The 55,576-nt window shown below is 74.9% G+C and carries 59 protein-coding genes and 1 rRNA gene (1 of these 60 cut by a window edge); 37 read left to right on the top strand and 23 right to left on the bottom strand.

The window, feature by feature from the left end; all coding sequences use genetic code 11:
* The 4 genes from LG943_RS27695 to LG943_RS19680 form a co-directional block, all read right to left on the bottom strand.
* Positions 1-405 carry the start of a methyltransferase domain-containing protein gene (locus LG943_RS27695; RefSeq protein WP_333486404.1) on the bottom strand. It extends 945 nt beyond the left edge of the window, so only the first 405 of its 1,350 coding nucleotides appear in the window; its start codon is at positions 403-405; its stop codon lies off the left edge, out of view.
* Positions 406-407: 2 nt separating this feature from the next.
* Positions 408-1,562 carry a glycosyltransferase family 4 protein gene (locus tag LG943_RS19690; RefSeq protein ID WP_333486400.1) on the bottom strand — a complete coding sequence of 385 codons (1,155 nt, stop codon included), beginning with the start codon at positions 1,560-1,562 and terminating at the stop codon, positions 408-410.
* Entirely contained in the window at positions 1,559-1,957 is a 399-nt protein-coding gene (locus LG943_RS19685; protein ID WP_270073788.1) for a 6-pyruvoyl trahydropterin synthase family protein, read from the bottom strand. Before LG943_RS19685 ends, LG943_RS19690 begins: the two co-directional genes overlap by 4 nt.
* Positions 1,958-2,112: 155 nt before the next feature.
* Entirely contained in the window at positions 2,113-3,087 is a 975-nt protein-coding gene (locus LG943_RS19680) for a zinc-dependent alcohol dehydrogenase (RefSeq protein WP_270073787.1), read from the bottom strand.
* A gap of 86 nt (positions 3,088-3,173) precedes the next feature.
* Here LG943_RS19680 and LG943_RS19675 point away from each other — a divergent pair, with 86 nt between their 5' ends.
* Together LG943_RS19675 and LG943_RS19670 are read left to right on the top strand one after the other, a co-directional pair.
* Complete coding sequence (locus LG943_RS19675) at positions 3,174-4,052, top strand: CDP-alcohol phosphatidyltransferase family protein (protein ID WP_408648619.1); 879 nt, start codon at positions 3,174-3,176, stop codon at positions 4,050-4,052.
* Between the two features lie 102 nt (positions 4,053-4,154).
* Positions 4,155-4,349 carry a hypothetical protein gene (locus tag LG943_RS19670; RefSeq protein WP_270073786.1) on the top strand — a complete coding sequence of 65 codons (195 nt, stop codon included), beginning with the start codon at positions 4,155-4,157 and terminating at the stop codon, positions 4,347-4,349.
* Between the two features lie 69 nt (positions 4,350-4,418).
* On the opposite strand, the gene LG943_RS19665 is transcribed toward LG943_RS19670, so the two are convergent.
* Entirely contained in the window at positions 4,419-5,216 is a 798-nt protein-coding gene (locus tag LG943_RS19665) for an SDR family NAD(P)-dependent oxidoreductase (RefSeq protein ID WP_270073785.1), read from the bottom strand.
* A gap of 145 nt (positions 5,217-5,361) precedes the next feature.
* Here LG943_RS19665 and LG943_RS19660 point away from each other — a divergent pair, with 145 nt between their 5' ends.
* The 3 genes from LG943_RS19660 (at position 5,362) to LG943_RS19650 (ending at position 7,566) form a co-directional block, all read left to right on the top strand.
* A complete protein-coding gene (locus tag LG943_RS19660; RefSeq protein ID WP_270073784.1) occupies positions 5,362-5,871 on the top strand; it encodes a DoxX family membrane protein in 510 nt (169 codons plus the stop codon).
* 172 nt (positions 5,872-6,043) lie between these two features.
* The gene (locus tag LG943_RS19655; protein WP_270073783.1) at positions 6,044-6,889 is read left to right on the top strand and encodes a class I SAM-dependent methyltransferase; all 846 of its coding nucleotides are present in this window, start codon (positions 6,044-6,046) and stop codon (positions 6,887-6,889) included.
* A 41-nt stretch (positions 6,890-6,930) separates the two neighbouring features.
* Positions 6,931-7,566, top strand: coding sequence for a TetR/AcrR family transcriptional regulator (locus LG943_RS19650; protein ID WP_270073782.1), 636 nt, complete (start codon positions 6,931-6,933; stop codon positions 7,564-7,566).
* A gap of 24 nt (positions 7,567-7,590) precedes the next feature.
* Here LG943_RS19650 and LG943_RS19645 read toward each other — a convergent pair whose 3' ends face one another.
* Positions 7,591-8,172 carry an AAA family ATPase gene (locus LG943_RS19645; protein WP_270073781.1) on the bottom strand — a complete coding sequence of 194 codons (582 nt, stop codon included), beginning with the start codon at positions 8,170-8,172 and terminating at the stop codon, positions 7,591-7,593.
* A 188-nt stretch (positions 8,173-8,360) separates the two neighbouring features.
* On the opposite strand from LG943_RS19645, the gene LG943_RS19640 reads away from it, so the two are divergent.
* Positions 8,361-8,762: a VOC family protein gene (locus LG943_RS19640; protein WP_270073780.1), complete on the top strand. Its 402-nt coding sequence runs from the start codon at positions 8,361-8,363 to the stop codon at positions 8,760-8,762.
* Here LG943_RS19640 and LG943_RS19635 read toward each other — a convergent pair.
* On the bottom strand, positions 8,755-9,351 hold the full coding sequence (locus LG943_RS19635; RefSeq protein WP_270073779.1) for a helix-turn-helix domain-containing protein: 597 nt from the start codon (positions 9,349-9,351) through the stop codon (positions 8,755-8,757). The genes LG943_RS19640 and LG943_RS19635 overlap by 8 nt on opposite strands.
* A 375-nt stretch (positions 9,352-9,726) precedes the next feature.
* On the opposite strand from LG943_RS19635, the gene LG943_RS19630 reads away from it, so the two are divergent.
* Both LG943_RS19630 and LG943_RS19625 read left to right on the top strand, forming a co-directional pair.
* A complete protein-coding gene (locus tag LG943_RS19630) occupies positions 9,727-9,996 on the top strand; it encodes a hypothetical protein (protein ID WP_270073778.1) in 270 nt (89 codons plus the stop codon).
* A complete protein-coding gene (locus LG943_RS19625) occupies positions 9,965-10,609 on the top strand; it encodes a DUF6879 family protein (protein ID WP_270073777.1) in 645 nt (214 codons plus the stop codon). The genes LG943_RS19630 and LG943_RS19625 overlap by 32 nt, the downstream gene beginning before the upstream one ends.
* Before the next feature lie 27 nt (positions 10,610-10,636).
* On the opposite strand, the gene LG943_RS19620 is transcribed toward LG943_RS19625, so the two are convergent.
* On the bottom strand, positions 10,637-11,554 hold the full coding sequence (locus LG943_RS19620; protein WP_270073776.1) for a metallophosphoesterase: 918 nt from the start codon (positions 11,552-11,554) through the stop codon (positions 10,637-10,639).
* A gap of 210 nt (positions 11,555-11,764) precedes the next feature.
* Entirely contained in the window at positions 11,765-12,469 is a 705-nt protein-coding gene (locus tag LG943_RS19615; protein ID WP_270073775.1) for a TetR/AcrR family transcriptional regulator, read from the bottom strand.
* Between the two features lie 108 nt (positions 12,470-12,577).
* Between LG943_RS19615 and LG943_RS19610 the strand changes: the two genes are divergently transcribed.
* On the top strand, positions 12,578-13,549 hold the full coding sequence (locus tag LG943_RS19610) for an SDR family NAD(P)-dependent oxidoreductase (protein ID WP_270073774.1): 972 nt from the start codon (positions 12,578-12,580) through the stop codon (positions 13,547-13,549).
* A gap of 77 nt (positions 13,550-13,626) precedes the next feature.
* Positions 13,627-14,082 (top strand): GatB/YqeY domain-containing protein, encoded by a 456-nt coding sequence (locus LG943_RS19605; RefSeq protein ID WP_270073773.1) that lies wholly within the window; start codon positions 13,627-13,629, stop codon positions 14,080-14,082.
* Positions 14,083-14,268: 186 nt separating this feature from the next.
* Here LG943_RS19605 and LG943_RS19600 read toward each other — a convergent pair whose 3' ends face one another.
* Complete coding sequence (locus tag LG943_RS19600; protein ID WP_270073812.1) at positions 14,269-16,635, bottom strand: penicillin-binding protein; 2,367 nt, start codon at positions 16,633-16,635, stop codon at positions 14,269-14,271.
* Positions 16,636-17,096: 461 nt separating this feature from the next.
* On the opposite strand from LG943_RS19600, the gene LG943_RS19595 reads away from it, so the two are divergent.
* Entirely contained in the window at positions 17,097-17,402 is a 306-nt protein-coding gene (locus LG943_RS19595) for a WhiB family transcriptional regulator (protein ID WP_270073772.1), read from the top strand.
* A gap of 212 nt (positions 17,403-17,614) precedes the next feature.
* Here LG943_RS19595 and LG943_RS19590 read toward each other — a convergent pair whose 3' ends face one another.
* Both LG943_RS19590 and LG943_RS19585 read right to left on the bottom strand, forming a co-directional pair.
* Positions 17,615-18,802 (bottom strand): ArsA family ATPase, encoded by a 1,188-nt coding sequence (locus tag LG943_RS19590; protein ID WP_408648618.1) that lies wholly within the window; start codon positions 18,800-18,802, stop codon positions 17,615-17,617.
* Positions 18,799-19,824: an ArsA-related P-loop ATPase gene (locus LG943_RS19585; protein ID WP_270073771.1), complete on the bottom strand. Its 1,026-nt coding sequence runs from the start codon at positions 19,822-19,824 to the stop codon at positions 18,799-18,801. Before LG943_RS19585 ends, LG943_RS19590 begins: the two co-directional genes overlap by 4 nt.
* Before the next feature lie 149 nt (positions 19,825-19,973).
* Between LG943_RS19585 and LG943_RS19580 the strand changes: the two genes are divergently transcribed.
* The 4 genes from LG943_RS19580 (at position 19,974) to LG943_RS19565 (ending at position 22,316) form a co-directional block, all read left to right on the top strand.
* Positions 19,974-20,147, top strand: a complete 174-nt coding sequence (locus tag LG943_RS19580; protein WP_270073770.1) for a DUF4177 domain-containing protein — start codon at positions 19,974-19,976, stop codon at positions 20,145-20,147.
* On the top strand, positions 20,147-20,608 hold the full coding sequence (locus tag LG943_RS19575; RefSeq protein ID WP_270073769.1) for a RidA family protein: 462 nt from the start codon (positions 20,147-20,149) through the stop codon (positions 20,606-20,608). The genes LG943_RS19580 and LG943_RS19575 overlap by 1 nt, the downstream gene beginning before the upstream one ends.
* Positions 20,609-20,656: 48 nt before the next feature.
* Positions 20,657-21,442, top strand: coding sequence for an NUDIX hydrolase (locus tag LG943_RS19570; protein WP_270073768.1), 786 nt, complete (start codon positions 20,657-20,659; stop codon positions 21,440-21,442).
* Between the two features lie 64 nt (positions 21,443-21,506).
* Entirely contained in the window at positions 21,507-22,316 is an 810-nt protein-coding gene (locus LG943_RS19565) for an MBL fold metallo-hydrolase (RefSeq protein WP_270073767.1), read from the top strand.
* A 121-nt stretch (positions 22,317-22,437) separates the two neighbouring features.
* On the opposite strand, the gene LG943_RS19560 is transcribed toward LG943_RS19565, so the two are convergent.
* On the bottom strand, positions 22,438-23,121 hold the full coding sequence (locus LG943_RS19560) for a Crp/Fnr family transcriptional regulator (protein ID WP_179768180.1): 684 nt from the start codon (positions 23,119-23,121) through the stop codon (positions 22,438-22,440).
* Between the two features lie 338 nt (positions 23,122-23,459).
* Between LG943_RS19560 and nth the strand changes: the two genes are divergently transcribed.
* The 3 genes from nth (at position 23,460) to LG943_RS19545 (ending at position 26,197) form a co-directional block, all read left to right on the top strand.
* Entirely contained in the window at positions 23,460-24,197 is a 738-nt protein-coding gene (nth, locus tag LG943_RS19555) for an endonuclease III (RefSeq protein ID WP_270073810.1), read from the top strand.
* 161 nt (positions 24,198-24,358) lie between these two features.
* Entirely contained in the window at positions 24,359-24,988 is a 630-nt protein-coding gene (locus LG943_RS19550) for an NUDIX hydrolase (protein ID WP_270073809.1), read from the top strand.
* 30 nt (positions 24,989-25,018) lie between these two features.
* Positions 25,019-26,197, top strand: coding sequence for a MarP family serine protease (locus LG943_RS19545; protein WP_270073808.1), 1,179 nt, complete (start codon positions 25,019-25,021; stop codon positions 26,195-26,197).
* Positions 26,198-26,337: 140 nt separating this feature from the next.
* Here the strand turns inward: LG943_RS19545 and LG943_RS19540 are convergent, their stop codons facing one another.
* Positions 26,338-26,889, bottom strand: a complete 552-nt coding sequence (locus LG943_RS19540) for an ATP-binding protein (RefSeq protein WP_270073766.1) — start codon at positions 26,887-26,889, stop codon at positions 26,338-26,340.
* Between the two features lie 18 nt (positions 26,890-26,907).
* Complete coding sequence (locus tag LG943_RS19535; protein WP_179768176.1) at positions 26,908-27,255, bottom strand: STAS domain-containing protein; 348 nt, start codon at positions 27,253-27,255, stop codon at positions 26,908-26,910.
* Between the two features lie 303 nt (positions 27,256-27,558).
* Here LG943_RS19535 and LG943_RS19530 point away from each other — a divergent pair, with 303 nt between their 5' ends.
* The 3 genes from LG943_RS19530 to LG943_RS19520 all read left to right on the top strand — a co-directional run bounded on the left by LG943_RS19530 (position 27,559) and on the right by LG943_RS19520 (position 31,717).
* Entirely contained in the window at positions 27,559-29,979 is a 2,421-nt protein-coding gene (locus LG943_RS19530) for a DEAD/DEAH box helicase (protein ID WP_270073765.1), read from the top strand.
* 97 nt (positions 29,980-30,076) lie between these two features.
* On the top strand, positions 30,077-30,736 hold the full coding sequence (locus LG943_RS19525; protein ID WP_270073764.1) for a GNAT family N-acetyltransferase: 660 nt from the start codon (positions 30,077-30,079) through the stop codon (positions 30,734-30,736).
* 60 nt (positions 30,737-30,796) lie between these two features.
* Positions 30,797-31,717, top strand: coding sequence for a hypothetical protein (locus tag LG943_RS19520; RefSeq protein ID WP_270073763.1), 921 nt, complete (start codon positions 30,797-30,799; stop codon positions 31,715-31,717).
* Between the two features lie 54 nt (positions 31,718-31,771).
* Here LG943_RS19520 and LG943_RS19515 read toward each other — a convergent pair whose 3' ends face one another.
* Genes LG943_RS19515 through LG943_RS19505 form a run of 3 tightly spaced genes read right to left on the bottom strand, consistent with a single transcriptional unit; the run spans position 31,772 to position 33,553 of the window.
* Positions 31,772-32,572: an ABC transporter permease gene (locus LG943_RS19515; protein WP_270073762.1), complete on the bottom strand. Its 801-nt coding sequence runs from the start codon at positions 32,570-32,572 to the stop codon at positions 31,772-31,774.
* Entirely contained in the window at positions 32,565-32,723 is a 159-nt protein-coding gene (locus tag LG943_RS19510; RefSeq protein ID WP_270073761.1) for a hypothetical protein, read from the bottom strand. Before LG943_RS19510 ends, LG943_RS19515 begins: the two co-directional genes overlap by 8 nt.
* Positions 32,714-33,553 carry an ABC transporter ATP-binding protein gene (locus LG943_RS19505; RefSeq protein WP_270073760.1) on the bottom strand — a complete coding sequence of 280 codons (840 nt, stop codon included), beginning with the start codon at positions 33,551-33,553 and terminating at the stop codon, positions 32,714-32,716. The genes LG943_RS19510 and LG943_RS19505 overlap by 10 nt, the downstream gene beginning before the upstream one ends.
* Positions 33,554-33,656: 103 nt before the next feature.
* On the opposite strand from LG943_RS19505, the gene LG943_RS19500 reads away from it, so the two are divergent.
* The 6 genes from LG943_RS19500 to LG943_RS19475 all read left to right on the top strand — a co-directional run bounded on the left by LG943_RS19500 (position 33,657) and on the right by LG943_RS19475 (position 39,722).
* On the top strand, positions 33,657-34,385 hold the full coding sequence (locus tag LG943_RS19500; protein WP_270073759.1) for a TetR/AcrR family transcriptional regulator: 729 nt from the start codon (positions 33,657-33,659) through the stop codon (positions 34,383-34,385).
* A 352-nt stretch (positions 34,386-34,737) separates the two neighbouring features.
* Positions 34,738-35,859 carry a septum site-determining protein Ssd gene (gene ssd, locus LG943_RS19495; protein WP_270073758.1) on the top strand — a complete coding sequence of 374 codons (1,122 nt, stop codon included), beginning with the start codon at positions 34,738-34,740 and terminating at the stop codon, positions 35,857-35,859.
* A gap of 206 nt (positions 35,860-36,065) precedes the next feature.
* A complete protein-coding gene (locus LG943_RS19490; protein WP_270073757.1) occupies positions 36,066-37,238 on the top strand; it encodes a TadA family conjugal transfer-associated ATPase in 1,173 nt (390 codons plus the stop codon).
* A gap of 143 nt (positions 37,239-37,381) precedes the next feature.
* Positions 37,382-38,197: a type II secretion system F family protein gene (locus LG943_RS19485; protein ID WP_270073756.1), complete on the top strand. Its 816-nt coding sequence runs from the start codon at positions 37,382-37,384 to the stop codon at positions 38,195-38,197.
* A gap of 5 nt (positions 38,198-38,202) precedes the next feature.
* Positions 38,203-38,952, top strand: coding sequence for a type II secretion system F family protein (locus LG943_RS19480; protein WP_270073755.1), 750 nt, complete (start codon positions 38,203-38,205; stop codon positions 38,950-38,952).
* A 242-nt stretch (positions 38,953-39,194) separates the two neighbouring features.
* Positions 39,195-39,722, top strand: a complete 528-nt coding sequence (locus tag LG943_RS19475) for a transposase (RefSeq protein ID WP_270073754.1) — start codon at positions 39,195-39,197, stop codon at positions 39,720-39,722.
* 133 nt (positions 39,723-39,855) lie between these two features.
* On the opposite strand, the gene LG943_RS19470 is transcribed toward LG943_RS19475, so the two are convergent.
* The 4 genes from LG943_RS19470 to LG943_RS19455 all read right to left on the bottom strand — a co-directional run bounded on the left by LG943_RS19470 (position 39,856) and on the right by LG943_RS19455 (position 42,954).
* Positions 39,856-40,284: an Rv3654c family TadE-like protein gene (locus LG943_RS19470; protein ID WP_270073753.1), complete on the bottom strand. Its 429-nt coding sequence runs from the start codon at positions 40,282-40,284 to the stop codon at positions 39,856-39,858.
* Positions 40,285-40,344: 60 nt separating this feature from the next.
* Positions 40,345-40,722, bottom strand: a complete 378-nt coding sequence (locus LG943_RS19465; protein WP_270073752.1) for a TadE family type IV pilus minor pilin — start codon at positions 40,720-40,722, stop codon at positions 40,345-40,347.
* Positions 40,700-40,837: a DUF4244 domain-containing protein gene (locus LG943_RS19460; protein WP_270073751.1), complete on the bottom strand. Its 138-nt coding sequence runs from the start codon at positions 40,835-40,837 to the stop codon at positions 40,700-40,702. Before LG943_RS19460 ends, LG943_RS19465 begins: the two co-directional genes overlap by 23 nt.
* Before the next feature lie 1,316 nt (positions 40,838-42,153).
* Positions 42,154-42,954, bottom strand: coding sequence for a Fic family protein (locus tag LG943_RS19455; RefSeq protein ID WP_270073750.1), 801 nt, complete (start codon positions 42,952-42,954; stop codon positions 42,154-42,156).
* A gap of 153 nt (positions 42,955-43,107) precedes the next feature.
* Between LG943_RS19455 and acs the strand changes: the two genes are divergently transcribed.
* The 9 genes from acs (at position 43,108) to LG943_RS19410 (ending at position 54,108) form a co-directional block, all read left to right on the top strand.
* Positions 43,108-45,087, top strand: a complete 1,980-nt coding sequence (gene acs, locus LG943_RS19450; protein ID WP_270073749.1) for an acetate--CoA ligase — start codon at positions 43,108-43,110, stop codon at positions 45,085-45,087.
* A 189-nt stretch (positions 45,088-45,276) separates the two neighbouring features.
* Positions 45,277-45,714 carry a phage holin family protein gene (locus LG943_RS19445; protein ID WP_270073748.1) on the top strand — a complete coding sequence of 146 codons (438 nt, stop codon included), beginning with the start codon at positions 45,277-45,279 and terminating at the stop codon, positions 45,712-45,714.
* A gap of 20 nt (positions 45,715-45,734) precedes the next feature.
* Positions 45,735-46,646: an alpha/beta fold hydrolase gene (locus LG943_RS19440; protein WP_270073747.1), complete on the top strand. Its 912-nt coding sequence runs from the start codon at positions 45,735-45,737 to the stop codon at positions 46,644-46,646.
* Between the two features lie 144 nt (positions 46,647-46,790).
* Positions 46,791-47,453: a DUF309 domain-containing protein gene (locus LG943_RS19435; protein WP_408648617.1), complete on the top strand. Its 663-nt coding sequence runs from the start codon at positions 46,791-46,793 to the stop codon at positions 47,451-47,453.
* Between the two features lie 659 nt (positions 47,454-48,112).
* Complete coding sequence (locus LG943_RS19430; RefSeq protein ID WP_408648620.1) at positions 48,113-50,485, top strand: sodium-translocating pyrophosphatase; 2,373 nt, start codon at positions 48,113-48,115, stop codon at positions 50,483-50,485.
* Positions 50,486-50,759: 274 nt separating this feature from the next.
* The gene (locus tag LG943_RS19425) at positions 50,760-51,233 is read left to right on the top strand and encodes a SixA phosphatase family protein (protein WP_270073745.1); all 474 of its coding nucleotides are present in this window, start codon (positions 50,760-50,762) and stop codon (positions 51,231-51,233) included.
* A 231-nt stretch (positions 51,234-51,464) separates the two neighbouring features.
* Positions 51,465-52,298, top strand: coding sequence for a CPBP family intramembrane glutamic endopeptidase (locus LG943_RS19420; RefSeq protein ID WP_270073744.1), 834 nt, complete (start codon positions 51,465-51,467; stop codon positions 52,296-52,298).
* Positions 52,295-53,452: a sensor histidine kinase gene (locus tag LG943_RS19415; RefSeq protein ID WP_270073743.1), complete on the top strand. Its 1,158-nt coding sequence runs from the start codon at positions 52,295-52,297 to the stop codon at positions 53,450-53,452. The genes LG943_RS19420 and LG943_RS19415 overlap by 4 nt, the downstream gene beginning before the upstream one ends.
* Complete coding sequence (locus LG943_RS19410) at positions 53,449-54,108, top strand: response regulator (protein ID WP_270073742.1); 660 nt, start codon at positions 53,449-53,451, stop codon at positions 54,106-54,108. The genes LG943_RS19415 and LG943_RS19410 overlap by 4 nt, the downstream gene beginning before the upstream one ends.
* A 21-nt stretch (positions 54,109-54,129) precedes the next feature.
* Here the strand turns inward: LG943_RS19410 and LG943_RS19405 are convergent, their stop codons facing one another.
* Positions 54,130-54,834, bottom strand: a complete 705-nt coding sequence (locus LG943_RS19405; protein WP_270073741.1) for an HAD family hydrolase — start codon at positions 54,832-54,834, stop codon at positions 54,130-54,132.
* A 643-nt stretch (positions 54,835-55,477) separates the two neighbouring features.
* On the opposite strand from LG943_RS19405, the gene LG943_RS19400 reads away from it, so the two are divergent.
* Positions 55,478-55,576: ribosomal RNA gene (locus tag LG943_RS19400) — 16S ribosomal RNA — on the top strand; the annotation flags it as partial.

The raw sequence follows: 55,576 nt of genomic DNA, 5'->3' as shown, positions 1-55,576 counted from the left end.
GTCGCCGACGCGGACCTCCGCCGTGACCGGCACGCCCCCGAGGCCCGCGCGCGGGAGGTCGCCGCGCGCGCGGCCGAGCAGGTCGGCGTCGCGGTCGTGCAGCACCCAGTGCTGCGGGCCGATCAGCAAGGGCGCCAGCCAGCGGCCCATGGACCCGGTTCCGCAGCCGAGGTCGTGCACGACCAGCGGCCCGCCCCCGCTCGCGCCTCTGCCTCCGCTCGCACCCCTGCCCCCGCCACCGGCCCTTCCCCCGGCACCGCCCCCGCCCTGGCCACCGCCCCTGCCCTCGCCCCCGCTCCCGCGCCCGACCGGAGGCAGGGCGGCGCGCAGGACCGGCACCAGATCGGCGGAGCGCGCATCGGCGTCGGCGGCCTCCCGCAGCGCCAGCCACTCGGCGAACGGCATGGTCACCCGGCCGCCTCCTGCCGCGCGCCGGGGCGCGGCAGGGCCGCCACCGCCTCCAGGACGTGGTCCATGCGCCGCACCGCCTCCTCCCATGAGTCCAGCATTCCCCGCCGGGCCAGGGCCGCACCGCGCAGCCGCCGCCGCAGCGCGGCGTCGTCGAGCCAGGCGGCCAGGCCCTCGGCGAGCGCGTCGGCATCGGCGGCCGGCACCAGGATCCCGGGCACCGTGCCGTCGGGGGCGCGCCCCACGGTGTCGGGCAGGGCGTCCAGCCCCGGCGCGAGGACGGGGATGCCGCAGGCCAGCGCCTCGGCGACCGCCATGCCGAAGGTCTCGCCGCGCGAGCCCAGCACGGCGAGGTCGGCCGAGGCGTAGGCGGCGGCCAGTTCCGCTCCGGCCAGCGGCCCGCGCAGCCGGACGCGCCCGGCCAGGCCGTGCCGGTCGATCGCGGCGCGCAGCCGCTCCACGTGCTCGGGTGCGCGGTCCAGCGGACCTGCGAAGTCGCACCGCCACGGCCGGTCGGCCACCCGCGCCAGCGCGTCGACCAGCAGGTCGTGGCCCTTGCGCGGTGTGACGGCCGCGACCGACAGCAGGCGCGTGCGCCCGTCGGTGCCCTCGGCGACCGGCGCGGGCGCGGTGCCCGGCGCGACGACGTGGACGCGCTCGCGCGGCAGCCCGTGGTGGTCGGCCAGGCGGCGCGCGGCCCACCCGCTGGTGGCGACCACCGCCGCGGCGGAGCGCAGCACGCTCCGCTCGGCCGCGTCGAGCCGGGCGGCGACGTCGTCGGGTAGCCCGGTCTCGTCGGCCAGCCGCATGTGCGCCACCACGGTCAGCCGCAGCCGGCGCGCGTGCGGCACGACCGCCTCGGGCACGCCGCACACCACCAGCCCGTCGGCGAGGACGAGGGCTCCGTCGGGCAGCGCGGCCAGCTCCCGCTCCAGCCCGGCGAGGTCGGCGGGGGCGGGCCGGGGCCAGGCGCCGGGCACGGTCAGCCGGCGCACCGGCCGGCCCCGCGCGGCCAGGCCGGCGCAGACGTGCCGGTCGTAGGCGTTGCCGCCGCTGGGCGAGACCGGATCGTCCACCCCGCCCGGCAGCACGGCGTGCACCGCGCGCGCCTCCCGCCGTACCTCGCGTGCCTCCTGCCGTACCGGGCGGGTCACAGGTCGCGCTCGTAGGTCGCCCACGCGACGTGGGACTCCCGCAGCGTCACCGCCAGACCGGTGAGGCCGCGCGCGCCCTCACCCAGGGCGCCGGCGACGATTCGGTCGGCCAGGCGGTCGGCCACGACCTTGGCCAGGAACTCCGTGGAGGTGTTCACCCCGGCGAAGGCGGGTTCCTCGTCCAGGTTGCGGTAGTTCAGCTCGCCCAGCACCGCGCCCAGTTCGCGGGTTGCCAGGCCGATGTCCACGACGAGGTTGTCGGCGTCGAGTTCGGGCCGGCGGAAGACGGCGTCCACGACGTAGGTGGCGCCGTGCAGCCGCTGCGCCGGGCCGAACACCGCGCCGCGGAAGCTGTGGGCGATCATGACGTGGTCGCGGACGGTGATGCTGAACAAGGCGGCTCCTGGGCGGGGTCGGGGTGGTCGGTGATCGGGGGGCGGTGCGCCGCCGGCGGCTCCGGCGCCGTCGGGGCCCGGACCGGACGGCCGGCGCGGGCCCTAAACGCGCCGGTCCGGACCGGCGCGAACCGGCGACGCGCCGGCGCGGCCGGTCAGTCCGGGTAGACGATGCGGTGGGCCAGGCCGGGCAGGTCGCCGCCGACCAGCTGCGGCAGCACCGCCGGCAGGTCGGCGAACGGGCTCTCCCCCGTGATGAGGGCGTCGAAACGGTCGTCGGCCAGCAGCCGCAGCGCCACCTCCATCCGACCGGCGAAGCCGCGCCGGGCGCCGCGCGCGGGCGCGACCGTGCCGACCTGGCTGCCGCGCACCGTGAGTCGGCGGGGGTGGAAGTGCGCGCCCAGTGGCAGGCTGACGGTGCGGTCGCCGTACCAGCTCAGCTCCACCACCGTGCCCTCGTGGGCGAGCAGTTCCAGCGAGCGCCGCAGCCCCGCCTCGGTCGCGCTGGTGTGCACCACCAGGTCGCAGTCGCCGGCGGCGTCCTCGGGCGCGGCGAAGTCCACCCCCAGGGCGGCGGCCACCGCCGCGCGGTCGGGGTCGACGTCCACGAGCTGGACGCGGGCGCCCGGCAGGCCGGCGGCGATCGCGGCGACGCTCGCGCCGACCATGCCGGCGCCCACCACCGCGATCCGGTCGCCGACCAGCGGTGCGGCGTCCCACAGCGCGTTGACGGCGGTCTCCACGGTTCCGGCCAGCACCGCGCGCTCGGCGGGCACGTCGGCCGGCACGGGCGTGACCGCGTCGGCGGGCACCACGTAGCGGGTCTGGTGGGGGTAGAGGCAGAACACGGTGCGGCCGAGCAGGTGCTCGGGGCCCCGCTCGACCACGCCGACGTTGAGGTAGCCGTACTTGACCGGTCCGGGGAAGTCGCCCTCCTGGAACGGCGCGCGCATGGCGTCGCGCTGGCTCTCGGGCACGCCGCCGCGGAACACCACGGCCTCGGTGCCCCGGCTCACCGCGGAGTAGCGGGTGCGCACCAGCACCTGGCCGGGGCCGGGTTCGGCCAGGTCGACGGGCTGGATCGCGCCGCGGCCGGGCCGCTGGAGCCAGTAGGCGCGCGCTTCGGGCACAGGCGGTCCCCCTCCTCGTGCGGCGTCCGCCGCTGCGCCGGGACGCGGACCGCTCCGGCGCCGCTCGGTACGATACCCGGTGCAAGGTGATCCCGGTCATACCCGGGGAGGCGGTCATCGGCGGCGAGTCCACGCAGCGGCGCACGGGCGCCACGGGCGGCGGCCCGGCCCCCGGCGCGGGCGCGCCCGCGGCATCGCGCGCGGCGCGCCGGGCGGCGGGGGCGGCCGGCGTGGCGGTGGCGGGGCTGACGGCCGCGCTGTGGGCGGGCGTCGGCCTGGACGCCGCCGGTGCGGTGGCGGCCGCCTGCTACGCGCTCGGCCTGTGGCTGCTACTAGGCGCGGGCCTGCGGCGGGCGGGCGGGAGGTTCGGCCCCGCCGACGCGGTCACTCTCGTGCGCGCGGTGCTGGTGGGCGGCGTGGCCGCGCTGGTGGCCGACGGCCTGGTCGCCGACGGCCTGGCCGGCGGTCCGGAGCACCCGGGCGACCCCGCGCGGTGGGTCCTGGCGGCGCTGGCGGCCGTGGCGCTGGCGCTGGACGCGCTGGACGGCCGGGTGGCCCGCCGCACCCGCACGGTGTCGCCGCTGGGCGCGCGGTTCGACATGGAGGTCGACGCGGTGCTGCTGCTGGTGCTCAGCGCGGACGCCGCCGCCGGGCCGGTGGGCGCGTGGGTGCTGGCCATCGGGGCGATGCGCTACATGTTCGGCGGGGCGGGCCGGGTGCTGCCGTGGCTGCGCGCGCCGCTGCCCCCCTCGACGGCCCGCAAGGCGGTGGCGGGGGCGCAGGGGGTCGTGCTGGTGGCGCTGGCCGCCGGGGTGCCGGTGGTCGCGGCGCCCTGGGCGGCGCCGGCGGCGGCCGGCGCCGCGCTGGCGCTGCTGTGCTGGTCGTTCGGGCGCGACGTGGTGTGGCTGTGGCGGCACCGGGCGGTGCGGCAGAAGTCCGGCACGGGATCCGGACCGAACGCCTGAGAGATCCGGATCGGTGGCGTAGGGTAACCGGACGACCACATTCGTTCGTGGACCGCGGGCCATGTGCCCGTTTTCCCGTAATTGCACCCGAAAGGACACTCGATGCGGCTGCCCCGACGGATCGTCGCGACCGGCCTGCTCGCCCTCGGCCTGTTCGGGGCGGCGGGCGGCGCCGCCTCGGCCGGGACGTTCCACGACGACGCCTACCGCGCCTGCAACACCGCCCAGGAGTCCGGCGGCCTGGTCGGGCTGAACATGAACGTGTTCACCCACTGCGTCGGCGACTCCGACCGCTGAGGCCGCCGCGCCGCCGCGCCGGGGTACGGGGGCGCCCGGCGCGGCCCGCCGCCCCGGCGCGCCCCGGGCTCAGGCGGTCTTGAGCACGCCGCCGTCGATCACGTAGTCGGACCCGGTGATGTTGGCCGCGCGCGGCGAGGCGAGGAAGAGCACCACGTCGGCCACCTCGCGCGGCTCGCTCACCCGGCCGGTGGTCACCGCGAAGGTCTCCGGCAGCAGCCGGTCCATGACCTCGTCCACGGTGATGCCGGCCCGCGCGGCGAAGCCGTTGGCGAAGCCGTCCTCCTCGGCCGTCCACATGGGTGTGCGCACCGGCCCCGGCGACACCGTGTTGACCCGGATCCCGCTGGCGCCCAGCTCCTCGGCCAGCGCGCGGCCGACGTTGGTCAGGGCCGCCTTGGAGGCGGAGTAGTGCACGATGCTCGCGGCGGGCATGCGCGCGTTGACCGAGCTGACGTTGACGATCGCGCCGCCGCCCCGCGTGGTCAGCACGGGCACGGCCGCGCGGGTCACGCGCACCGTGCCGAACAGGTTGAGGTCGAAGACGCGCCGCCAGGCGTCGTCGTCGGCGCTGACGAAGTCGGGGGCGGGCTCGCTGACGGCGGCGTTGTTGACCAGGACGTCGATTCCGCCGTGGGCGTCGACGGCGGCGCCCACCAGTTCGGCGGCGGCCTCGGGCCTGGCCAGGTCCGCGGTGACGACCGTGGCGCCGTAGGCGTCGCGCAGTTCGGCCAGTTCGGGGGTGACCGTGCGGCTGGCGGTGACCACCCGCGCGCCCTCCTCGGCCAGCCCCTGGGCGACCGCCAGGCCGATGCCCTTGCTCGCGCCGGTGACGACGGCGACCTTGTCGGTGAGGTGAAGATCCATAGCCAGGATCCTGGCCGCCGGGCGCCGCGCGGTCTGGCGGAAAACCGCCGTCGAACTCGCAGGCCCGCGCGGGCGGCGCCCGCCGGGCGGGCAAAAGTCGCGGCGGCGCCGGATCTTTGGGGACGTCCCGGGTATACGGCTCAGCATGGGAGTGCTACGCAAACAGCTTCAGCGACTGCTCGCCGCCCCGTTCATCGTGGACTCGGTCGAGACCCTGCGCGACCCCGAGCCGCGGGCCGAGGCGCTCGCGCCCATGGTGAGCCGGCTCTCCAAGAGGTATGCGTGGGTGCCCGACAACCCCGTGCTGGTGGTGCGGGTGCAGGCCGCCGCCGGGGTCGGCGCCGGCACTCTGCTGCTGCTCGGCAAGGGCACCCGGCTGGCGTGCGTCGTCATGGCCGCCCAGGCGGTGCCCTCGATCGTCGCGGCGGCCCAGGGCCAGGCCGTGCCCTCGGCGCGCGAGGGCGCGATCAAGGACCTCGGCCTGCTCGGCGCCCTGGTGCTGGTGGCCACCGAGCCCCGGCGGCGCCCGCCCAAGGTGGTCTACGACGCCCAGCACGCGGTGCACCACGCCCGCCGCTCCACCGCCCGCGCCCGCAAGCGGGCGGGGCGCGCGGCGCGCCGGGTGTCCACCCGGATCGACCCCCGGTCCAGCTAGACACCGGCCGTCTCCGTTCGGGCGGCCCGCCGCACGCGGTGCCGCCCGTCCGGCTGTCGGGGGCGGTCGGGGTGGTTGACGCGGCATCGCCGCGCGGTCATTATGAACACGCGTTCATGAACACCCGTTCACGATGCTGCGCACCATCCCCCAGCGGCGGAAGGCCACCCCGATGAGCACAGTCGTCAACACCGAGCAGTCCCGCGCCTGGAACGGCTACGAGGGCGCCCACTGGGCCGAGCACCAGGCCCGCTACGACGCCGTCAACAGCGGCTTCAACGACCCCCTCCTCGCGGCCGCCGCCATCGGCGCGGGCGAGCGCGTCCTGGACATCGGCTGCGGATGCGGCCAGGTCACCCGGCTGGCCGCGCGCCGCGCGGCGCCCGGCGGCGCCTTCGGTGTCGACCTGTCCGGTCCGATGCTGGCCCGCGCGCGGGCCACCGCCGCCGAGGAGGGGGTGGCCAACGCCGCGTTCGAGCAGGCCGACGCGCAGGTGCACCCGTTCCCGCCCGGCGCCTTCGACGTCGCCCTCAGCCGGTTCGGGGTGATGTTCTTCGCCGACCCGGTCGCCGCCTTCGCCAACGTCGCCCGCGCGCTGCGCCCCGGCGGCCGGCTCGCGCTGCTGTTCCTGCGCGGGATGGACCGCAACGACCTCGGTGCCGTCTTCGCGGCCGCCGCCCCCTACCTGCCGGTGGAGAGCGGTGAGGACGGGGTGCGCGGCGCGGTGTCCATGGCCGACCCCGACCACGTCCGCGCGGTGCTGGAGGCCGCCGGGTTCACCGGGATCGGCGTCCGCGAGGTCCGCGCGCCGCAGGTGTGGGGCGCCGACGCCGAGGACGCCGGCGCCTTCCTCGCCGGCTGGGGGCCGGTGCGCCACCTCCTCGACCGCGCCGACGCGGCCTCGGCCGCCAAGGCGCGCGACGCCATCACCGGGGCGCTGCGCGCGTTCGAGTCCGGCGGCGCCGTGCGGCTGACCGGCGCCGCCTGGCTGGCCACCGCCCACCGCCCCGAGGGCTGAGGCGGGGTCGGGCCGCCCGGCGCCGCATACGATGACCGGTGATGTCACCCAGAACAGCGGCCGTCCTGCGCGACGGCGGCGGCGGGCCGTCGCTGCGCGACCACCTCGTCGCCGCCGCCGAGCGCCTGGTCGCCGAGCGCGGCGCCGCCGGACTCACCGTCCGCGACATCGCACGCGAGGCCCGGGTCGCCGCCGGAGTGCTCTACAACCACTTCGCCGACAAGGAGGAGCTGCTGGCCCTGGCGCTGCACGCGCACGTGCGCGCGGCCGAGCGCGCGCTGGGGCCGCTGCCGGTCGCCGGCACCGGCGGTGTCGAGGACAACCTGCGCGCGATCGTGCGGCACGGCATCGCCCTGCACCGCGCGATCCTCCCCGCGTTCGCCGGCCTGGCCTCCCGCCCCAAGGTGCTGGAGCGCTTCGCGGCGCTGCCCAACCCGCTCGCCGACGGGCGCGGGCTGCGCGCCGGGATCGCCGAGTACCTGCGCGCCGAGCAGCGCCTGGGGCGGGTGGCGGCCGGGGCGCGGTGCGAGGCCGTGGCCACCATGGTCGTCGGCGCCTGCCACGAACTGGTCCTGCCCCCTCCGGGACCCCTGCCCGGCGCGGCGCCACCCGAGGTCGCACCCGAGGTGGTGGACGACCTGGTCGCCGCCGTGCTGGACGGCGTCCGCCGGCGCTGAGCGCTCGGGCGCGGGCGGTGGCCCTTACCCCCGCGCCCACGCCGCCACGGACTCGGCCACGAACCGGGCGCGCTCGGCGGGGGGCACGCGCGGCAGCTCCACCAGCTCGTAGCCGTGCTCGGTGTAGGCGGTCACCATGGCGTCGTAGGTGCGCTCGGCCTCGGCGGGGGACTGCCGCCGCTCGCCGTCGGTGCGGTAGATCTCGGGCCAGGGCGGGGCGACGAAGACTCGGCGGTGGTAGCGGACCCGGCGGGCGGCGGCCGCCACGTGCTCGGGCACCGGGCGGCCCGACAGCCGCAGGTAGCCGAGCACGTCCACCACGCCCCGGTCGAACACCACCGCGCCCTCGGCGGCGGCCGCCTCGCGGTGGGAGCGCATGTCCCACGCCAGCATCAGCTCGGCGAACAGGCCGGGGTCCGCCCAGGGCAGCCCGCGCCCGCCGATAGCCGCCTGGTCGCGGATGACGGCGCGACCCGCCTCGGGCGCGCAGGCCAGGCCCAGCGGCCGCAGGTGGTCCAGCAGGGTGCTCTTGCCCGAGCCGGGACCACCGGTCACGACGAAGAACCGGTCGGTCCCGCGCTCGGCGGTGGGGACGGCGGCGGTCATGGGTGTCTCCTTCAAGGGTTTCAGCGGACAGGGGACAGGGCTGCGGGGCAGGGGATCAGAGGGTGTCCGCCCACAGCGGAAGGGGATGGGGCAGCGGCCGGGGAGTAGAGGCCGGGGAGCAAAAAACGGGGACAAGGTGTCCGAAACCTTCAAGACCTGCGGGGGAGCCACCGCCTAGCGTGGGCCGTATGACAGCACGATTCAGCGCGGTGGAGATCGTCGCCGCCGACATGGGGAAGTCCCTGGCGTTCTACCGGAGCCTCGGCCTGGACATCCCCGCCGAGGCCGACGGCGAACAGCACGTGGAGTACAAGGTGGGCGGCGGGGTCAGCATCCTGTGGGACACCGTGGAGGTCGTCCGGTCCATCGACCCCGACTGGCAGCCGTCCGCCGGGGGAGGGGTCGGCATGGCGTTCGCCTGCGACGACGCCGCCGAGGTGGACCGCCTCTACGCCGACCTGGTGGCGGCGGGCCACACCGGCGAGATGGAGCCCTGGGACGCGTTCTGGGGGCAGCGCTACGCGGTGGTGGTGGACCCCGACGGCAACCACGTCGACCTGTTCGCGCCGCTGCCCGGCGCCGCTACGTAAGGGTACCCAACGGCACGCCGGCCAGCGCCCGCACCTCGCGCGAAAGGTGCGCCTGGTCGGCGTAGCCGGTCGTGGCGGCGACCTCGGCGTAGGCCGTGCCGGCGCGCGCGGCCTCCAGCGCCCGGGTGAACCGCAGGATCCGCGCCAGGGTCTTGGGACCGTATCCGAACGCCGCCGTGCTCTTGCGGTGCAGCCGCCGCGTGTCCAGCCCGGTGGCCTCGGCGACGGCGGCCACGGACGCGCCCCGGGCCAGGTGGCCGGCGACCGCCGCCATCACCGGGTCGACGCCGCCCGCCTCGCGCAGCCGCTCGGCGGCCAGGGCCTCCAGCACGGCCCCCGGCCCGGACTCCCCGGCCTTCTCCGCGATGCGCCGCACCTCACCCGCCGGCCAGACGTCCTCGAGTTCCACCCGCTGATCGCGCAACTCCCGCGCGGGCACCCCCAGCACCGCGGGCCCCATGCCGGGCGGCAGCCGCAGCCCCACGACCGGTCCGTCCGCGCTCCACGCCGCGAAGTGCGCCGCGGTGTCGGGCCCGGCCACCACCAGCCGCCCCGCGCACCACAGCAGGTCCATGCACCCGTCGGGCATCACCCGATGGTCCTCCCGCCCGGCGACGGCCGCCCCCCGCCACACCACGGCCCCCGCCACCCGCGACGCACGTTCCCGGTACACCCCTCCAGTCTGCCACCGCCCACCCAACCCGGCCCGAACCCGTGCGGCGACCACGAAGCGTGACGAACTCGCGGGCGCGCGGCGTGCCCTCGGGTGCTACGTGCTGTTCTGGGGTCGTTTCTCCGAATGCGACAACTCGGTAGGGAGGGGATTTCCGCCCCTCCGAAGGCTCGGGGTAGTACCGTCGTTGTCAACCTTGGTGGCCACTTGTTGTCTCATTCCGGACGGGCCGCGTTGTCTCGGTGGTCGGGGGAACGTCTTCTAATCCGACCAACGGACTGAGGAGTTCTCATGGAGCGCCTTTGGGATGCCGATCCCACCGCCGGTTTCAGACGCCGCCTCGGAAAGACGGCCGCCGAACTGCGCAAGAGCCGTATTGACAACGACTGCCCGGAGATCTGGGAACTCGACAACGGTGACATCGCGATCGTGGGCCGCGATGCGACGCAACGATATGCCGATCGCCTGCCGCCGGGTATGAGCATCGGCTCCGACGAGCGCCTGGTTATCATCCCTGGAGTGATGCTTCGTGCCGCAAAACCTGACATCCCAGATGCTTGACGCTGTTCGTGCGGCTGACGGGCGTGTCATGGACCGGCCCGCCTACCACGCTGACGCCGCGGCACTGCGGGCCGACCCCGACATGGTCGGGGACGTATGGAAACTCGAACGGTCGCAGGTTTTCTACGAGGAGGGAGACCCCGCGTGGCAGGCTTTCCTCGCCAACGACTGGAAACGCGTCCTCGAGATCTTTGAAAGCGAGCGTCCGGCGCTGCACGAGGGGATCGCGACCTATACCAGGCAAGGGCTGCGCCTGCGGCGGCTGCGCGTAGTCGAGAATCCGTTGACCCCGTACTTGCGTTGGGAGATGCAGAGCCACCGGGTTTTCGTTGAATGCGGGTACGAGATCGGTGTTCTCGAAGCCGAAGCGGTGCGTCAGCATGAACACCGGTCCCCTCTTCCCGAACTCATGGTCTACGGGCGCCGGGTCATTTACCACGTCCGTTACGACGACCGCTGGGCTCCCGCCGGAGCCAAGCGCATCGACGACCCCGTGCTCGCGAACTGGGCCGCCGACTTCGTCTCGGGACTCTACGCGCGATCGCAGCCGTTCCTGGACTTTTTCCACCGGGAGGTCGGGACGGCGGCGCCGGCGTCCGCCGGCGGCGACTGACCGGGGCGCGGCGGGGCTGAGTGCGGCTCAGTCCTGGGCGACCAGGTCGATGATGCTGGCCTCGGGGCGGCAGGCGAAGCGGACGGGGGCCGTGGGGGAGGTGCCCAGGCCGCCGGAGACGTGGAGCCAGGTGCCGGCGTAGCGGTGCAGGCCCCAGGCGCGGCGGCGGTCGATGCCGCAGTTGGTCACCAGGGTGCCGTAGAACGGCAGGCAGAGCTGGCCGCCGTGGGTGTGGCCGGCCAGCAGGAGCTGGTAGCCGTCGGCGGCGAAGCGGTTCAGGTTGGCCGGCTCGGGGGAGTGCAGGACCCCCAGGCGCAGGTCGGCGTCGGCGTCGGCGGTGCCCGCCACCTTGTCGTAGCGGTCCAGGCCGATGTGGGAGTCGTGCACGCCCGCGGCGGCGACCCGGCGGTCGCCCGCCTTGATCACGCCTTTGCGGTTGTTGAGGTCCAGCCAGCCGGCGTCGGTCATGGCCGCGCCCAGTTCGCGCCACGGCAGGTCGGGCACGGTGCGCTTGTTGTAGTCTTCGCGGCTGCTGCGCCACAGGTACCGGGCCGGGTTCTTGAACTGCGGCGAGTACATGTCGTTGGAGCCGTAGACGAACGCCCCCGGGCGCTCCAGCAGGGGGCCCAGCGCCGAGATGAACGGCTCGACCGCGTCGGGGTGGGCCAGGGAGTCGCCGGTGTTCACCACGAAGTCGGGTTCGTGGTCGGCCAGCCCGCGCAGCCAGTCCAGCAGCATGCGGCGGCCCGGGGTGAGGTGGGCGTCGGAGATGTGCAGCACGCGCAGGCGCGGGCTGCCCGGGTCCAGCAGCGGGATCTCGTAGTGGCGCAGGCGGAACCAGTTCCGTTCGATCACCGCCGCGTAGCCGATCCCCGCCAGGCCCACCGCGCCCGTGATGGCGGCGGCCGTGCCCGCCGTCCGCAGCGCCTTCCGCAATGTCGTCACCGTCACCGCACCTCCCGACTTCCGATGGTGTCAGACATCCGCACCGGATGTGACGGTCCGGGCGCCTTCGCCGGGCGGTGATCGCTCACGTCCCGGCCCGCGCGCCCCCGTTCGGTTGGCGGGTCCCGGTGCCAGGCGATGTGCCCGGCGGCGGGTCCGCGACCTCCAAGACCGTGCGCCCGCCATGTCCACCGCTCGGCGTGCCCGGTGTCAGCCGCCGCTGTCGGCGGCGGGCTCCACCCGTTCCAGGCCGCGTACCGCCATGTCCACCCCGCGGCGCATGGCGGCGCGCGCGGCGTGCGCGTCGGTGCCTCCGGTGGCGAACGCCATGCGGGCCGCGCCCATGACCGCGCCCACCAGGGCGCCCACGGCCGCGCCCGCACCCACCGCGTCCAGTTCCTCGGGGAAGGCGCGGGCGAGTGCCTGCGCCATCCGCGCCTCGGCCTGGCCCACCGCGCGCATCGCGGCGGCCTGGAGTGCCGGGGTGGACAGCACCAGCTCCATCCGGTCGCCGGTGAGGCCCAGCAGGTCGAACCCGCCGGGGGCCAGGGCGAACGTCTCCTCGGCGATGCACCGGCACACCCCGGCCACGGTGTCGTCGGGCCCGCGCCCCTCGATGACGCGCAGTGCGAGGTTCAGCCGCTCGGCGGTGTCGGCGAACACCAGCTCCTCCTTGCCGGAGAAGTAGCTGAAGAACGTCCGCGGCGCGATCCCGGCCTCGGCGCACACCTGCGCGATGGTCGTCTCGTGGTAGCCGCGCTCGCGGAAGAGCCGCAGCCCGGCCTCGATCAGCGCCCGCCGGGTCAGCTCCTTCTTGCGCCGCCGCCAGCCCCCGCCCTCGGCGGCGCCGCCCGCCGCGCCGTCCGGTTCGCCGGGGGGCGTACCGGCCGGCGCGCCGGTGTCCCGCGTGGTCATGGACGGGAGACTACACGCCCCGCCGCCTAAATGCAGCGATAGCATTTTTGCAGTGATTGCGGTTTTCTGGGCGGGCATCGACGGACACGACGGAGAGGCCGGATCACGATGGGACTGCTGGACGGGCGGATCGCCCTCATCACCGGGGCCGGGCGCGGCATCGGCCGCGAGCACGCGCTGGCGTTCGCCCGCGCCGGCGCCGCGGTCGTGGTCAACGACACCGGCGTCGAGCCCGACGGCACGGGCCGGGACACCGGCGTGGCCGCCTCGGTCGCCGCCGAGATCACCGCGCGGGGCGGGCGCGCCGTCGCCAGCGCCGACAGCGTCGCCGACCCCGCCGGCGCGCGGCGGATCGTCGAGACCGCCGTCTCGGCCTTCGGCGACCTCCACGTCGTCGTCAACAACGCCGCCATCCTGCGCAACGCCCCACTGCTGGACATGTCCGACGACGACTTCTCCGCCGTGCTCGACGTGCACCTGGCCGGCACCTTCCACGTCACGCGCGCCGCCGGGCGCTACTGGCGCGACCGCGCCGCCGCCGGTGCCGCCGAGGACCGCAGCGTCGTCAACACCTCCTCGGGCTCCGGGCTGTTCACCCCCCTGCCCACGCAGGCCAACTACGCCGCCGCCAAGGCCGGGATCGCCGCCCTGACCTCCGTGGCCGCGCTCGAACTGCGCCGCCACGGCGTGCGGGTCAACTGCTACGCCCCCTCGGCGCACCGCACCCGCCTCACCCGCGACGTGCCCGGCATGGACCCCGCGCGCGGCGCCGGCGGCCGCGACCCCTACGACCCCGCCGCCAGCTCCCCGCTGCTGGTCTGGCTGGCCGCCGCCCACTGCCCGCTGACCGGCCAGGTGCTGCGGTTGCGCGACCGCTCCGTCGGCGTGGCCGTCCCCTGGCGCGTGCGGGACGAGGTCGCCCGCGAGGAGCCCTGGACGCCCGAGGCCCTCGGCGCGGAGCTGGCGCGCCTGGACCTGCCCGACCCCGAGGCCGACCTCATGCGGGCCCTGGGCACCCTGGAGGACTCCGAGGCCGCTCGGGCCGCCTTCCGCAGGCGGCTCGACGGCGCGGCGGGCTGAGCCGGGCGGCGCCGATCGCGGCGTGTCCGCGTATTCCGCTCGCCGCCCGGCGCGGTGCGAGCCTAAGATCTGTGCCCATGGCCGAATACAAGGACCGCCTGAAAGCCGACCTCACCGCCGCCATGAAGGCGCGCGACGACGTGCGGACGCGGACCCTGCGCATGGTGCTCACCGCGATCTCCACCGAGGAGGTCGCCGGCGAGTCGGTGCGGGAGCTGACCGACGAGGAGGTCGTGGGGCTCATCACCCGCGAGGCCAAGAAGCGGCGCGAGGCCGCCGAGGCGTTCGACGAGGGCGGGCGCGCCGAGCAGGCCGTCGCCGAGCGGGCCGAGGGCGAGGTGCTGGCCGAGTACCTGCCCGAGCCGCTGAGCGACGACGAGCTGCGCGACCTGGTGGCCGCCGCCATCGCCGAGACCGGCGCCGAGGGCCCCAAGGCCATGGGCCAGGTCATGAAGACCGTCACCCCGCGCGCGGCCGGCCGCGCCGACGGTAAGCGGATCTCCACCGAGGTCCGGCGCCAGCTCACCGGCTGAGGCCGCCCGCCTTCCGAGCGGCCGTGCGCGGTGCCCACGCGCACCCCGGGCGCCGCGCTCGCGCACCCGCACCCCAGCGGGGCGCATCCGCACCCCCACACGACGAAGGGGCGGGCGACCAGGTCGCCCGCCCCTCCTTCACGCCGTGGTCACGACGCGGCCCGCCCGCACGGCCGCACCGGTCCCTCAGTCGCCGTCGACGTCCTCCAGCCGGCCCGGGGCGAACAGCCCGCCGCCGGGAAGGTCGCCGCTGCGCTCCTCGGAGCCGCCGCCGGCGCTGAGGAACACGTTGACGGTCGCGCCCTGCGGCAGCTCCGACCCGGGGTCGGGGTTGACCGCCGCCACCGTGCCCTCGGCCTCGCCGGAGGGCACCCGGGCGGAGGACACGTTGGGCTCGAACCCGGCGTCCTCCAGGGCGGACACCGCCTCGGCCTCCGGCAGCCCCACCACGTCGGGCACGCCGCCCTCGATGTTGGCGGCCTCGTCGGCGTTGGGCCGCGGCGGCGACTGGGAGGTGCCGCCGAACTGCGACGGCGCCGGCGGGAAGCTCTCGGCCGGAAGCTCCTGGGTGGCCCGGCTCATGGTCTCCTGCCAGATGGGTCCGGGGATGGTGGCCCCGAACACCTCGCCGTAGTAGCGGTCGCCGATGGTGACGTTGCGCAGCGGGTAGTTCTGCGGCCCGCGCGGGTCGCCGACGAACACCGTGCCCGCCAGGTTGGGGGTGTAGCCGGCGAACCAGGCGCTCGCCGAGCCGTCGGTGGTGCCGGTCTTGGCGGCGGCCGGGCGGCCGATGTCCAGCCCGGTGGTGGTGCCGCCGTTGAACGTCTGCTGGAGCAGGTAGCTCACGCCCGCCGCGACGTCCTTGTCGATGGCCTGCTCGCAGTCCGGCTTGATCTCGATGGTCTCGCCCGACTGGCGGTCCTCGATGGAGGTGATCGCCTGCGGCTTGCACAGCTTGCCGCCCGAGGCGAACGCCGCGTAGGCGTTGGCCATGGTCAGCGGGGAGACCTCCTCGCTGCCCAGGGTGAAGGAGTTGTTGGCCTGGGTGCGCTCGTTGTCGAAGGACTCGCCGTCGGCCCGGTGGATGCCCAGCCGCTCGGCCATCTTGATGACGTCGCACAACCCGACGTCGGCCTGGAGGTGGGCGAAGTAGGTGTTCACCGACCCCTTCGTGCCGCTGATCATGTTGTGGCTGCTGCCGCCCTTGGTGTCGCCGGCGTTGCTCAGCGTCCAGTCGGCCAGGACCCCGCCGTTGCAGTTGCGCTGCCCGGTGATGGTCGTGGTGTTGCCCGAGCTGTAGGAGGTGCCGAAGCCCATGCCCTGGTCCAGGGCGGCGGCCAGCGTGATCGGCTTGAAGGTGGAGCCCGCCTGGAAGCCGGTGCTGCCGCCGTGGTTCATGTCGGTCGTGAAGTTGATCGACGTCTCGCCGAGGTTGGCCTCGTCGGGACCGTAGTTGCGGCTCTGCGCCATGGCGCGGATCTCGCCCGTGCCGGGCTCGACCAGCACCTCGGCGGCCACCTTGCGGGACTCGTTGCGGCGCGGCACCCACTTGTCGACCGCGTCCTGGGCGGCCTCCTGCATGTCGGAGTCGACGGTGGTGTGGATGCGCAGGCCGGCGGTGCGCAGCCAGCGGGCGCGCTCGGTCTCGTTCTCGCCGTAGCGCTCGTTCTGCTCGATCTCCTGGACCACGTAGTCGCAGAAGAACGGCATTTTGCTGGGCATGCAGCCGTTGCTGGGGTTGCTGACGTCGAGGTCCAGTTCGGTGGCCTTGGCCTCGTCGGCCTCGGCCTGGGTGATGTAGCCGGTCTCGACCATGCGGTCCAGCACCACGTTGCGGCGCGCGGTGGCGTCCTCAGGGTTGAGGCGCGGGTTGTACAGGTAGGGGTAGCGCACGGTCCCGGCCAGGGTGGCGGCCTGGGCGAGGTTGAGTTCGTCGGCGTTGACCCCGAAGAAGTGCTTGGCGGCGGACTCCGCGCCGTAGGCGCCGTCGCCGAAGTAGGCGATGTTGAGGTAGCCCTCCAGGATCTCGTCCTTGGTCATGCGCTGTTCGAGGGCGACGGCGTAGCGGAGTTCGCGGATCTTGCGCCCGAGCGTGGTCTCGCGCGCCTCCTCCTGCTCCGCCTGGGTGTCGGCGCTCTCGACCAGGACGTTCTTGACGTACTGCTGGGTGAGCGACGACCCGCCCTCGACGTCGCCGCTGAGCGTGCGGATCGCGGCGCGGAACGTGCCGCCGATGTCGATGCCGCCGTGCTCGTAGAAGTGGGAGTCCTCCATGGCGATGATCGCCTCGCGCATGACCGGGGCCATGTCGTCGAGCTTCACCAGCTCCCGGTTCTGGTCGTAGATCTCGGCGATGACCTCGCCATCGCGGTCGAGGATGACCGACCGCTGCGGGGGAGGCGGGGTCTCCAGTTCGCTGGGCATGTTCAGAAAGCCGGTGGCGACGTTGCGGGCGGTGATGCCGAGCCCGCCGATGGCCGGCAGTGCCAGCGCCGCCACGAGCACGCCGGCGACGATTCCGACGCCTAGGAGTTGACCGATTTTTTGCAGCATTGTCCCCTGACCCACCCCCTCAGATTACGTGTGAACCGCGATGAGTGGTGTCGTGAGCGCCGGGTGTTTTCGGGGAGGGGAGGACGCCGTGGACACCTGCGGCACCAAGCCGCATTCCATTGTGGATGCACCGCGGAGCGGACTGGACCGGCAAGGGCTTTCAGTCGGACCGAAATGGCCGACCGAGGGCGGCCCGCCGGGTGCGATGACCCACCCGGACTAGATCTGAAATGGGCCGGATGGGGCTGTTGGCCGAGCGTTGCGGACCGTATCTTCGTCCCCAGCGATCGCGGGGGTATGCGGCACCCGCGTGACGTCGCTCTCCGCAACCGCCCGGTCGCTCTCGGCGGTGGGCGGGCGGCGCGCCGCCGAGCCGCACCTTCCGCAGCGCCCGGGTCGGCGACCGCGCCCGCCGACCCACCGGCCGCATCGGGTCAATGGGGAATTGGGGAGTGGGATTCATGTGGACGCCGGGCTGGGCCGCGCGCGGCCTGTGCCGAAAGACCGATCCTGACGCGCTTTTCGTCCAGGGCGCAGCGCAGAACCGGGCGAAGCTCATCTGCCGGGGGTGCCCCGTGCGCACGGAGTGCCTGGCAGACGCCCTCGACAACCGCATCGAGTTCGGCGTGTGGGGGGGAATGACCGAGCGCGAGCGCCGCGCGCTGCTGCGCCGCCGCCCCGACGTCGCCTCGTGGGCGGAGCTGCTGTCCAACGCCCGCGCCGAGTACGAGCGGCGCGAGGACACCGCCGACCTCCTCTCGCGCTGAGGTCCGGCCCGGCCCGGCGGTGGACCCTCGCACCGCCGACCCGCGCGTCGGGGACCGCGCCCACCGCGCGTCCGGCCGGGCCGAAATCCGTTGGGTACCGCCGTGCGGCGCGACGTCCGCAGCCGCACGGCGGTGCGGTCCCGCTTTCCGGGGAAAGGCGCGGTAAACACCCCGGAAAGAACACCGGCGGCGCGCCCGCCGCCGCACCCGCGCTAGCGCTCCGCGCCGCCCGCCAGCGCGCGGCCGATTTCGGCCAGTCCCGCCAGATCGTGCACGTCCTCCGGACGGGCCCAAACCTCCACCGCCGGCACCTCGGGGTGGGCCGCCGCCAGGCGGTCCATCAGCAGCCGCTCGCGGGCCGCCACCCGCGCCCGCTCGGCGTGCAGCCGCAGCGCGGCACCGGCCAGCGGGTGCTCCCCGGTGGCCGCCAGCTCCGCCGCGGCGGCCAGCGCCGCGTCGCCGGCCAGCCCCGGCACGCCCGCGCGGTGCACCCGGTTGAGCATCACCCCGGCCAGCGGCATGCGGTCCCGCCGCAGCCGCTCGATGAAGTACGCCGCCTCGCGCAGCGCGTCGCCCTCGGGCGCCGCCACCACCACGAACCCGGTGCCGCGCGCCTGGAGCAGCCGGTAGGTGCGCTCGGCGCGCTCCTGGAACCCGCCGAACACCGCGTCGAAGGCCCCCACGAACCGCTGCACGTCGGAGAGCACCTGAGCGCCCACCACCTTGGCGATGATTCCGGTGACCATGCTCACCCCGGCGCCCAGCAGCTTGAACGCGCCCGTGGCGGGCGGCGCGCCCAGCACCCGGATCAGCCGGCTGTCCAGGAACCGCCCCAGCCGCTTGGGCGCGTCCAGGAAGTCCAGCGCCGACCTGCTGGGCGGGGTGTCCACGATGATGAGGTCCCAGTCGCCGGACTGCCGCAACTGCCCGAGCTTCTCCATGGCCATGTACTCCTGCGTGCCGGAGAAGCTGGAGGACAGCGACTGGTAGAACGGGTTGGCCAGGATCTGCCGCGCGCGTTCGGGGTCGGCGTGCGCCTCGACGATCTCGTCGAAGGTGCGCTTCATGTCCAGCATCATCGCGTGCAGCGTGCCGGGCGGCGCCGCGCCGTCCGCCTCCGGCAGCGGCACCGGGCGCGGGGTGTTGTCCAGGTGGGTCAGGCCCATCGACTGCGCCAGCCGGCGCGCGGGGTCGACGGTGATGACCACGGCGCCGCGCCCGTGCTCGGCGGCGCGCACCCCCAGCGCGGCGGCGGTGGTGGTCTTACCCACCCCGCCCGAGCCGCAGCAGACGATGATGCGGGTGTCGCGGTCGGCCAGCAGCGCGTCCACGTCGAAGACGGGCGCGCCGCCCGGTGCCGCGCCCGGCGCTGCGGCGCCCGCGGCCTCCTCGGCGCTCACCGGCCCACCCCCTGCTCGGCCAGGCGCGCGCCCAGCGCGCCCACGTCGGCCGCGCGCACGCCGTCGGGCAGCAGCGGCAGCTCCAGCCGGGGCAGGTCCACCTCGTCCAGTCGGGCGCGGATGCGCTGCTCCACCGCCACCCGGACCGCGTGGTCGCGGACCTCCTCGGCCAGGCCGCGTGCGGTGGCCTCGGGGTCGGCCAGCCCGGCGGCCTTGAGGCCGCGCACCAGCGCGTCGAGGTCGAGCCCGCCGGCGGCGGCCTCGGCCAGCACCGGGGCCTCCAGCAGCGGCGGGCGCACCATGTTGACCAGGATCGAGCCGACGTTGAGCCCGGCGGCGCGGACCTCGGCGATCCCGTCGAGGGTCTCCTGGGCCGGCATCTCCTCCAGCACGGTCACGAAGTGCACCTGGGTCTGGGGGGAGCGGATGACCGCCATCACCTTGTCGGCGTGGTTGCGTATCGGGCCCACGCGCGCCAGCCCGGCGACCTCGGCGTTGACGTTGAGGAACTGGGCGACGCGGCCGGTGGGCGGCGCGTCCATCACCACGGAGTCGTAGGCGTAGGGGCGGTCGGCGGGTTCGCGCCCGCCGCGCCGCGCCGCGCCCTCGCGGCGGCGCACCGCCTCGGTGGCTTTGCCGGTCAGCAGGACGTCGCGCATTCCGGGCGCGATGGTGGTGGCGAAGTCGACGGCCCCGAACTTGGTGAGCACCTGCCCGGCGCGGCGCATGCCGTAGAACATCTCCAGGTACTCCAGCAGCGCGGCCTCGGCGTCGGCCGCCAGCGCGAACACCCGGCCGCCGCCGGGGGCATCGGCCACGGGGCGCTCGGCGTAGGGCAGCGGCGGGATGCCGAAGAGCTGGGCGATCCCCTGGCGGCCCTCGACCTCCACGAGCAGCACCCGCCGCCCGCCGGCGGCCAGCGCGACGGCGAGGGCGGCGGCGGCCGTGGTCTTGCCGGTCCCGCCCTTGCCGGTGACGACGTGGAGCCGCACGGGGGCCCCGCCGCGATCGCGTGCACTCACTCCTCGGAGTCTATGTAACGGCCGCCGGGCCGGTGATCGGGCACGGCGCCCGGCCGCGGCCCCGGCGCGGACCCGCCGCGCACGCCCGGTCGGCGCAACGCCCCGGGCGAGCGCCGGTGTTGACGGTGGCGGTCAGTAAAGTGACCGCTATGACGAAGTGGGAGTACGCGACCGTGCCGTTGCTGTCGCACGCGACGAAGCAGATTCTGGACAACTGGGGCGAGGACGGCTGGGAGCTGGTGTCGGTCATTCCCGGCCCCTCGGTCGACGGCGACCCCCGCAACCAGCAGATGGTCGCCTACATGAAGCGGGAGAAGGCGTGATGGCCACCCCCGAGGACCGCATCGCCGAACTCGGGCTGACCCTGCCCGAGGTCGTGGCGCCGGTGGCGGCCTACCGCCCCACCGTGCGCACCGGCGACCACGTCTACGTCTCGGGGCAGGTGCCCATGGTCGAGGGCAGCCCGGCCGGCACCGGCAAGGTCGGCGCCGAGGTCACCCCCGAGCGCGCCAAGGAGCTGGCGGCGGTGTGCGCGCTCAACGCCGTGGCCGCGCTCAAGGCCGAACTCGGTGAGCTGTCGCGGGTGCGGCGCGTGGTCAAGGTGGTCGGGTTCGTCGCCAGCGACCCCTCCTTCACCGGCCAGCCGCAGGTGGTCAACGGCGCCAGCGAACTGCTCGGCGAGATCTTCGGCGAGGCGGGTACACACGCACGCAGTGCCGTCGGCGTCGCCGTGCTCCCGCTGGACGTGCCGGTCGAAGTGGAGATGATCGTCGAGGCCGACTGACCCCGGCCGCGGCGGCGCTCGTTCACCAGACCCCCGGGGAGGGCGCTCATGACCAACACCGACTCCGCCGGCGGTGTGCCGGTCCGCCCGGCCGCCACTGTGATGCTGCTGCGCGAGCGCCCCGGCCTGGAGGTGTACCTGCTGCGGCGGGTGCGCTCCATGCCGTTCGCCCCGGGGGCCTACGTGTTCCCCGGCGGCGGGGTCGACGACCGCGACACCGACCGCGGCGTCCGCTGGGCCGGCCCCTCGCCCGCGGAGTGGGCTGAGGTCCTGGGCACCGCCGAACCCCTCGCGCGGGCGCTGGTGTGCGCGGCGGTCCGCGAGACCTTCGAGGAGTCCGGCGTGCTGCTGGCCGGCCCCGCGGAGTCCGGCCCGGTCGCCGACACCCGCGGCCCCGACTGGGAGGCCGACCGCGCCGCCCTGGTCGACCGCTCGCTGGCCTTCAGCGCGTTCCTGGAGCGCCGGGGGCTGGTGCTGCGCACCGACCTGCTGCGCGCGTGGTCGCGCTGGATCACCCCCGAGGGCGAGCCCCGCCGCTACGACACCCGCTTCTTCGCCGCCGCGCTGCCCGACGGCCAGCTCACCCGCGACGTCGGCGGCGAGGCCGACCGCGTGCTCTGGCTCGACCCGGCCGAGGCGGTGGCCGCCTGGCGGCGCCGCGAGATGGCCATGCTGCCGCCCACCGCCTTCTCCTGCGCCTCGCTGGCCGAGTGCGGGTCGCTGGCCGCCGTCATGGCGGCCCGGCGCGACCTCAGCCCCGTCCGGCCCGAGCTGCGCGAGGTCGACGGCCGCGTCCGCATCGTCGTCCCCGGCGCGCCCCCCGACGCGCCGTGACACCCCTTCCCGTCCCGCTGCCAACCCCCCGCCGGCGCCGATCGGCGAGAGAGACCGAGGTGCGATGAGGATCGACGGTTCTGGAACACTGCGCGCCAACTGCGTCCTGTGCCCCAACCCCGGCCCCATGACGCTCGACGGCACCAACACCTGGGTGCTGCGGGAGCCGGGGGCGCGCGGGGTGGTCGTGGTCGACCCCGGACCCCACGACGAACGCCACCTCGAACGCGTCGCCCGCACCGTGCAGGAGCAGGGCGCGCAGGTGGCGGTGGCGCTGCTGAGCCACCACCACGGCGACCACAGCGACGGCGCGCGCTACTTCACCGAGCTGACCGGGGCGCCGGTGCGCGCGGTCGACCCCGCGCTGCGCATCGAGGGCGATGGGCTGACCGACGGCGAGGTGGTCGAGGTCGACGGCCTGGAGCTGCGGGTGCTGGCCACCCCCGGGCACACCGCCGACTCCCTGTGCTTCCACCTGCCCGCCGACGACGTCGTGCTGACCGGCGACACCGTGCTGGGCACCGGCACCACCGTCATCGCCGACGAGGACGGCCTGTCGGCCTACATGGAGTCGCTGTACCGGCTGCGCGACCTGGTGGTGACCGCCGACGTGCGGGCGCTGCTGCCGGGACACGGCCCGATCTGCACCGAGCCGCTGGCCAAGCTGACCGAGTACATCGACCACCGCGAGGCGCGGCTGGCGCAGGTCACCGACGCCGTGAACGCGGGCGCCGCCACCCCCGAGGCGATCGTGGCGCGGGTCTACGCCGAAATCGACGACTCGGTGCGCCCGGCCGCCGCGGCGTCGGTGCGGGCGCAGTTGCGCTACCTGGCCAAGCGCGGCGACATCCCCGCCGAGCTGGGCCAGGACTGAGGCCGCCGCCCGGCGGCCGGCGGGGCGCCGGGCGCGGGCGGCCACCACCGGGGGCCGACACGACAAAGCCCGGCGCGCGGCCGGGCCCGGTCGTCTCGGCGCCGCGTGCGCCCCGCAGGGGTCAGCGGGCGCGGCGGCGCATGCGCTCGACGTCGAGCAGCACCACGGCCTTGGCCTCGATCCGCAGCCAGCCGCGCAGCGCGAACTCCGCCAGCGCCTTGTTCACGGTCTCGCGGGAGGCGCCGACCAGTTGGGCCAGCTCCTCCTGGGTGAGGTCGTGGTGCACGTGCAGGCCGTCCTCGCCCTCCTTGCCGAAGCGCTCGGCGAGGTCGAGGAGCTGCCCGGCCACGCGCCCGGGGACGTCGGTGAACACCAGGTCGCTCATGACGTCGTTGGTGCGCCGCAGCCGGCTGGCGAGCGCCTTCAGCAGTTGCAGGGAGACCTGCGGCTGCTGGGCGAGGAAGGGGCGCAGGTCGTCGTGGCCCAGCCCGGCGAGCACGGCGTCGGTGACGGCGACGGCGCTGGCGGTGCGCGGGCGGGGGTCGAACAGCGACAGCTCGCCGAACATCTCGCCCGGGCCCAGCACGCTCAGCAGGTTCTCGCGGCCGTCGACGGCGGCGCGGGTCAGCTTCATCTTCCCGCTGAGGATGACGTAGAGGCGGTCGCCCTCGTCGCCCTCGGAGAAGAGGGTCTGGCCGCGGCCCAGCCGGACCTCACTGACCGAGGCGCGCAGCGCAGCGGCGCCCTCCTCGTCCAGCGCCTCGAAGAGAGGGGCCTTGCGCAGCACCTCGTTGGTCTCGTCCACCACTTCCTCCTTGCACGCCTGCCCGCCAACAGTGTGACGTATATCGCACCCCGATGGGAAACGAAGCTGTTATCTCGGCTTGTCGTCGGGGTGACAAGCCGACCGCCACGGTCGGCGTCAGTACGTCGATCCTAGTTCCTTTGGCACAGGGGACCGTGTGCGGCCCGCCGATGTGTGGATATTGCCGACATCGACCGGGGGAGCCGCGGCCGCCGGACCGGCCGTTCCGGATCGATGCGCGGCGGCGGGTACGTAGTCTGTGGGGCGTGCCCGGTGATCCTGCCCAGTCAACCCCCACGCCCGCCGCGCGGCCGGCCCGGCGGCCGGCCCCGAGTCCGGTGCGGCGCGCCCGGCCCTCCGACGCCTCCGCCACTCCCACGGGTGAGTCGCGCCTCGCACTGGTGAGACGCGCCCGACGGATAAACCGGGAATTGGCCCGGTTGTATCCCGACGCCCACTGTGAGCTTGATTTCACCAACCCGCTGGAGCTGCTGGTCGCGACCATCCTGTCGGCCCAGTGCACCGACAAGCGCGTCAACATGGTCACCCCCGAGCTGTTCGCGCGCTACACCGCCGCGGCCGACTACGCCGCCGCCGACCGCGAGGAGCTGGAGGGGCTGATCCGCTCCACCGGGTTCTACCGCTCCAAGGCCAACAGCATCATCGGGCTGGGGCAGCGGCTGTGCGAGGAGCACGGCGGCGAGGTCCCCGGCGACCTCGACGCGCTGGTGCGGCTGCCCGGAGTGGGCCGCAAGACCGCCAACGTCGTGCTGGGCAACGCCTTCGGAGTGCCCGGGATCACCGTCGACACCCACTTCGGGCGCCTGGTGCGCCGCTTCGGGTGGACCGCCCACACCGACCCCGTCAAGGTCGAGCACGAGATCGGCGACCTGTTCCCGCCCAAGGACTGGACCCTGCTGTCGCACCGGCTGATCTGGCACGGCCGGCGGATCTGCCACGCGCGCCGCCCCGCCTGCGGCGCCTGCGCGCTGGCCCGCTGGTGCCCCGCGTTCGGCGAGGGGCCCACCGACGAGGAGACCGCCGCCGCGCTCGTCCGGAATGGGCCGTTCTCCTAGGCGGTTCGCTTGTTCGGAGGGCACCATGGCCGGGGAGGGACGGGGAGCACATGACCGATGGACACAGGGGTGAGGCCGGCGGCGCGCCCGGGGGGCGGCCGGGCGGACCGCGCATCACCACGCCCGAGTGGCTGGCGTCGCTGGCGCGGGCGGGCGGCCGCATGGCCGTGCCCGCCGCGATGCGCCCGCCCGAGACCGGCGGGCGCCGCTCGGCGGTGCTCATCCTCTTCGGCGAGGGCGAGCACGGCCCCGACGTGCTGCTGATCCAGCGCAACGACAACCTGCGCCGCCACGCCGGACAGCCGGCGTTCCCCGGCGGGTCCTTCGAGCCCGGCGACGAGAGCGCCGAGGCGTGCGCGGTGCGCGAGGCCGTCGAGGAGACCGGGGTCGACCCCGCCGGCATCGAACTGCTGGGCCGGCTGCCCGAGCTGTACATCCGCCACAGCGGGTTCCGCGTGGTTCCCGTCCTGGCGTGGTGGCGCGAGCCCTCCGCCGTCCACCCGGCCGACACCCACGAGGTCGCCGAGGTGGTGCGGGTGCCCGTCGCCGAACTCGCCGACCCCGCCAACCGGGTCCAGGTGCGCCACCCCAATGGCGGCCTCGGCCCGGCGTTCCAGGTGCGCGGCCTGCTCGTGTGGGGGTTCACCGCCGCGATCCTGCACCAGTTGCTCGTCCTGGGCGGGTGGGAGCGCCCGTGGCTGGACGGCGCCGCCGTCGAGCCGCTGCCGCTGCCCGGCGCGGGCGGCGCGCGGCGGCCCGGGGCGCGGGCGCCGGGCGGCCCGGGGAGCTGATGCGGACGTGAGGTGGTGATGGACGGCATCGTGCTGGACGCGGCGCTCGTCGTCCTGGTCGTGCTGTTCGCGGTGTCGGGGTACCGGCAGGGCTTCATCGTCGGCGTCATGAGCTTCGCCGGGTTCCTGGGCGGGGGGATCGCCGCCGCGCTCGGCGCGCCGCCCCTCATCCAGCGGCTCGTCACCGACCCCAGCCGCCAGGCCCTCCTGGCGGTCGCCGTGGTGTTCCTGTGCGCGGCCATGGGCCAGTTCTGCGCCTCCTACCTGGGCGCGGTGGTGCGCAACCGCGTCACCGGCGACTCCGCGCGGGTCCTGGACGCCATGGGCGGCGCGCTCGTCAGCGGCGCCTCGGTGCTGCTGGTGGCGTGGCTGGTGGGCAGCGCGGTGGCCAACTCCGCCATCCCCGTGCTCAACACCCAGGTGCAGGACTCCCGGGTGCTGAACGCGGTGGACCGCGCCATGCCCGAGGTCGCCCAGACCTGGTTCTCCACGTTCCGCCGCATCGTCGACCAGAGCGCGTTCCCGCAGGTCTTCAGCGGACTGGGCTCGGGCGAGCCGGCCGAGGTGCGCCCGCCCGACCCCTCGGTGCTCAACACCGCCGGGCTGCGCGAGGCCAGCCAGAGTGTGGTGAAGGTGCTGGGCACCGCGCCCTCCTGCCAGCGGCGCGTCGAGGGCACCGGGTTCGTCTACGAGAACGGCCGGGTCATGACCAACGCCCACGTCGTCGCCGGCGTCACCCAGGACCTGCGCGTGGTGACCCGCTCGGGCCAGCAGGTGCCGGCCGAGGTGGTGCTCTACGACCCTCAGCAGGACATCGCCGTGCTGGAGGTGGAGGGGCTCGACCTCGACCCGCTGGAGTTCGAGACGGAGGCCGACAAGGGCGACAGCGCGGTGGTGGCGGGCTTCCCCCGCAACAACGGGTTCACGGCGGTGCCGGCGCGCATCCGCGCCGAGCAGACCGCGCAGGGGCCCGACTTCTACCACTCCCAGCAGGTCAGCCGGGAGATCTACCAGATCCGCGCCCAGGTGCGGCCGGGCAACTCCGGCGGGCCGCTGATCTCACCGCAGGGCACGGTCTACGGCGTGGTGTTCGCCGCCGCCACCAACGAGGACGAGACCGGCTACGTGCTCACCGCGCACGAGGTCGCCGAGAACGCCCGCCGGGGGGCCGAGGCCACCGAGCCGGTGTCCACCCAGGAGTGCGACTAGCGGGTCGCGACCGGGGCGCGGCCGTCGTCGGAGCGCAGGGCGCCGCAACGCCGCGGCGGCCGGGCCGGGGCGGCGGGTGCCGCGCCCGGCCCGACCGCCGAGGAGAAGAGGTGATCCGCGCCCGCGCGGGCGGGCGCGGATCACCCGACGAGTTCGGAGTCCGCCTCCGGGTCCGTGCGCTCCAGAGGCCAGCTCATCCGGACGACGGTGCCGTCCTCGTGGGGCTCGATGCTGACCTCGTCGGCCAGGCCGAGGATGACCGCGAGCCCGACGTCGGGCGACAGCCCCGAGATCCCGCCGGGCGGGGTGGGTTCGTCGCCAAGCCGGACGTCGCCGTGGACGACCGGGTCGCCGAGGTCGGGCGCGGGCTCCTTGGCCGGGGCGCGGTCGAGGACCACGACCTCGAACCGGTGGCCGCGGTGGCCGTTGTGCGGTGCGCGCGTGGGACCCGCCGGAGCCGCGGCGGCGCCGCGCGGCCCCCCGCCGTCGATCAGGTCGAGCTGGATCGGCTGGCTGGGGCAGTGCAGGCGGTGCGCCTCGACCGCGCGGGAGCACGCCTCGCCGACGGCGAGGCGGATCTCGTCGAGGGCGGATTCCGCGATGCCCGCCCGCCGCGCCACGGCCGTGGCCATGAGGCGGGCGGTCCGGACGTGGGCGGGCAGCGCGCTGATCGTGAGCTGGACGAGTGCCATGGTTTCGCTCGGACGAAACTACTTCGACTTGCGTTTGTCGATGGCGTCCTGCACCGATTCGTAGATGCCGAAGACCTTGGTCAGCCCGGTGATCCGGAAGATCTTCAGGATGCGCTCCTGGGTGCAGACCAGGTCGAGGGTGCCGTCGTGCGCGCGCACCCGCTTCAGGCCGCCCACCAGCACGCCGAGGCCCGTGGAGTCGAGGAACTCGACCTTCTCCATGTTCACGACCAGGTGGAAGTTGCCCTTGTTGACCAGGTCGATCAGGAGCTCACGCAGCCGGGGCGCGGTATAGACGTCGATCTCACCCTCGACGACGACGATCTCGGTGTCGTCCTGTGTGTGGTGATCAAGCTTCAAGTCCACTAGTCCTCCAGCGCCGAACCGCGAATGGCCGCGGGTGATCTCTGCCGGGCGTTACCCCACAGTGCGGCATTCAACCACGCTCGGCCTTCGTCTCTGCCTGTTATGCACAACAAAACCACGACAGCGCGGGTCTCTTCCCCCGGATGCCACACTGAAACAGGGGTCGATCGGTGCCATCCCATGAGCTGCCTGTCGAGGAGGGGTGTCGGGGTGTATGGAGCTGAGCCCCGTGCACAGGGGGGCGAGTCCCACTGGGAGTCCACACTCCGACGCTTGTGGCGTGACCATACCCGGAACTCCCAGGTGACACATGTTGAGCACCTGCCGGGTGGCGGCGGAGTAAGTGAAGACTGGCCAGTATGGACACCGCCCTCCGTACGGGAGCGGCTGGCTGAGCAGGGGATCACGGCACCGTGGTCCCACCAGGTCGCCGCCGCGGACCTCGCGCGCTCCGGTAGCAATGTGATCATAGCCACGGGCACCGCCTCGGGGAAATCGCTGGCATACCTGCTGCCCTGCGCCGAAGCCGTCGACCAGGGCGGCACGGTGCTGTACCTGTCGCCGGCCAAGGCCCTGGCCGCCGACCAGTTGCGGTCGCTTACCGGACTCCGCCTGCCTGGCCTGCGCGCCGCCACCTACGACGGCGACACCCCGCAGGCCGAACGCGCCTGGGTGCGGGCCAACGCCAACTACGTGCTCACCAACCCCGACATGCTGCACCACGGCATGCTGGGGCGGCACGCGGCGTGGTCGGGCTTCCTGCGCCGGCTGCGCTACGTCGTGGTGGACGAGGCGCACCGCTACCGCGGCGTGTTCGGCTCCCACGTCGCCCAGATCCTGCGCCGGCTGCGCCGGGTGTGCGCCCGCTACCGGCGCGACCCCGTGTTCGTCCTGGCCTCGGCCACCACCGGCACCCCCGCCGAAAGCGCGTCCCGGCTGATCGGCGCGCCCGTCGCGGCCGTCACCGACGACGCCTCGCCCCGGCCCGCGCTCAGCTTCGCGCTGGTCGAACCCGAGCTGACCGACGACACCGGCGAACACGGCGCCCCGGTGCGCCGCACGGCCACCGCCGAGGCCGCGGCGGTACTGGCCGACCTCGTCGGCGAGGGCGTGCGCACCCTGGCGTTCGTCCGCTCCCGCCAGACCTCCGAGGTCGTCGCCCTGACGGCCCAGCGCATCCTGCGCGAACGCGAGTCCCGCGCCCGCTCGGCGCCGCCGCCGGACGACCCCTGGCTCCTGCCGGAGCCGGGGGCGGCACCGGCCGCAGGACAGGCGCGGGCGGCGGCCGGCGAGGAGGACGCGGGTGTGGACACCCCGGACCCGGCCGCCGGGGACACGTCCGCCGACCCCGCCGGCGCCCCGGGTGCCGGGGCGGCCGGGCGCCGGCGCCACCTGGCCGAACGCGTGGCCGCCTACCGCGCCGGCTACCTCGCCGCCGACCGGCGCGGCCTGGAGGAGTCCCTGCGCACCGGCGACCTGCTGGGGCTGGCCACCACCAACGCGCTCGAACTCGGGGTCGACATCACCGGGCTGGACGCCGTGCTGATCACCGGCTGGCCGGGCACGCTCGCCTCGCTGTGGCAGCAGGCCGGCCGGGCCGGGCGCACCGGGGGCGACGCGCTGGCGGTCTTCATCGCCCGCGACGACCCCCTCGACACCTACCTGGCGCACCACCCCGAGGCCGTGTTCGGCCGCCCGGTCGAGGCCGCCGTCATCGACCCCGGCAACCCCTACGTGCTGGGACCGCACCTGTGCGCGGCGGCGGCCGAGATCCCCCTCACCGAGGACGACCTCCCGCTGTTCGGGCCGGGCGCCGAACGCGTGCTGGCCGACCTGGTCGACCGCGGCCTGCTGCGGCGGCGCCCGCGCGGCTGGTTCTGGACCCGCCGCGACCGCCCGACCGCCCTGGCCGACCTCCGCGGCGCGGGCGGCCCGCCCGTGCAGATCGTGGAGTCGGCCAGCGGGCAACTGCTGGGCACCGTCGACGAGGCCGCCGCCCACGGCACCGTCCACGAGGGCGCCGTCTACCTGCACCAGGGGCTGACCTACGTCGTCGAGGAGCTGGACCTGGACGGCGGCGTGGCACTGGTGCGCGGCGCGGCGCCCGACTACAGCACCTGGGCGCGCGACACCACCGAGATCGAGGTGCTGGCCACCGAGCGCCACGAGGCGTGGGGGCCCGACGCCGCCGTGCACTTCGGCGAGGTCGAGGTCACCCGGCAGGTGGTGTCCTACCTCAAGCGCGACGTCCGCACCGGGGCCGTGCTGGGCGAGCAGGCGCTGGACCTCCCCGAGCGGCGGCTGAACTCCCGCGCGGTGTGGTGGACCCTGTCGCCGGAGGCGACCGACCGCCTGCGCAAGGCCGACGTCGAGGTGCGCGGCGCGGCCCACGCCGCCGAGCACGCGGCCATCGGCCTGCTGCCGCTGTTCGCCACCTGCGACCGCTGGGACATCGGCGGCGTCTCCACGGCGCTGCACGCCGACACCGGCTGCCTCACGGTGTTCGTCTACGACGGCCACGAGGGCGGCGCGGGCTTCGCCGAACGCGGCTACGCGGCGGCCCGCGCCTGGCTCACCGCCACCCGCCAGGCCATCGCCGACTGCGAGTGCGCCGACGGCTGCCCCTCCTGCATCCAGTCCCCCAAGTGCGGCAGCGGCAACGACCCCCTGAGCAAGGCGGGCGCCCTGCGGCTGATCGACGCCCTGCTGGCGGGCGAGGTGTAGGGGGCCGGCACAGGACGGCCACGGCCGGGCGCGGGTCCACCCCCAGCGGCGAAAACCGGTGGAGCCCAGAACGCGGCGCGGCGGATAATCGGCGGGTATGACGATGCGGAACTGGCCCTTTTCCGACCTCGTGCTGCGCACTCCCCGGCTGGAACTGCGGCTGCCCGACCTCGCCGAACTCGACGCGCTGGGCGATCTCGCCGCCGAAGGCGTCCACGACCCCGCCTTCATGCCGTTCGCCGTCCCCTGGACCGACGCCCCGCCCGCCGAGCGGGCGCGCGCGGTGGTGCAGTACCACTGGAAGACGCTGAGCGAGCTGCGCGCCGACGACTGGCGGCTGCCCTTCGCCGTGTTCACCGACGACGGCCCCGTGGGCGTCCAGGAACTCGCCGCCACCGACTTCGCCGTCGCCCGCACGGTCCACACGGGTTCGTGGCTGGGCCTGCGCCACCAGGGGCGGGGCATCGGCACCGAGATGCGGCGGGCCGTGCTGCACCTGGCGTTCGAGGAGCTGGGCGCCCTGGCCGCGCTGTCGGCCGTGATGGGCGGCAACACGCGCTCGCTGGGGGTCTCGCGTCGGCTGGGCTACCGCGACAACGGGATCACCTGGATCTCCCTGCGCGGTCAGCGGTGCGCCGATATCCGGCTGCTGCTGGAGCGCGCCGACTGGCGCGCCGACCCCGCCCACCCGGTCGAGGTCACCGGCCTTGAGCGCTGCCGCCCCCTTTTGGGCTGCGAAACGCCTACCCCTCCCTGATGGCGAATTCCCGCCGGTGTCTGTACGGTGCCAGGATCCACCGCGCCGGAAGGGAGCGACGTGAGCGGCGATCAGGAAGACGGTCTGCGCTCGGAGGTCGCCACGGGCATGCGTCGGGCACTGGACAGCGTGTCCGCCGAGGACCTGGCCCGCGACCCCCAGGGGGCACTGCGGATGGCGTCGATGGCCGCGCGGCTGGCCTACGAGATGCTGCGCCACGAGCACCTGAGGACGGCGGCCGACCACGTCCGGGTGCGCTGGGGAGTGGGCGACGTCGAGAAGCGGGGCGTCGACGGCGCCGAGGTGTGCCGCCGTACGCACCTCCTCAGCGAGCGGTTGGCACAGGCGCACACACCGGCCGAGGTCGCCGTCGCGGCCGTCCGCTTCGCCCGCGCGCTGCTGCCGGACGATCCCGAGGTCGTCCGGGCCGAGGAGACCGCCTCGGCGCTCCTGCGCTTCGCGACCGCGCTGCCGCGGGCGGAGGACCCGCTGAAGGCGGCCGCCGCCGACGCGGGCGCCCTGGCGGTGCTGCACCCGGGAAGCGCCGACCTGGAATGGGCGCAACGGTTCATCCGCGAGGTGGCCGACACCGAGGCCGCGCGCGTGCGGGGGCTGTACACCCTGCCCACGCGCGACTCCCTCCCCGCCGACCCCGCCGCCCGGGAGTACGAGGTGAACCGGCTGCTGGCGCGGCGGCTGCGCCGGGAGTCGGAGTTCCGCCGGGACGTCCGGGCGGCCCTGCGGGACCTGGTCGCGGCCCGGCGCGGCCGAGGCACCGCGAGCGCCGAGGGGGCCGAGGCCGCGTCCGCCCGCCTGTCGCGCCTCCTCCACCGAGCGGCCGACGCCGCCGCGCCCGGCCACCGGCAACTGCACGCCCCCTCCCTGGGCCCGGGGAACCTCACCCGCGCCGCCAACACGCCGCGCGCGGCGCGCCACACCCTGCCCCTGCCCCGCCGCCGCCACGGCCGGGGGCCGACCTAGACCGGCACGGCGCCTGCGGCGAGACAGTGGCGGGAGCGGGGGCTGCGGGCCGCGTCAGTCGCGGCGGACCAGGGCGCGGACGCTGACGGCGAACCCGGCCGCGCACCAGGCCACCAGCACGGCGAGGTGCGTCCAGGCCGCGCCGTGGGAGTCCGCCAGCAGCCCCGCGCGCAGCAGGTCGCCGGCGGGCCGGAACGGCAGCACGTCGTGGACGGCCTGGAACCATCCGGGCAGCCGGCTCTCCGGGAAGGTGACCGGCGAGAACAGCATCACGAAGAACACCAGCACCTGCGCGGTGAGCTGGGCCGGCAGCGGCGGCAGGAGCACGGCGACGGCGTAGCCCACGACGGTGGCCATCACCGTGGTCAGCACCGCGGCGGCCACCAGCAGCGGCCAGTCGAAGGAGTACTCCAGGCCGTAGCGCAGCCGCGCCACGGCCAGGGCGACGGGGATCCCGGGCAGGGCGACGACCAGCCACACCGTCAGGTCGGCCAGCAGGAGCAGCGGGCGCGGCACCGGCAGCGCGCGCTGGTAGGCGAACGTGCCGCCGGCGCGCGACTGCGCCACGCCCTGGGGGACCAGGACGAGGCCGACGACCATCAGCAGCACCGTGGGCGCGCCCGTGGACAGGAACCGGGCGGCGCCGGTGTCGACGCCGGGGATGAGCAGCCCGAACCCGATGATGATCCCGGCGGCGAGCAGCGCCTGGACGATGACGACCAGCGGCAGCGCCGCGCCGATCTGGGCCGCCGTCCAGCGCAGCAGGGTGGCGTAGGCGGTCCACAGGCCGGTGCGCGGCGGGACCGCGCGCGGTGGGCGGGCCGCCGGGGCGGCGGTGGCGGTCGGTTCAGGCATCGGCGGTCTCCTTCGGGGCGGTGGCGGCGAGGTAGGCGTCCTCGAGGGTGGTGGGGGCCAGCGCGTAGCCCTCGATGCGCCGTTCGGCGCGCAGCGCGGTGGCCCAGGCGACGGCGGCCTCGGCGTCGGCCGCGCCGAGGGTCAGCAGCACCCGCCGACCGGACCGCACGCGGCGGGCGATGGGACCGGCGCCTGGGCGGGGGGAGCGGAGGGGTCGGCGCCGCCGGGGCTCAGCGACAACTCCAGCCGCAGGCCGCCGTCGCCGGTGCCGTCGCCTGGGCCGTCGCCCACCCCGGTGCCGCGCAGGCGGCCGGGCGACCCGGCGGCGACGACCCGGCCCCGGTCGAGCACCACCAGTTCGTCCACCACGCGCTCGGCCTCCACGACGTTGTGGGTGACCAGCAGCACCCCCGCACCGGCGTCGCCCAGCCGGCGCACCGCGTCCCACAGGCGGCGCCGCCGGGCCGCGTCGACGTCGTTGGTCGGCTCGTCGAGGACGACGAGCGGCACCGGCGCCACGGCGGCCATGGCGAACGCGGTCAGACGGCGCACACCGCCCGACAGGCCGCCGCCGGGGGTGGCCCGCCGGTCCAGCCACTCGCCGATGTCCAGTTCGTCGGCCAGGGCGCGCGCGGCGGCCCGCGCGTCGGCCCGGGACATGCCGCGCAGCCGGCCGGCGATCTCGATGGCGGCGCGGGGGGTCAGGCCGTCCAGCGGCGCCTGGGCCTGGGCCTGGAGCGCGACGCGGCGGCGCGCGCCGGCCGGGTCCGCGACCGCGTCGGCGCCGGCCACGCGGATCGACCCCGCGTCGGGGCGCAGCAGCCCCACGATCTGGGAGACCAGCGTGGTCTTGCCCGCGCCGTTGTGGCCCAGCAGGCCGACCACGTCGCCCGCCCGCACGCGCAGGCTGACCTGGTCGTTCGCGACGACCGGGCCGAACCGCCTCGTGAGGTTCTCGACTTCGAGCACGGCATCGTCCATGGCGACCCTTCCGAATGGGGATTCCACCGGTATTGAGATACCGACGGTATGACAATCCGATAGGTATCGCGATACCGCCGGTACGTCAACTAGGATGCGCTGCATGGACCACCTCCACGCCACCCCCGCGCCCCGGGTACGGCGCACCCGCGCCGAGCAGAAGCGGGAGACCCGCGACGCGCTGACCGTGGCGGCGCTGGTGGCGTTCACCCGCGACGGCTACCACGGCGCGAGCCTGGAGCAGATCGCCACCGAGGCCGGGTTCTCCAAGGGCGCGGTCTACTCCAACTTCGGCGGCAAGGCCGAACTGTTCCTGGCGGTGATGGACCACACCCTGACGACCCTGCGCGGCGCCGACTGGGATCCGCTCGCAGGTCAGGAGGGCGAGGGCGGCGGCGCCGAGGGGGCGGATCCCGACCCCGGGCGCGGCGAGGACGACGCCGAGGAGATGATGCGCGGGTTCGGGCTCGCCACGCTGGAGTTCGTCGCGAGCGCCGCCCGCGACGACACCCTGCGCCGCGCGCTCGCCGAACGGGTGCGGGTGCTGCTCGACGCCTACGGGCGCGTCGCGGCCCGGAGCCGCCCGGCCGACGACGACCTCCCGGTCGAGGACGTCGCACGCCTCATGGCGGCGCTCGACCAAGGCGTGTCGGTGCTCGTCCTCAGCGGAGTCGCCGAGGTCGACGGCGCCCTGCTGCGCACCGGCCTGCGCCGCCTCCTGTCCCCGTCGGCCACCGCCGAACCTCCGCCCCCCAAGCGCGGGCCCCACACGCCCCCGCTACCGGACACCGAACGCGTGCACCGCCTCCTCCCCACCCCCATCGACCCCTGATCCCGTACCGCCGGGCACCTCCAGCCACCGGATCAGGACGCGCGGGTCACCGAGCCGACCGGTTCCGGAGGATGCCGTGGGCACGTGGGAACGGCCGCCCGCGACCGGCGGGCGCTGTCGCCGGGTTGCCCGCGTCTCGTCGGGCCGCGTGCTGCGGTGTCTCCCGGATTACCGGAAAGGTCGCGGGGGCGGCCTCATCGGGAGGTGCGCTCTGCCCGGAACGCTGACGAAGGCGGAACGGGCGTGCGGGGCGGGTCGGCCCCGGTTATCCACAGCCGGTGGATTCGACTTTCCCGGTGGTGGTGCGGACGGCCACGGTGGAGTGAGAGTCCACCACGCCAGGGAGGCCCGCATGGACGTTTCCGCGCCCGCGCGTCCGCTGTTCGTCACCGACCACCCCGAACTCCTCGACGACCTCCTGCGGCTGGCCGCCGCAGCGGGGGTCGAGGCCACCGTCGCCCACCACCCCGCGCACGCCGCCGGGGAGTGGGCGCGGGCGCCGGCCGTGGTGGTCGGCGCCGACCTGCTGCGCGCCGCCTGCGAACTCGGCCTGCGCCCGCGCCCCCACGTGGTGGTCGCCGCGCTCGGCGGCGCCGACACCGCCGTGTGGGAGGCCGCCCTGCGGCTGGGCGCCGAATCCGTCCTGCGCCTGCCCGAGGACGAACCCCGCCTCTCCGGCGTGCTCGCCGACTCCGCGCACACCCGCCCCGGTCGCGGCCGCGTCGTCTCCGTCGTCGGCGGGCGCGGCGGAGCCGGGGCCAGCGTTCTCGCCATCGCGCTCGCCCTGGCCGGTCGGCGGGCGCACCTCGACTCCGCGCTGATCGACACCGACCCGCTCGGCTGCGGCCTCGACCTCCTCCTCGGCGCCGAACACGCCGAGGGCGCCCGCTGGGGCGACCTCGTCAAGCGCGAGGGGCGGCTGAACTGGTCGGCCCTGCGCGCCGCGCTGCCCCGCGTCCACGGGCTCACCCTCCTCACCTGGGAGCGCGGACCCGCCGCACCCGTGCCCCCGGCGGCCGTGCGGGCGGTCGTCGCCTGCGCCGCCCGAGGCGCCGACCTCGTGGTCGCCGACCTCCCGCGCGGCCTGGGCGCCGCCGCCGAGGACGTCCTGCGCCGCACCACCCTCGCCCTGCTCGTCGTCACCGCCGACCTGCCCGGGGTCATCGCCGCCAACCGGCTGGTGCCGCGCCTGCGCGCCACCACCGCCAACACCCGGGTCCTCATCGGCGGCGGCGCCTCCGACCTCTCCGCCGCCGACATCACCGACGCGCTCACCCTGCCGCTCGCCGGGCGCGTCCCGCCCGACCGCGACCTCGCCCGCGCCCTGCGCCTCGGCCTGCCCCCGGGCGAGCGCCGCTCCTCGCCCCTGGCCGCCTTCGCCGACCGCGTCGTCGCCGACCTCCTGCACGGCACCACGGCACAGGCCCCGGCGTCGGCCCCGGCATCCCGACCTCTCACCCAGGAGACGCAGTGACCACCCCCCGATCCCCGTGGCCCCCCACGCCCCCGCTCACCGTCCCGGTGCGCGGCCGCCGGCGGCCACCGCACCGCGCGGGCCCGCCGCCCGATCACCCCGGCTCCGGCAGCCCACCCGGCCCTGTTGCCGGCCCTGCCCCCGGCACCCACCGCTCCGCGCCCCCCGCGCCGGCACTCGCCGCCCCGACACCGGCCGCCGAGCCGGTGCCCCCGCCCGACCTGGTGGCGGCCGTGCGCACCCGCCTGGCGCGCGACGGCCGCGACCCCACCCCGGCCCAGGTGGCGGCGGCTGTGCGCGCCGAAGGCCGCACCCTCGGCGACGCCGAGGTGCTGTCGGTCGTCCGCGTGCTGCGCGCCGACCTCGCCGGAGCCGGACCGCTCGATCCGCTGCTCGGCGACCCCGCCATCACCGACATCCTCGTCAACGGCCCCGACGACGTCTGGATCGACGACGGCGCCGGGCTGCGACCCGCGCCCGCCGTCCGCTTCCCCGACGCCGACTCCGTCACCCGCCTGGCCCAGCGGCTGGCCGCCCAGGCGGGCCGCCGACTCGACACGGCGGCACCCTGGGTCGACGCCCGGCTGCCCGGCGGGGCGCGGCTGCACGCCGTGCTGCCGCCGATCGCGCCCGAGGGCGCGTGCCTGTCCCTGCGCCTTCCGCGCCGCACGGCGTTCAGCCTCGGCGAACTCACGGCCTCGGGCACCGTCCCCGATTCCGGCGCGCGCCTGCTGCGCGCGGTCGTCACCGCCCGCGCCGCCTTCCTGGTCTCCGGCGGTACCGGCACCGGTAAGACCACGCTGCTGTCGAGCCTGCTGTCGCTGGCGCCGCACCACGAGCGCCTGGTCCTGGTCGAGGACTCCGCCGAACTCCGCCCCGAGCACCCGCACGTGGTCCGCCTCCAGGCGCGCCCGCCCAACATCGAGGGGACCGGCGAGGTCGGCATCCACGACCTCGTCCGCCAAGCCCTGCGCATGCGGCCCGACCGACTCGTGGTCGGCGAGGTCCGGGGCCCCGAGGTCGTCACCCTGCTGGCCGCCTTGAACACCGGCCACGACGGCGGCTGCGGCACCCTGCACGCCAACGCCGCCGCCGACGTCCCCGCCCGCGTCGAGGCGCTGGCCTGCGCCGCCGGGCTCAGCCGCGAGGCCGTGCACAGCCAGTTGGCGGCCACCCGCGCGCTGGTCGTCCACCTCGTGCGCACCCCGGAGGGCGCCCGCCGCGTCGCCGAGGTCCGCGTCCTCGCGCGGGACCCCACCGGCCTGGTCCACGCCCGCCCCGCCGTCAGCTTCGGCCCACTCGGCGAACTCCGCGAACACGAGGCCCTGCCCGCCCTCACCGCCCGAGTCGGCGCCCAGTGGCGCCCCCAGACCCAATGACCGGGCCTCGATGTCGGGCGGACGAGCCTGGAGGCGTCGGGTGACGGGTGTGCGGTCGCCGGTGGGACGCGCCCCGCCGCGTGGTCGAGGCGTCGACCGGCACATGGCGGCGCATGGCCAACGGGAGCGCAGGGGGAGAACCGATGTTCGAGGGCGGGGGCGCGGTGCTCCACGCGGTGGGCGGGGCGGGCGGCTGGCTGCTCGGCCTCGGTGCGGCGCTGGGAGTGCTGGTCGCCCTGGTGCCGGGCACCGGCGCGGTGCGGGTCCGGGCGCTGCTCGCGGAGCGGAAAGGGAGTCCATCTCCAGGTCCGTCTCCAGGACCGGATCGCCCGCGCCGCGCCGTGGTGGCGGTCGTCGCGTGGGTCAGGGCCATGGTCGATGACCGGCTCGGGCGTGCCGCCGCTGCGCGGCGGCGCGCGGTGGTCGAGCTGTGCCGGGTGCTCGCCGCCGAACTGCGCGCCGGACGTGACCCCGGTGCCGCCGTCGAGTCCGCCGTGGCCGAACTCGACCCGGGTGTGCGTGCGGACTTCGCACCGCTCGGTGCCGCCGCCCGCACCGGCCACGACCTCGCCGCACCGCTGCGGGGACTGGCCACCCTGCGCGGCGCGGGCGGGCTGGTTCACCTCGCGGCCTGCTGTCGGGTGGCCGCCGCGACCGGCGCCGGGCTCGCCGACGTGGTCGACCGCCTGGCCGACGCCCTCGCCGACGAGGACGCCCGCCGCCGCGAGACCAGCGCCCAGCTCGCCGGGCCGCGCGCCACCGCCCTCATGCTCAGTGTGCTGCCCGTCCTCGGCCTGGCCATGGCCGGTGCGCTGGGCGGCTCGCCCCTGGCCTTCCTGTTCGCCACCCCCGCCGGGCTGGCCTGCCTGGGCGCCGGTCTGCTGCTGGACGCCGCCGGACTGCTGTGGACCCGCCGCCTGGTGCGGGGCGTCCTGGCCACCACCTACGGAACGGAGTGAGCGCCGTGACCTGGGTCGAGACGGCCGTGGTGGTCCTGGGCACGGCCTCGGCTGCGCTGCTCACGGGGTCGTCGCGGCCCTGGGCGCGGCGCCGGCTGAGGACCCTTCTACCGCCGATGCCGGTGCCGCGTCGGCGCGGTCGCCCCCGGCTGCGGCGGGCGGTGCTGCTGTGGGGCGTGCCGTGCGTGCCCGCGCTGACGCTGCTCGCGCTGGTCGGCCCCCTCGGCGCGCTGCTGGTGGGGGTGCCCGCCGGGGTGGCGCTGCGGTGGCGGCTGGCACGCGGCGACGGCGCAGTGGCCCCTTCGGTCGCGGGGCTGCCGATCGCGGTCGACCTGCTGGTGGCCGGGCTGCGGGCGGGCGGTGCCATGGCCGACGTGCTCGCGGCCGTGTCCGACGCCATCGGCGGCGGCCCGGTGGGACGCGCGTTCGGGCAGGCTGCCGAACAGGTGCGGCTGGGTGCGGACCCGGGGGCGGCGTGGTGCGGCGCAGCCGATGGGGTCGGGCACCCGCCGGAGTTCGGGGCGGTGGGCCGGGCCCTCGCACGGGCGGCCCGCACCGGGGCGCCGGTGGCCGACATCCTGGAGCGCCAGGCGGCCGAGATCCGGGATTCCGTGCGCAGCCGGGCGCTGGCACGCGCCCAGCGCCTCGGCGTGCTGGCGGTGGCACCGCTGGGACTGTGCTTCCTGCCCGCCTTCGTGCTGATCGGCGTGGTGCCCCTGGCCGCCGGCCTGCTGACCGGCATAGGCACGCCGTGACCCTGGCCGGACCGCGTCGATCCCCGCCGCCCTGCGGCGAGGACAAGGGCTTAGTTGCGGGCACCACCCGGCGGCAGGGCGCTTGGTCGACGCTTGAGGCGGCGGTGAGCACCACGGCGCGGGCGCGAGGGTGCCGGACCACCGTGATCCTGGGGGGTGCGGAGCGCTGTCCTTGCGACGGCTGGGGATAGGGGCAGGGCACGGCCTCGTGCGATGTCCGGCGGCGAGGCGGTTGACCTGGGTTGACCTGGTTCGCCGGGATGGTGACAAGCGCGGTGGCGGCCACTGCACGGCTCGGGGGCGCGAATGCCAGGGCGGGTTTTGTGGAACGGCTGCGGCAGCGGCGGCGCGCTGATAAGCGTTGCAGCGTGGTTCGACGTCACGAGATCACCGACACCGCCTGGGAGCAGATCGCGCCGCTGCTGCCCGCCAATCGCGGACGCGGCGGCCGCTGGGCCGACCATCGCACCATGCTCAACGGGATGCTCTACAAAATCGTCACCGGATGCCCCTGGCGCGAGCTTCCCCAACGCTACGGCCCCTGGCAGAGCATCTACGGCCGCTACCGCCGCTGGGCCGCTGACGGCACATTCGACGTGATCTGGCCCCACGTCCAAAGGGGCGACGACGCTGTAAGCCGCATCCGCTGGCAGGCCGGCCTCGGCCCCACCGCCGCGCCCGCCCAGGCCCACACCTTCGGTGCCCGAAGGAAGGAACCCCTGCCCAGCCAATCGCCGCACACGCCTTCGGACACCTCCGAGGCGAGTTGACCACCAGGATCCGCGTGGCCGCCGACGAGCGCGCGCCCTGCCTCCGGTCCTTCCACACCGGCGGCCTGAGATGCGGGTTCGGGGGCGGGGCCTCATACGTCCGGGCTGTGGCGCCGGCTTGCGGCGGGAGTAGTCACTGGGTGGCGGGGAGGGGGTGGGCGCCGGCTGGTCCGGCGCGGGAGTGGGCGGTGACGGTGCCCCGCACCAGGCGTGCCGGGGTTCGCACGGTGACCCGCAGGCTGAGGTCGTCGGCGAGGTCGCAGTCGGTGAGCGTCGCGCCGTTGGCTTCGGCGGTCGAGCGCGCCGCCGCGCAGGCGGATGCGGCGCCCAGGGCGGCGCGCTCGGCTCCGGCGAGCGCGGCGAGGTCGGCCGCCGAGGCGGCGCGGTGGTGGTCGGCCCGTACCCCGGCCACGAGGACGACCGCGAGCGCTGTGAACCACACCAGAACGCACAGGTTCAGCACCCAGACGGAGCCGGACCCGCGTTCACGCGCGCGTTCACCCGGGCGCCCGGCGGCGCGGACGCGTCGGTGCGGTGGCGGTGCGGTGGAGGCCGAGGGCACGGGCCGTCTCCTTTCTGCACCTTTGGAGCTGGTTCCGGGGGCGGGCGGAGCGTGCGCTGGTCAGGGCGTGCGGGCGGGGAGGGCCGGGTCGGCTTCCAAAGGTGTGGCGGCGCGGGCCTCGACCGGGACCGCGGCGTCGGGCCACGGCCCCAGCGGGACGCGTGCGGCGACGCTGACGTGCGCGAACCCGGAGCCGTCGGTGAGGGTGATGTCGGCGGAGCCGGGTGCGGACTCGGCGGCCAGGGCGTGGGCGACGTCGGCGGGTTCCCCACGGGCGAGCGCCCGCGCGCCGACGCGGGCGGCGTCGACGCAGGCGATGTAGGCTCCGGCGGCGTGGACGGCCGCGACGGCCAAGCCCAGCACCAGCACCAGGCTCGGCAGGGCGACCGCGACCTCCGCCGTGACCGTGCCCCGGTCAGCCGCCGGAGCGCAGGGCATCGGTGACCATCGCCAGCAGGGTGTCGCGGACCTCGGAGCTGGTCAGGATGGCGAACAGCACCGCCGCGAACGCGCACGCCGTGACCGTGCCCAATGCGTACTCCGCTGTCGACATGCCCCGATCGCGGTAGCCGGTGGGCGGGAGTCCGGTGAACGGGCGGCGGAGCCCTCCGGGGCAGGTCCACGGCGCCCTTCCCGTGGGCCGCGGAGTGCCCGTTGCAGCGCGCGGGATCGGCGGCCACTGGCCGCGCTGCCACGGCGGGGACCACCACCACCGCGCCTTGGTGGGGGCGGGCGGGGCCATGCGCCGGGAGAACGGGCAAGGGGACAGGGACGGGAGCAGGGACAGGGACATGGCTGCCTCCAGGTGTCCGGATCGGCGCGCGGCCACAGCGACCTCGCGTCCTGGATCCAGCGTGGTGGCGGCGGAGCCAGTGAGGAAAATGCAATCCCCAGGCTGTGGATAACTTTCTCGGCCTGGGGCGGACGCTTCGGGGAGAACGGCGCGACGTGGCCGACGGCGTGCCCGAACGCGCATTTTGCGCGGAAATGCGGGGGAGAAGGCGAGGGCGGTGGGTGCCGCGAGCAGTTCCCGGCTTCGGGTATCGCCCCCGGTTCCCGGGGTTCGGGCGTCAATGCGTTACTCGCGTCCCGGCTCGCCGCCCTTCGGGTCCCCGGCCGGTGCCGCTGACTGCGCCGGCGGCGGCCGTGCGCCCGTTGGCTCGCGGACTTCCCGCGCCTAACCGGACATCTGGAAACAGCGACGGCCCCCGCCGGGGGGAGAGCGGGGGCCGTCGGGCGGTCCGGGTCTGGGGGGGGTAGAGCCGGCCCGCCTCCGGATAAGACTGAGGGGGGTGCTCACGGCCGCGGCACGGCCGTCGTCGCCGAGCACATCGTCACATAAGCCGGAGATCCGCACCAGGTTCCGCAGCACGCGGAATCCGGCGGGCGTTGGTGCCGCGGCCGTACTGCGGTGCTGCTGCGAGTGCGGTGCCGCTGCGGAGGAAGCGGACGGGGCGTCCGTACCTGGATATTAGGTCTAGCAACGGACGCTACCACGCCCTTTTGTGTTCTCGGTGGAGAACTTTGACCTTGGGGGCCTTTTCACAGCCGTTCCCCAGGCGTAGAAAGGAAGCACAAGGTGGCACAGCCACCGGATACGGCAGCCGGGTACCCACGCGTCACCTAGCCGTTGGAGGCCCGTCCAGGCCAGGCCCGACACCTGGTCGGACTAGCACAGCCGCACGCATGATAGCCCGGTGTGACGTATCGACGGCGACGCCCTGGCGTCGGCCCCACGGGTCGTGCGGGGCGTCGTTCGCTGTTCAGAAAATTACCGTAAACCGGGCAAATGCCGCATTTCTCTATCGGCAACTGTAATGTGATCGAGATTGACGTCCGGATCCCCGATCACCGCGCCCCGAACCGCCCTCACCCGCGCTTGAGTGCCTCGCACGTCGCCAGCGAGTCCCGGGCGCCCGCCGCCACCGCCGCGCAGCAGTGCGCCACCCACCGCGCCACCCCCTCGGGGGTCGCGCTCTGGTAGGCCCGCAGCGCCTCCGCGTACTCCGCCGCCAGCTCCAGGTGCCCCAGCTCCGAGGGCACCAGCGACTTCGGGTCCAGCCCGCGCGCGATCAGCGTCAGCCGCTCGGCCGCCCGCGCCACCACGCCGTCGCCCCACCCGAACGGGCGCAGCGACACCAGTTCCCCGTGCACCACCGCCCCCACCACCAGCGCCGGAACCGAGGCCGGCGCAGCCAGCACCGCCCCCAGCGCGTCGATGCGCGCCGCCACCTCCGCCGCCCGGGGCGCCGGCCCCAGCCCCAGCGGGTCCTCCGCCGGCTCTCCGTCGGCGCGGGGCCGCCCCAGCGCGTCGGCGGGCGCGCCCTCGGCCGCGGCGAGCGCGTGCAGCCGCGCCAGCACCTGCCGCGGCGCCTTCGTCCAGGTCTCGGCCAACTGCCCCAGCTCTCCCGACACCCGCAGCGCGCCCTTCACCCGCGCGTCGTCGACGCGCCCGGCGCGGACGTCCTCCAGTTCGGCGTCGGCGCCGTCGAGCACGGCCGAGGCGCGGGCGCCGCGCAGCGCCGACTCCATCGAGACGTCGGCGCTGCGCCGCCGCAGGACGCGGTGGCCCAGGAGCCGGTCGACAAGGGTGCGGGTGTCCTCCACGGCCGCCGCGACACCGGGAAGCCCGGCGACGCGGAGCAGCGGATCGGCTGGTGCGGTGTTCACACCCAAACCCTACGCGGCGGTAACCCCAGGGCGGTGCACACCTGCGGAAGCGCCCCCTTGTAAGTTGCGGTCTCCACTTGATGAAGTGGGGTGCACCACACGCCACGCCATGATCTGTGGGCGTAGACAGTGTCGACAGTAAGGAGACGTACCGTGGCTGAGACTCCCCATGGGCAGGGTCAGGAGACACTGTCCAACCTTCTTCAGGAGTCCCGGAGCTTCCCGCCCCCCGCGGATCTGGCCGCCCATGCCAACGTGCAGGCCGATGCCTACGAGGCCGCCTCAGCCGACCGCCTGCGCTTCTGGGAGGACCAGGCCCGCCGGCTCCAGTGGGAGCAGCCGTGGAGCAACGTCCTGGAGTGGAACCCGCCCTTCGCCAAGTGGTTCACCGGCGGCACCATCAACGCCGCCGTGAACTGCCTGGACCGCCACGTCGACGCCGGCCTGGGCGAGCGCGTCGCCTACCACTGGGAGGGCGAGCCCGGCGACACCCGCACCATCACCTACGCCCAGCTCAAGGACATGGTGTGCCAGGCGTCCAACGCCCTGCTCGAACTGGGCGTGGCCAAGGGCGACCGCGTGGCCATCTACATGCCGATGATCCCCGAGACCGTGGTCGCCATGCTGGCCTGCGCCCGCATCGGCGCCGTACACATGGTGGTCTTCGGCGGGTTCTCCGTCGACGCGCTCGGCACCCGCCTGGACGACAGCCAGGCCAAGCTCGTCATCACCGCCGACGGCGGCTACCGCCGCGGCAAGCCCAGCTCGCTCAAGCCCGCCGTGGACGCCGCCGTGCGCGACCGCCCCGCCGTGGAGCACGTGCTCGTGGTCCGCCGCACCGGCCAGGACGTGGAGTGGACCGAGGGCCGCGACGTCTGGTGGCACGACGCGGTCGAGGGGCAGAGCACCGAGCACACCGCCGAGGCCCACGACGCCGAGCACCCGCTGTACATCATGTACACCAGCGGCACCACCGCCAAGCCCAAGGGCATCCTGCACACCACCGGCGGCTACCTCACCCAGGTGTCCTACACCCACTGGGCGGTGTTCGACCTCAAGGCCGACACCGACGTCTTCTGGACCGCCGCCGACATCGGCTGGGTCACCGGCCACTCCTACATCGTCTACGGCCCGCTCTCCAACGGCGCCACCTCGGTGATGTACGAGGGCACCCCCGACACCCCGCACAAGGGCCGCTTCTGGGAGATCGTGCAGAAGTACGGCGTCACCATCGCCTACATGGCGCCCACCGCCATCCGCACCTTCATGAAGTGGGGCGAGGAGCACCCCGCCCGGTTCGACCTCTCCAGCCTGCGGGTGCTCGGCTCGGTCGGCGAGCCCATCAACCCCGAGGCCTACATGTGGTACCGCACCCACATCGGCGGCGGCCGCGCCCCCGTGGTCGACACCTGGTGGCAGACCGAGACCGGCGCGATCATGGTCAGCCCCCTGCCCGGCGTCACCGCCGGCAAGCCGGGCGCCGCCATGCGCCCGCTGCCCGGCGTGGAGGTCGACGTCGTCGACGACCAGGGCAAGTCCGTGCCCAACGGCGGCGGCGGGTTCATCGTCGTCCGCGAGCCCTGGCCGTCGATGCTGCGCGGCATCTGGGGCGACCCCGAGCGCTACGAGAAGACCTACTGGTCGCGCTTTGAGGGCCTGTACTTCCCCGGCGACGGCGCCAAGCGCGACGAGGACGGCGACATCTGGCTGCTGGGCCGGGTGGACGACGTCATGCTCGTCTCGGGCCACAACATCTCCACCACCGAGGTGGAGTCCGCGCTGGTGTCCCACCCCAAGGTCGCCGAGGCCGCCGTCACCGGCGCCACCGACCCCGTGACCGGCCAGGCGATCGTCGCGTTCGTCATCCTGCGCGGCGAGGCCGGCGACGGCGGCACCGAGCTGGTCAAGGACCTGCGCGACCACGTCGCCGCCCACCTGGGCGCCATCGCCAAGCCGCGCCAGATCATGGTCGTGCCCGAACTGCCCAAGACCCGCTCGGGCAAGATCATGCGCCGGCTGCTGCGCGACGTCGCCGAGAACCGCGAACTGGGCGACGTCTCCACCCTCACCGACGCCCAGTCCATCCAGACCCTCAAGGACGCCTTCCAGCAGGGCGGAAAGGGCGACGACTAGGCACGACGCGCTCCCGCCGCACCGCCGGGCGCGCCGGTCCCCGCCCAGGGCACCGGCCCGCCCGGCGGCCGCGCGCGCTGCGGGGGTGCCCCCTGGTGGCGCACGCGTCCAGCGCGGCGCGTGGGGCGGGCGCCGTGCTGGGTATGCGAGGATGCGGAAGACGTCCGTCGGATGAAGGGAGCCGCCACCATGCCCGAGGCTCAGCCGGGCGGCAAGGAGCCTGTGGAGTTCGACGCCGCCGAGCACTCGCTCAACGAACTCGTCTCCGAGGCCGGGGGACTCATCCCCCGCCTGGTCCGCCTGGAGATCGAACTCGCCAAGGCCGAACTCGCGCGCGACGCCAAGAAGGTCGCGCAGGGGTCGGGCCTCTTCGCCGTGGCCGGCGTGCTCGCCCACATGATGCTGATCCTGGTCCTCATCACCGCGGCCCTGGGGATCATGGCCCTGGGCCTGCCCGCCTGGCTCTCCTTCCTCATCGTCACCGTCGCCGTGCTGCTGGTGGTGCTCGTCCTCGGCTTCCTGGGCCTGCGCCAGTTCCGCAAGCGCCAGGGACTGCCCCGCACCAGCGCCACCCTCGCCGACAGCATGGCGGTGTTCCAGCGCGGCCGGCGGACCCCCGGCGAGTGAGCCCCCCGGGCCGGTGATCGGTGACTGAGGAGTCCGCCGTCCTCATCGACGGCCCCTGGACCCACCGGACCGTCAGCGCGGCCGGCACCCGGTTCCACATCGCCGAGTGCGGCGAGGGACCGCTCGTCCTGCTCCTGCACGGGTTCCCCCAGTTCTGGTGGGCCTGGCACGAGCAGATGACCGCCCTGGCCGGCGCGGGCCACCGCGTGGTCGCCCTCGACCAGCGCGGCTACGGCGCCAGCGACAAGCCCCCGCGCGGCTACGACCTCATCACCCTGGCCTCCGACGCCGCCGGACTCATCCGCGCCCTCGGCGAGGCCGACGCCGCCGTGGTCGGCCACGCCGGCGGCGGCCTGCTGGCCTGGACCATGGCGGTGTACTTCCCCCAGACCGTGCGCCGCCTGGCGGTGCTGTCCATGCCCCACCCCCGGCGGCTGCGCGAGGCCGTCCTCACCGGCGGCCAGGGCTGGGCCGGCCGCCACGTCGCCGGCTTCCAGGTGCCCATGGTGCCCGAGCGCCGGCTGGTCGCCGACGACGCCCGGCTGGTCGCCGGCATGCTGCGCGCCTGGTCGCGCCCGGGCTGGCCCGACCCCGACACCGAGCGGCACATGCGCGCGGCCATGCGGATCCCCGGGGTGGCGCACTGCTCCCTGGAGTTCCACCGCTGGCTGGTGCGCTCCCAGTTCCGCCCCGACGGCCACCGCTACATGCGCCGGATGCGCCGCCCCATCACCGTGCCCACCCTGCACCTGCACGGCGCGCTGGACCCGGTGCTGCTGCCCGCCGCCGCGCGCGGTTCCGGGCGCTACGTCGACGCCCCCTACCGGTGGCGCGTCGTGGAGGGCGCCGGGCACTTCCCCCACCAGGAGCGCCCCCGGCGGGTCAACGACGTCCTCACCAACTGGCTGGCCGACACCGAGCCCGACGACTGACCCCGCCCGGCGGCCCATCCCCACCCCCGCCCCGGCGCGTGTGCGCGGGCGGCGCAGCGGCTAGAGTGCCAGGCGGCGCGGCCCCCACCGGGCACCGCGCCGCGCAGGTGGCACGGCGAGACCGCAGACGAGGGAGCGGCCAGGATGAGCGACGGCGACCCCGCCCGGACCGGGCGCGACCGCGACCCCCAGGGCCGGGCGCAGAACCAGCGCCCCCGCGACCGCTACGGCCGCCCCCTGGAGCACGGCGAGCCGGGGGTGCCCCGGGTCCCCGACGACGCCGTCTTCACCCCCGACGAAGGGCTGACCGAGGCCCAGCGGCTGCTCGACGAGGGCTACGCCTTCCACGCCCACGAGGTCCTTGAGGCGGTGTGGAAGTCGGCCGAGGAGCCCGAGCGGGAGCTGTGGCGCGGCCTGGCCCAGATCGCCGTCGGCCTCACCCATGCCCAGCGCGGCAACCGCGTCGGCGCGGCCCGGCTGCTGCGGCGCGGCGCCGAGCGCGTCGTGGCCTACGGCCCGCAGGCCCCCCACGGCGTGGACGCCGTCGGGGCGGCGGCCTTCGCGCGCTCGGTCGCCGACCGGCTCGACGGGCTGGACGAGATGGAGGGCCAGGAGCGGATCGGTTCGGCCGCCGACCCCGGCGGCCCCGGCACCCCCGACCGCCCCGGCGACCCCGGTGCGCCGGCCGCCCCCGACGACCGCGCGGCCGCCGAGCGCGCCGACAGCCCCGTAGGCCCCGACATCGAGCGGGACGCCCCGCGCGTCGACACCAGCGGGCTGCGGCTGCGCCGCGACGGCGTGCGTTAGGCCACATCCGCGCCGAACCGGTGGCCGATCGCGCCCCGGTACGCCAGGCTTTCCCCGGTGGCGGTGCGCCGCGCGCGCCCGCCCCGCGCCTTCCGCGTGCGCCCGGGGCCGCGTCCCGGCATGCCGGCGCCTCCGCCTGGGGGTGCCCGTCCCCCCGGCGCCCGCGCGCCCGACCGGCGCCCTTGCGCGCCGCACCCACCGGTGGCCCGCACACCCGGCCGCCCGGTGCGCCCTTCCGCCGCTCTGACCGGCGCACACGCGTTTCACGCGTATTTCATGGCGCTTCGCGCCTTTCATCACCATTGCCCCGATAAATGATAATTCGCGGCAATTACAATAATTGCCGACCTCCTGGCCAAATATCCGGATTCCCAGGTCACCGTGCGATCACATATCCCATGAGACGACGGGAGATTCGCGACCCGCTCTCACGTTTCACGTTTTCGATGCGTAGAATCCCCGACACCGTGGCCGCGTGAATTCGCGGAAACGGCGCAAGGAATTGTGTCGGTGGCACCCGCAGGACCCTGCCGCGCGAGCCGCACCAGCGGGTCGGTCCGCACGTGCGCGGGGGCCAAAAACGTGCCCGTCTCTAGGAGGACGGATTGTCTGGGCTCACCCTCGCCGCCAACGGCGGCACGGCCCTGGCCTTGGACGGTATGAACCTCACGCTGGTCGTCGTGGTGCTGGTGGTCGCGCTCCTCGCGCTCGCCGTCGCCGGATGGCTGGTCCGCGAGGTTCTCGCCGCCGGCCAGGGCACCGAGCGGATGCAGAACATCGCGCTCGCCGTGCAGGAAGGCGCGGCGGCCTACCTCAAGCGCCAGTTCCGCACCCTCGCCGTGTTCGTCGTCGTCATCCCCCTGCTGCTCCTGCTGCTGCCCGCCGACGACCTCGGCGTACGCGTGGGGCGGTCCGTGTTCTTCGCGCTCGGCGCCGGCTTCTCCGCCCTGACCGGCTTCATCGGCATGTGGCTCGCGGTCCGCGGCAACGTCCGTGTCGCGGCCGCCGCCCGCGAAGGCGGTGAGGGCGGCGAACACGCCGCGATGCGCATCGCCTTCCGCACCGGCGGTGTGGCCGGCATGTTCACCGTCGGCCTCGGCCTGGCCGGCGCCGCCATCGTCGTCCTGCTCTACCGGGGCGACGCGCCCACGGTCCTGGAGGGCTTCGGCTTCGGCGCCGCCCTGCTGGCGATGTTCATGCGGGTCGGCGGCGGCATCTTCACCAAGGCCGCCGACGTCGGCGCCGACCTCGTCGGCAAGGTCGAGCAGGGCATCCCCGAGGACGACCCCCGCAACGCCGCCACCATCGCCGACAACGTCGGCGACAACGTGGGCGACTGCGCGGGCATGGCCGCCGACCTGTTCGAGTCCTACGCGGTGGTCCTGGTGGCCTCGCTCATCCTGGGCCGCGTCGCCTTCGGCGTCGAGGGCCTGGTCTTCCCGCTCCTGGTCCCGATGATCGGCGTCATCACCGCCATCATCGGCATCTTCCTGGTGGCGCCCCGCTCCAGCGACAAGAGCGCGATGTCGGCCATCAACCGCGGGTTCTTCATCTCCGCGGTGATCTCGGCCGTGCTGGTCACCGCCACCGCCTTCGCCTACCTGCCCGCCAGCTTCGCCGACCTGACCGGCGCCGGCGAGGAGATCCGCGGCCTCGACGGCGACCCGCGCGTCCTCGCGGTGGGCGCCGTGCTCATCGGCCTCCTCCTGGCCGCCGCCATCCAGCTCCTCACCGGCTACTTCACCGAGACCGACCGCCGCCCCGTGCGGGAGATCGGCGAAAGCTCCGAGACCGGCGCGGCCACCGTCATCCTCTCCGGCATCTCGGTCGGCCTGGAGTCGGCCGTCTACTCCGCCGTGCTCATCGCCGGGGCGGTCTACGCGGCGTTCCTGCTGGGCAGCGCCTCCATCACGCTCAGCCTCTTCGCCGTGGCGCTGGCCGGCACCGGCCTGCTCACCACCGTCGGCGTCATCGTGGCGATGGACACCTTCGGACCCGTCTCCGACAACGCCCAGGGCATCGCCGAGATGTCCGGCGACGTCCAGGGCAAGGGGGCCGAGGTCCTCACCAGCCTCGACGCGGTGGGCAACACCACCAAGGCCATCACCAAGGGCATCGCCATCGCCACGGCGGTCCTGGCCGCCACCGCCCTGTTCGGCGCCTTCCGCACCGCCGTGGAGGACGCCCTGCGGGCGGCCGGCGAGAACGCCGACACCTTCAGCCTGTCCATCGACGAGCCCAACGTCCTGGTCGGCGTCATCATCGGCGCCGCGGTGGTGTTCCTCTTCTCCGGCCTGGCGGTCATGGCCGTGGGCCGCGCCGCCGGGCGGGTCGTGGTCGAGGTGCGCGAGCAGTTCCGCACCCGGCCCGGGATCATGGACGGCACCGAGAAGCCCGAGTACGCCCGCGTGGTCGACATCTGCACCCGCGACTCCCTGCGCGAACTGGTCACCCCCGGCCTGCTCGCCGTCCTCACCCCCATCGCGGTCGGCTTCGCCCTGGGCTACGCGCCGCTGGGCGCGTTCCTCGGCGGCGCCATCGCCGCGGGCGCGCTGATGGCGGTGTTCCTCGCCAACTCCGGTGGCGCCTGGGACAACGCCAAGAAGCTGGTCGAGGACGGCCACCACGGCGGCAAGGGGTCGGAGGCCCACGAGGCCACCGTCATCGGCGACACCGTCGGCGACCCGTTCAAGGACACCGCCGGCCCGGCCATCAACCCGCTGCTCAAGGTCATGAACCTGGTCGCGCTCATCATCGCGCCCAGCGTCGTGATGTACGCGAGCAACGTCCCGCTGCGCCTGGGCGTGGCGGCGCTGGCCATGGCCCTCATCGTCGGCGCGATCGTGTGGTCCAAGCGCCGCGGCGGCGACTCCGGCCCGCGCGACCGGGCCGAGCAGACCCGCACCGACCCCGAGGTCGGCGCGGCCGCCCCGCCGGCCGAGGACCCCGTCGTGGCCGACACCGTCCACAACGGCGACACCCCCGGCCGCAAGGCCGAGGCCCGCACCGCCGAAGCCGGCGGCGAGGGCTGAGGCCCCTCCGCCCGCGCGCTCCGCGCCGTCCCGGCCGCACCACGGCCGGGGCGGCGCGGACCCGTGTCCGGGCCCGGCCGCGCCCCGCCCCGCGCAACGCCGACTCGGCTGAGGGTCGCGCGGACCACCTCATAGGCTGAGGCCCACACAACGACGTGCTGGACGTGATGGAGGGATGTCGTCCGTTGTCCGGAATGAAGGGTCTGGCCATCATCCTCGGCGCCATGCTGGCCTTCATGGCGGCGATCGCCGTCCTCGCCACGGTGCTGGCGCCATGACCCGGCGACTGATCGTGCTCCGGCACGCCAAGGCCGACGCGCTCGTCGGCGGCGCCGACCACGCCCGCGTCCTCACCCCCGAGGGCCGCGACCAGGCCCGCGCGGTGGGCGCCCGCCTCGCGGCGGCCGGCCTGCGCCCCGACCACGTGCTGTGCTCCACCGCCCGACGCACCCGCCAGACCCTGGAGCTGGCGCTGGCGGCGTTCGAGTCGCCGCCCCCCGTGGAGTACGAGGACGCGCTCTACAGCGCCGACGTGCCGGCGGTCCTCGACCTGGTGTCGCGCACCGACCCCGCCGTCCACACGCTGCTGGTCGTCGGCCACAACCCCACGATGGCGCAGTTGGCCGGGGCGTTCATGGCCGACGAACCATTGACCGGCTTCCCGCCGGCCGCCACCGCCGTGGTCGACCTCGAAGTGGAGTGGCTCTACGCCGCCCCCGGCACGGGCACCGCGCGCCTGCTCGCCTAGCGCCCGCGCGGGGCGCGGCGCAGCCACCCGGCTCGGCATCCGGCGCGGGACCGTTGCGCCGTCCCCCGCGCGGGTGACCGCGCGCCCGGCCGCGCGGCCGTTGTCCCCCGTGCGAGCTACACGCAGGTGTCCACCGCACGGTGACGACCGGGAGGGGTCCGGCTCCGTAGCGTTTCCCTCATCACGCGGCGCCCCGCCGCGGACCGAGAGAACGAGACAGGAGTCCCCCCAATGAGACTGGTGTGGCAGTTGCTGGCCGTCGCGGCCGTCGGCATCATCGGCAGTCAGGTGGCGATGGCGTTCGAGGGCAACGCGTGGGCGACGCTGGTCGTGGGCCTGCTCGCCTCGGCCCTGACCCTGCTGGCCTACTGGTGGGTGGTGCGGCTGACCGAGCGCCGCACGGTCACCGAGGTCGTCGGCAAGGGCTCCGTGAGAGGGCTGCTGATCGGGACGGTCGCCGGGTTCGCGCTCTTCGCGATGGTGATCGTCAACATCTTCTTCCTCGGCCACTACCAGGTCAACGGCCTGGGCACCGTGCTCGGCGCGATCGGCCTGTTCGGATTCATGGCCGCGGCGGCCGTCACCGAGGAGGTGCTGTTCCGCGGCGTGCTGTTCCGCATCATGGAGGGGTGGTGGGGCACCTGGATCGCCCTGGTGGTGCCCAGCCTGCTGTTCGCCCTCGCGCATGTGCCCAACCCCGGTGCCACCGTCGTGGGGATCGGCGCCGTCTTCATCGCCGGCACCATGTTCTCCGCCGCCTACGCCGCCACCCGCAGCCTGTGGCTGCCCATCGGCCTCCACTTCGGCTGGAACTACGCGGCCTCGGCGGTCTTCAGCACCGAGGTCTCGGGCGCCGGCACCCCCACGGGCCTGCTGGACACCACCATCACCGGTCCCGCGATGCTCACCGGCGGCTCGTTCGGCCCGGAGGCCAGCCCCTACTCGATCGCGTTCTGCCTCCTGACGACGCTGGTGTTCCTGTGGCTGGCCCACCGACGCGGCCGCCTGGTGCCCCTCCGCAAGGACGCCAAGCGGGTCGAGTCCGGCTCTACACTTCCCCAGTGACCACTCGACGGCGGCTCACCGGGCTGTGGCAGAGGTTCCGCGCCGAAGAGTGGCTGCTGCCGCTCATCGGCGCGGCCCTCTTCGTCGCCTCCTTCGTGCCCTCCCTCCAAGGCGAGGGCACGATGCTGGGCGGCGTGCCCGACCGCCCCTTCGACGCCCTGGCGCTGGTGGCGATCAGCCTCCAGAGCGCCCCCCTCGCCCTGTGCCGGCGGTGGCCGGTCGCCGCACTCGCCCTGGTGGCGCTGGGCTTCGCCGTGGACCAGCTCCTCGGCTACCACACGATCGCCGGCACCGCGCTGCCGCTGGCGCTGGTGGCCGCCGCCTTCTACACCGAGCGGCACCGCCGCGCCATCGCGGCCGTGTGCTCCGTCGCCTACGTGGTCCTGGCCCTCGCCCTCTCCCAGGTGGGGGCGGGTGAGTCGCCCGCCGGGTGGATCGCGTTCTACGGGGCGCTGGTCCTGGCCTGGGGGATCGGGGCGTGGTTGCGGGCGGTCCGGATCGCCGAGGCCGAGCACCGGCGCCGCGTCGCCGAGGAGACCCGCACCGCCGAGCGCACCCGCATCGCCCGCGAGCTGCACGACGTGGTCACCCACCACGTCACCGCGATGGTGGTGCAGGCCGAGGCGGCGCGCTACCTGACGGCCGCCCCCGAGCGCCTGGACCAGACGCTCGACGCCATCACCGACACCGGTCGGCGCGCCGTCACCGACCTGCGCCACCTGCTGGACCTGCTCAATCCCGACCACGGCACCGGCACCCGCACCCCGCCGGTGGGCCGGGTGCTGCCGCTGGTGGAGCAGACCCGCCGGGCCGGCCAGCCGGTGGAGTTCACCGAGGAGGGCACCCCGGCGGCCTCGACCGGCAGCGCCGACCTGGTGGCCTTCCGCATCGTGCAGGAGGGCCTGACCAACGCCCTCAAGTACGCCCACGGCGCCCCCACGCGGGTGCGGTTGTGCCACGGCGAAGGGGAGATCACGGTGGAGGTCGAGACGGACGGCGAAGGCGGCTCGCCCGGGTTCACAGAGGGCAGCGGGCGGGGCCTGGCCGGCCTGCGCGAGCGGGTGGAGGTGCTGGGCGGGGAGTTCAGCGCGGGGCCGCGCGCCGCCGGCGGCTTCCTGGTGCGTGGGCGCATCCCGGCGAAGGGCGCGGCGTGAGCGCCCCCACCCGGGTGGTCGTCAGCGACGACCAGGTGCTCATCCGCACCGGCCTGACCACCATCATCGACGCCCAGCCCGACATGGAGGTGGTGGGCGAGTGCGGTGACGGCCAGGCGGCGGTGGAGCTGTGCGAGCGGGTGCGCCCCGACGTCGTGGTGATGGACGTGCGCATGCCGGTGCTCGACGGGATCGAGGCCACCCGCCGCCTGGCCGGGGCGGGGGTGGCCGATCCCGTCAAGGTGCTCGTGGTGACCACGTTCAACCTGGACGAGTACGTGTACGAGGCGCTGCGCGCGGGGGCGAGCGGGTTCCTGCTCAAGGACGCGCCGCCCAGCCAGCTCCTGCACGGCATCCGGACGGTGGCCACGGGCGCGGCCCTGCTGGACCCCGAGGTGACCCGCCGGCTGGTGGGCACCTACGCCGCGCGCATCCGGCCGGCGGGGGGAGCGGCGCCCGACATCCCGCTCACCCCGCGCGAGCTGGAGGTGCTGCGGCTGGTCGCCGAGGGGCTGTCCAACAGCGAGATCGCGGCGCGGCTGGTCATCAGCCAGGAGACGGTCAAGACGTTCGTCTCGCGCATCCTCACCAAGCTCGACCTGCGCGACCGGGTCCAGGCGGTCGTCTACGCCTACCGCAACGGCATGGTCACCTGATCCGGTGATGCCGGCGCCGGGTCAGCGGCCCAGGCCCAGCAGCCCCTCGGCGACCGCCACCAGGTCGTCGCCCACGGCGTCGGCCGGGGTGAAGACGTCGCCGTAGGCGTACTCCAGCCGGCTGCACCAGCCCGCCAGCAGGCCCGCCTCCTTGGCGCCGTGGCAGTCCCAGGCGTGCACGGCGACCAGCGCGGTGCGCTCGACCGGAGTCCCCAGGGACTCGGCGGCGATGTGGTAGAGGCCGGGCGCGGGCTTCCAGACGCCTTCGTCGGCGGCGGTGACCACGCGGCTGATGTAGCGGTCCAGCCCGGTGCGCTCCAGGAACCGCTCGGTGGCGTCGCGCCCGCCCACGGTGAGGAACCCCATCGGCACCCCCGCCTCGGCGAACCGCCGGATGGCGGGTTCGGCGTCGGGGTGGGCGGGCATGTCGCCGAAGCCGCTGATCACGTGGTCGGTCTCGGCGTCGGTCACCCCGCCCCGGGTCTCGACGCGCATGGCGTGCCGCATCGCGTCGGGGAAGGGCGTGGGCCGGCCGCTCAGCGCCAGCGCGAAGGCGTCGCGCTGCGCGCGCAGGAACCAGGGCTCCATCAACTCCGCCGGCTGCCCGATGTCGAGGAAGCGCTGCGCCAACGGGCGCACGTCCATCAGGGTTTCGACGACGTCGAACAGCACGCCGCCGAGGGCGGGGGCGGGAGCGGTGGAGCCGTCGGCCGTGTTCGCTGCCATGGTGGCCTCCTTGCCGGGGACTGCCGGTGGCCGCCCGCAGTGGGGACGCGCGGGCGGGGCGCGGGTGCGCAGGGGCCTTCTCGCCGGGATCGCGGGTGCTGAAACGTGAGGTCGGCGGCGCGTGCGGCGCCGAGTTGGCGTCGCGGGGGAAGGCGGCTATAGTCGGTCGGGTCGCCACCGCCGGGCCCGCATGGTGCCCAGGCGCTGAGGCGGCCGTCTTCCTTCGGCAGCGACCACCGCTCGGTGGGCGCCGCCGTATCTACACGGTCTGAACACCTGGTGATGTGTGGCAGTATGAACGCTGCCCGCACAAAAACGGGCGGGATGAATTGTGTTGATGTTTCGGGAGTTTCAAAAACCGCCGATTTGGCGGAGTGCGGAACGCCTGATAATGTGAAGACACAACAAAGCGGAAACGCGGAGATTGATCCGCCCCTTGTGGGAAGAGCCTTTGCGGGCCTGCCGGAGAGCGGGTCCGGGGTTTGTACCCGGTGAGCGGTTGCTTCTTGAGAACTCAACAGCGCGTGTATGACATTCTTTGTGCCATGTTTGTTTTGGCCCCGTTGGACACCCTTCAGTGGGTGTTCGGGGTTCCTTTGATGGGTTCACCCTTCCGGGGTGGGCCGGTCAGGATTGAAGACCTTTAATGGAGAGTTTGATCCTGGCTCAGGACGAACGCTGGCGGCGTGCTTAACACATGCAAGTCGAGCGGTAAGGCCCTTCGGGGTACACGAGCGGCGAA

The organism is Streptomonospora mangrovi (assembly GCF_027604915.1).
Taxonomy (GTDB): Bacteria; Actinomycetota; Actinomycetes; order Streptosporangiales; family Streptosporangiaceae; genus Streptomonospora; species Streptomonospora mangrovi.
This window is presented reverse-complemented; position numbering and strand designations above follow the sequence as displayed.

Coding starts and splice junctions, on each gene's coding strand:
- LG943_RS19665 (WP_270073785.1), bottom strand. CDS start 5,216: ATGGATCTTCACCTCACCGACAAGGTCGCCGTCGTCACCGGCGCGAGC.
- LG943_RS19580 (WP_270073770.1), top strand. CDS start 19,974: ATGACGAAGTGGGAGTACGCGACCGTGCCGTTGCTGTCGCACGCGACG.
- LG943_RS19500 (WP_270073759.1), top strand. CDS start 33,657: ATGGACCACCTCCACGCCACCCCCGCGCCCCGGGTACGGCGCACCCGC.
- LG943_RS19610 (WP_270073774.1), top strand. CDS start 12,578: ATGGGACTGCTGGACGGGCGGATCGCCCTCATCACCGGGGCCGGGCGC.
- LG943_RS19525 (WP_270073764.1), top strand. CDS start 30,077: ATGACGATGCGGAACTGGCCCTTTTCCGACCTCGTGCTGCGCACTCCC.
- ssd (WP_270073758.1), top strand. CDS start 34,738: ATGGACGTTTCCGCGCCCGCGCGTCCGCTGTTCGTCACCGACCACCCC.
- LG943_RS19550 (WP_270073809.1), top strand. CDS start 24,359: ATGGCCGTGCCCGCCGCGATGCGCCCGCCCGAGACCGGCGGGCGCCGC.
- LG943_RS19635 (WP_270073779.1), bottom strand. CDS start 9,351: ATGCCCGACGGGTGCATGGACCTGCTGTGGTGCGCGGGGCGGCTGGTG.
- LG943_RS19650 (WP_270073782.1), top strand. CDS start 6,931: ATGTCACCCAGAACAGCGGCCGTCCTGCGCGACGGCGGCGGCGGGCCG.
- LG943_RS19570 (WP_270073768.1), top strand. CDS start 20,657: ATGACCAACACCGACTCCGCCGGCGGTGTGCCGGTCCGCCCGGCCGCC.
- LG943_RS19630 (WP_270073778.1), top strand. CDS start 9,727: ATGGAGCGCCTTTGGGATGCCGATCCCACCGCCGGTTTCAGACGCCGC.
- LG943_RS19605 (WP_270073773.1), top strand. CDS start 13,627: ATGGCCGAATACAAGGACCGCCTGAAAGCCGACCTCACCGCCGCCATG.
- LG943_RS19465 (WP_270073752.1), bottom strand. CDS start 40,722: ATGCCCTGCGCTCCGGCGGCTGACCGGGGCACGGTCACGGCGGAGGTC.
- LG943_RS19600 (WP_270073812.1), bottom strand. CDS start 16,635: ATGCTGCAAAAAATCGGTCAACTCCTAGGCGTCGGAATCGTCGCCGGC.
- LG943_RS19565 (WP_270073767.1), top strand. CDS start 21,507: ATGAGGATCGACGGTTCTGGAACACTGCGCGCCAACTGCGTCCTGTGC.
- LG943_RS19425 (WP_270073745.1), top strand. CDS start 50,760: ATGACCCGGCGACTGATCGTGCTCCGGCACGCCAAGGCCGACGCGCTC.
- LG943_RS19445 (WP_270073748.1), top strand. CDS start 45,277: ATGCCCGAGGCTCAGCCGGGCGGCAAGGAGCCTGTGGAGTTCGACGCC.
- LG943_RS19670 (WP_270073786.1), top strand. CDS start 4,155: ATGCGGCTGCCCCGACGGATCGTCGCGACCGGCCTGCTCGCCCTCGGC.
- LG943_RS19420 (WP_270073744.1), top strand. CDS start 51,465: ATGAGACTGGTGTGGCAGTTGCTGGCCGTCGCGGCCGTCGGCATCATC.
- LG943_RS19460 (WP_270073751.1), bottom strand. CDS start 40,837: ATGTCGACAGCGGAGTACGCATTGGGCACGGTCACGGCGTGCGCGTTC.
- LG943_RS19655 (WP_270073783.1), top strand. CDS start 6,044: ATGAGCACAGTCGTCAACACCGAGCAGTCCCGCGCCTGGAACGGCTAC.
- LG943_RS19595 (WP_270073772.1), top strand. CDS start 17,097: ATGTGGACGCCGGGCTGGGCCGCGCGCGGCCTGTGCCGAAAGACCGAT.
- LG943_RS19640 (WP_270073780.1), top strand. CDS start 8,361: ATGACAGCACGATTCAGCGCGGTGGAGATCGTCGCCGCCGACATGGGG.
- LG943_RS19575 (WP_270073769.1), top strand. CDS start 20,147: ATGGCCACCCCCGAGGACCGCATCGCCGAACTCGGGCTGACCCTGCCC.
- LG943_RS19485 (WP_270073756.1), top strand. CDS start 37,382: ATGTTCGAGGGCGGGGGCGCGGTGCTCCACGCGGTGGGCGGGGCGGGC.
- LG943_RS19430 (WP_408648620.1), top strand. CDS start 48,113: ATGAACCTCACGCTGGTCGTCGTGGTGCTGGTGGTCGCGCTCCTCGCG.
- LG943_RS19505 (WP_270073760.1), bottom strand. CDS start 33,553: ATGGACGATGCCGTGCTCGAAGTCGAGAACCTCACGAGGCGGTTCGGC.
- LG943_RS19645 (WP_270073781.1), bottom strand. CDS start 8,172: ATGACCGCCGCCGTCCCCACCGCCGAGCGCGGGACCGACCGGTTCTTC.
- LG943_RS19435 (WP_408648617.1), top strand. CDS start 46,791: ATGAGCGACGGCGACCCCGCCCGGACCGGGCGCGACCGCGACCCCCAG.
- LG943_RS19540 (WP_270073766.1), bottom strand. CDS start 26,889: ATGGCACTCGTCCAGCTCACGATCAGCGCGCTGCCCGCCCACGTCCGG.
- LG943_RS19405 (WP_270073741.1), bottom strand. CDS start 54,834: ATGGCAGCGAACACGGCCGACGGCTCCACCGCTCCCGCCCCCGCCCTC.
- LG943_RS19615 (WP_270073775.1), bottom strand. CDS start 12,469: ATGACCACGCGGGACACCGGCGCGCCGGCCGGTACGCCCCCCGGCGAA.
- LG943_RS19660 (WP_270073784.1), top strand. CDS start 5,362: ATGGGAGTGCTACGCAAACAGCTTCAGCGACTGCTCGCCGCCCCGTTC.
- LG943_RS19515 (WP_270073762.1), bottom strand. CDS start 32,572: ATGCCTGAACCGACCGCCACCGCCGCCCCGGCGGCCCGCCCACCGCGC.